Origin of the sequence: Mesorhizobium sp. YC-39 (genome assembly GCF_025753795.1) — a bacterium.
Taxonomy (GTDB): domain Bacteria; phylum Pseudomonadota; class Alphaproteobacteria; order Rhizobiales; family Rhizobiaceae; genus Mesorhizobium.
In genome coordinates, this window is sequence record NZ_JAOWPS010000002.1 from 392,616 (window position 1) to 450,286 (window position 57,671).

Consider the following 57,671-nt stretch of genomic DNA (forward strand, 5'->3'; position numbering starts at 1 on the left):
CAGGATAAGAAGGGCGACGACGCCCTGGCCATTCGGTGGGCATTCGTAGATGGTGCGGCCACGATAGGTCGTGGAGATGGGTGTAACGTAGTCTCCTGCAGCGCTGCGGAAATCGTCGAGCGTGTGATGGCCGCCGAGGCCGCGCAGATAGTCCACCATGTCCTCGGCGACGGCGCCGCGATAGAAGGCGTCCCTGCCGTCGCGTGCGATCGCATCGAGTGTATTCGCGAGCAAGGGCTGGCGCTGGACGCCGCCGACCGCCGGCGCCTCTCCTTCGACCAGGAAAGTGGCACAAGTGGTCGGGTCCGCCGCCAGGAGATCGCGTTGCAGTCCCAGGTCGGCGGCGACACGGGGCGTCAGTGCGTAGCCCTCGCGCGACATCGCGATTGCCGGCTGAAGGACCTCGGCCATCGGCATCCGGCCGAAGTCACGTAAGAGTCGGCACCAGGCATCGACCGCCCCAGGAACCGTGACCGCATGTGGAGAAGAGCGTTCGATTGTTGTCGCACCCTCGGCGCGCAACGCGTCGCGGGTCAGGCCGGCCGGCGTCCGGCCCGAGCCGTTGTACGCACGGATGTCGATGGATCCTTCCACCGCTATCATCGCGAAACAGTCTCCGCCGATACCGGTGGAGCCCGCCTCGACGACAGACTGAACCGCCACGGCCGCCACTGCCGCATCGATGGCGTTGCCTCCTGCCTTCAGGATCTCGATGGCCGTCAGGGTTGAGGCCGGATGTGAGGTTGCCGCCATCCCATGACGGGCAACGGCCAGCGATCGACCAGGATCCTCGAAGTTACGCATGACGTTCTCCAAACCTTCCAGCCATCTGCTTAGTCAGTCCCCTGACGCCAGTGCCGGCTTCTCGCGCGGCCCTACCCCTCGCCCGACAGGTCCCGCCGTGCCTTGTCGAGTTCCTCGGCGTAGCGCCGCATCAAATGGCCCTCGGTCAACAGGCCGACGACGGTGCGGTCGGTGAAATCCTCGACCACCGCCAATTCCTCGGCGCTGGCGCGCTGAAAGGTCTCGGCGGCGGATTGCACGTTCATGGTCGGCACCAGGACCGCGTCCTTGTACTTGGCAAGCATCGAAACCGGTGTCTCGCCGTCAGACAGTTCGCTGTGCAGTTCGGCGACAATCAACACGCCGACATAGTGCCCGTCATCAACCGCGATGACGCGCTGGGCCGAACCGAGCGGCACTTCCTTGCGGAAGGCGGCAAGCGTTTTCGAGGCATCGATGGTGCGGACGTCCTTGCGCATCATCGAGCCGACCGTCAGGCTGCGCATCCAGCCAACGTCATGCGCGCTGCGGATCGTCTCGCCGCGCAAATGGAAACGCCATGTCGAGAAGGAATAGCCGAAGGTCTCGCGCACCAGGATCGCCGCCATGATCGAGGCCGCCAGCACCACCCCGGTGAGCGTCAGGTCGCGGGTCGATTCCAGCGCCAGGAACGTCATCGTCAGCGGGCCACCGACGACACCGACCGCAATCGAAGTCATGCCGACGACGGCGGCAACGGCGGGATCGATGCCCGTTGCCGGCGAAACGACGGTCATGATTTCGGCAAACATCTTGCCAAGCAGAGCGCCGAGGAACAGTGAGGCGAAGAACAGTCCGCCGCGAAAGCCCGAACCCAGCGAGACCGCCGATGCCGCCAGTTTCAGCAGGAAGACGCTGGTCACCACGGCAAGTCCGTAATTCATCGCGAATTCGCGATGCAGCGCGCCATGCCCGCTGGACAGGACCTGTGGCGTGATCAAACCAAGCAGCCCGACGATGCAGCCGCCGATGAAGGGCCGCAGCGCGGCATCGATCGACAGCCGCGCGAAACCGCGCTCAATCAGGGTCACCAGTTGCATTATGGCGATGGAGGCGGCACCGCCCAGCAACCCGAGCAGCAAAAACGGCAGATACTGGCTGGCGGTAAGTGCCGGCAGGCCGGACAGCTCCAGCGGAAACGGCACGCCGCCGAACATCTCGGCGGTCAGCGAGGCTGCGATCGCCGCCGTCATGACCGGCGCGACATTGGCGATCGAATAGATGCCGATGACCAGCTCGAAACCATAGAAGGCGCCGGTCAGCGGCGCGTCGAAGGCGGCCGCGATCGCACCGGCGGCACCACAGCCGACGAGGATGCGGACATCGTTGCGACGCAGCCTGAAGGCCCGCGCCAGCCGCGACGCCAGGCCGGAACCGACCTGCGTATAACCGGCCTCCAGCCCGACCGAGGCGCCGAAGCCGCTCGAAATCATCGTCTGGCCGGCGATGATGAACGTGTCGGTCAGGGACATGCGCCCGCCATAGAGCGCATTGGCTTCGATCGGATCGACCGGCGTGCGGAACTTTCGCGCCCTCAACCAGATCACGGTCAATCCAAGCAGGATGCCGCCGATTGCCGGGATCAGCGCCTGAACCGGGCTCTCCAGCGAAAACATCGCCGAAAGCCGGCCGCCCGGCTGAACGCCGAACAGCAGCCCGTGCAGGTCCAGCACCATCTGGCTCATCGCGGTGACCAGCACGCCCGCCGCCACCCCGACCACGCCGGCCAGGATAACGACAACAATGCCGCGCGCCTCGAGCAGCGGCAGCGATCTGATCAGCACCGCGCGCAGCCGGCGGGCATAGACTTGCGGTTCGTTTCTGGAAAGCACCGGAGCGGCTCGCCGATATCCAAGGGAATGGTGCCTGATACGCTGGGCGGCGCGGCATGGCAACCACGACACCTGCCGTCGGCAGGTGGTGGGGACAATACGGCCTCACTGCGTCGATAAGACCACCTTCGTTACGGGAAACCGCGTTGACGTAAACGTCAACCCGAAGCTATATGCGCCAGCGCCAATGCGCGACAAACGCAAAGAGACGAGGAGAACGGCATGAGCGTTCAGGAAATTGCCGACAAGATCAGATCGCGTGTGGCGAGTGCCGGGTTCGATCGTTCCGTGAAATTCGATACCGGCACTGACGGCGTCATCGTCATCGACGGCGCAACCATCTCGACCGACGACGCGCCGGCCGACTGCACCATAAAGCTTTCGCTCGACGATCTGGACTCGCTGATATCGGGCGACCTCAACCCGACCATGGCGTTCATGAGCGGCAAGATCAAAGTCGAGGGCGACATGAGCGTCGCCATGGCGCTCAGCCAGTTGATCGGGTGATCCGTCCAAGGATGGAACCAAAACGCCGCCTTGTGCATGTCGCCCAAAAGTGCGCAGCGGTTTTGGGATAACGACATACACAAAACAAGAAAATAAGGCGCGTCGCATGCGACGCGCCTTATGGGCGGCGTTTTTACATCCGGCTGAAAGGCTTCATGCCGCGAACGTCAGCGCCGCCGGCGCCTTCAGCTTGCGCCCCGCTGCCTTCAGCGTGCCCTGGGCGCCATCAAGCGCGCTGTCCACCAGTTCCAGCGCCAGCAGGCGGTGCCGCTCGTAAGGCCCCGGCATAGCGAGCGCGCCGGTCTTGGCGGCCGAGAACCCGAAACGCCCGTAATAAGGGGCGTCGCCGACGAGCAGGATCACGGCGTGGCCGAGCCGCGCGGCCTCCGCCACGGCATGGCGCATCAACGCCGAGCCGATGCCGGCATTCTTGAGCGTCGGATCGACAGCGAGCGGACCGAGCAGAAGTGCTGTCGGACCGCCCTCGCCCAGCACCACATCCCACAACCGCACGGTGCCGGTGACCGCACCCGACGCATCGCGAGCGATGAAGGCCAGGCCTTCCGAAGGTCGGCGGCCGCGCCGCAGTTTTTCGGAGGATTTCTTCCTGCGCTTCGGACCCATGGCGCGGTCTAGCAAGGCCTCGCGCGCAGCGACGTCGGCCGAGGTTTCGGCGGTGACGACAAAAGCGCTGGCAATCTCCCCCCTTGAGGGGGAGATGTCGCCGAAGGCGACAGAGGGGGTTGCCGCGCGTGAAGCGCCGACGCCATGCAGCTCAAAGGAAGCCGAGGCAGCCGGACCGACCCCCTCTGGCCTGCCGGCCATCTCCCCCTCAAGGGGGGAGATTCCCGCGGCACCCTCAACAATGTAATCTACAACGTCCATTTCCGCGATCCTTCACGAGCGGAGATCTGTTCCACAGGCGAGCCCGGGCGGGCGACAGGCGCCCACCTGGGATGATCTGATCGGTTCTTTCGAACCGTCAGATCACGTAGGATCGGAGAGGCTCGAAGCCGTTAAACGCGACCGCCGAATAGGTGGTCGTGTAGGCGCCGGTGCCCTCGATCAGCACCTCGTCGCCGATGGTCAGCGACAAAGGCAGCGGATACGGCGTCTTCTCGTACATCACGTCGGCCGAATCGCAGGTCGGGCCGGCGAGCACGCAAGGCGCGGTCTCGGTGCCGTCATAGGCAGTCGTGATCGCATAGCGGATCGCCTCGTCCATCGTCTCGGCGAGACCGCCAAACTTGCCAATGTCGAGGAACACCCAGCGCACATTGTCGTTGTCGGCCTTCTTCGAAATCAGCACGACTTCCGACTTGATGACGCCGGCATTGCCGACCATGCCGCGGCCCGGTTCGATGATCGTCTCCGGGATCGCGTTGCCGAAATGCTTGCGCAATGCCGAGAAGATCGCCTGGCCATAGTCCTGCGCCACCGGCACATCCCTGAGGTAACGGGTCGGGAAACCGCCACCCATATTGACCATCTTCAAGACGATGCCTTCCTCGGCGAGCGTCGCAAACACCTTCTTGGCGTCGCCAAGCGCACGGTCCCAGGCGTTCAAATCGGTCTGCTGCGAGCCGACATGGAACGACACCCCATAGGCGTCGAGGCCGAGCGACCTGGCATGGCGCAGCACGTCGATCGCCATCGCCGGCACGCAGCCGAATTTGCGCGACAGCGGCCATTCAGCACCTTCGCCGTCGGTGAGCACGCGGCAGAACACGCGCGCGCCGGGAGCAACGCGGGCGATCTTCTCGACTTCCTCGACGCAGTCGACCGCGAACAGCCGGATGCCGAGCTGGTAGGCGCGTGCGATGTCACGCTCCTTCTTGATGGTGTTGCCGAAGGAAATGCGATGCGCCGGCGCACCGGCGTCCATCGCCATCTCGACTTCGGCAACGGAGGCGGTGTCGAAGGACGAGCCCATCGTAGCAAGGAGGCGCAGGATTTCCGGCGCCGGGTTTGCTTTCACCGCGTAGTAGATCTTGGAATCGGGGAGCGCCTTCTCGAAGGCGCGGAAATTGTCGCGCACGACATCGAGGTCGACGACGAGGCAAGGGCCGCTCGGACGTCGGGTGGCGAGGAAGTCAAGGATGCGCTGGGTAGCCATCGGGGTCTCTCCAATCACGCCTTGCGGCGTGCACAAAGGCTGCGGGACGCGGGCTCTCGGCCTCGCGAACACGCGGTGGACAAAGGCGGGACGTCAAATCATGGAACCAGCCGGTGGAGACCCCGGAACCACGAATCGCCGTCTCGCGGCGGTGAACCTTGGCCTTGCCCGGCCTTGGTTCGCTTTGTCTGCCTTGGCTTGGATGGGAGACCCGTCCGCACTGCCGGCAATGAAGGTGTGCCTCTTCAGTAACCCCGGTCTTTGGACGACCGGCAGAACACCAGAAAGGCCCGCACCGTCGTTGCTTCAAGGTGTCCTCGGCTTGGTGGTTGGCCACTAAACCGACTGGAGGGGTTGGCTCCAGTTACCTTACCGATTGCCCTCACCATTCGAGGATCGGCGGACACCCACAGGCACGTGCGACTTTGGGCAAGCGCGATATAAGAGCGAAGGGTTTCACAATCAATAAAAATCGACAGGCAAGGTTGTAAAATTTCCAGCAGCGCACAATGTTGGACAGACTGTATCCGGATATCGAACGCATGACAGGCACTCGCGGCCCCCTGAACGCTTTTCTCGACCTCGACCAGATCCCCGTTACCAATGCGCAATCCGGCCCGCTCGCCGGGCTGCGTCTGGCCGTCAAGGACATATTCGACGTGGCCGGCTACCGCACCGGCTGCGGCAATCCCCAGAAATATGAGGAGGCCCCGCCCGCCGCTGCAACCGCGTCTGCCGTCCAGGCGCTGCTTGATTCGGGTGCGCGCTTCGTCGGCAAGACGCAGACCGACGAGCTCGCCTTTTCGCTGATGGGGTTGAACGCGCATTTCCCCTCGCCGGTTAATCCGGCGACACCCGACCGCATCACCGGCGGCTCGTCATCCGGATCCGCCTCGGCGGTTGCCGGCGGGCTGGCCGACATCGCCACCGGGTCCGACACTGGCGGCTCGATCCGCGCGCCGGCAAGTTTCTGCGGCTTGATCGGCCTCAGGACAACGCATGGCCGCATCTCGCTCGCCGGCACCATGCCGCTCGCCCCTTCCTTCGACACGTTCGGATGGTTTGCCAGGGACATGGCCACCTATGACAAGGTCGGCGCGGTACTGCTCGGCGACGATCCGCAGCCTCGCGACTTGCAGCGGCCGCTTGCACTCGATTCGCTGGACGGGCTCATGCTCGGCCAGCAAGAGGCCGACGCATATGCCGGCATGGTCCGGCACGTCTCTTCAGTGATGGGCGCACCACGCACCATCGCACCGCTGTCGCATTCCACCGACGATCTCTATTGGTGCTTCCGCAAGCTGCAGGGATACGAGGCCTGGCAAAGCCATGGCGCCTGGATTTCCCAGAGCGGCCGGATGCTTGGGCCCTTCGTCAAGGAACGTTTCGAGCATGGCGCGACCATCGACACCGCGACGGCGCAACATGAAACGGAGCGGCGCGACGCCTTCCGCCGCGAACTTGCCGAGCGCCTTGGTGAGGACGGCGTGCTTGTGCTGCCGACCGCCCCGGGTGCCGCCCCGCTGAAGGCCGCTGCCTTCGACGATTTGCAGACCTACCGCGAACGCGCGCTGCGGTTGCTGTGCCTTTCCGGCCTGTCGGGCTTTCCGCAGATCACGTTGCCACTGGGCGAGGTCGACGGCGCGCCCTTCGGTCTCTCGCTGCTGGGGTCGAAGAACAGCGACCGGCAATTGATGGCGCTGGGCGCACGCATCCTCGCCGCCAGCCAGGAGCAAACACGATGAGGAGCGGATGACATGGACACGCTGACCCGCATGCGCGCCTTCATCGACGTGGTCGAAGCCGAGGGCTTTTCCGCCGCCGCTCGCAAGATCGGCCGCTCCAAGGCGCTGCTGTCGAAATATGTGCGCGAGCTGGAGGACGAACTCGGCGCGCTGCTGTTGAACCGCACCACACGGCAGTTCTCGATGACGGAAGCTGGCCATACCTATTACCGGCGCGCCTCCGAAATCGTGCGCGAGGTCGACAGCCTGGCCGATGCGGTGCGCGAATCCTCCGGCGACGTGCGCGGCAGGATCAAGCTTTCGGCGGCGCGCACCTTCGCCGACGCGCCGATCGGCCAATCGTTGATCGATTTCGCCAAGCAGCATCCCGACATTGTGCTCGACATCCACCTCGACGACCGCTTCGTCGATCTGGTCGAGGAGGGTTTCGACCTCGCGGTGCGCATCTCGCGGCTGGAAAACTCCTCGCTGATCGCCAGACGCCTCGCGCCGTTTTCGGTGCGGCTCTGCGCCTCGCCGGAATTGATCGCCAAGCACGGCATGCCGGTCAGGCCGCAGGATCTTGCCCGCGTGCCCTGCATCATCGACACCAATGGCCGCTGGCTGACCAATTGGCCGTTCAAGGGCGACACTGGCGATACGGTGAGCGTTTCGGTATCCGGCCCGATCGAAGTCAACAGCCCGATGACGGCAAGGGCCGCCGCCGTGTCCGGGCTCGGGTTTTCCATCCTGCCCGATTTCATCGCGGCACCCGAAATCGAGAGCGGCCGGCTGGTGAGCGTGCTGGACGATCGCCTCCTGTCTGGCAGCGGCATCTTCGCCGTCTATCCGCACCGCCGCTATTTGCCCGCCAAGGTGCGCGTCTTCGTCGACTTTCTGGTGCAGTGGTTCAAAACGCGCGAAAACGCCTGACCGCTTCCCTCAAAGCGCGCCGCGCTGTGAGGTTTTGTCGTGCGCTTAGTTGCCTCAAACCACTGCGCACTTTTGGGCGACACGCGCCAGCGGTCCCAATTTCGCCCCCTTTCTGGTAACTCTCGACGATTACCGAAGCCGATGGAATCGCGCGACCGATAAATGCACCTGAAACGGCAAGCAATCATGATGGCTTCGGCCATGGCGGCAATTTTTGCCGTGGTCGGGCCGGCTGGGGCGCACCCGCACGTTTTCGCCGAGGCCCGCCTCGAAGTGGTGCTGAGCCCGGATCACCAAAGTGTGAAAGCGCTGCGTCATCTCTGGCGCTTTGACGATCTGTTTTCGAGTACGGTCATGATGGAGTTCGACAAGAACTCCGACCTGAAGCTCGACGACAAGGAATTGAAGGATGTCGCCGACACCGTCCATGCCTCGCTGGCGGAGTTCAACTATTTCCAACTCGTCACCGTCGAAGGCAAGGACGTGGCGATGAACCCGCCCCCGCATCTGATGGCCAATTTCGACAACGACCAACTCATCATCCTGTTCGAATCCGAACCGAAGGCGCCGATCAAGCTTGCCGGCAAGATCGATATCGGCGTCTACGATCCGACCTTCTACACGGCGATCGATTTCACCGAGGACGCCAACATGCAGGTCGACGGTCTGCCGTCGACCTGCACGAGCAAGGTCATTCGTCCTGATCCGGACGAGGCAATCGCCGAGAACCAGAAGACCCTGACGGACGCTTTCTTCAATGATCCGACAGGCACCGACATGAGCAAGATCTTTGCCACCAAGCTTGAACTGACCTGTCAGCCAGAAGGATAATTCCGGTGACGAAACCGTCCCTGCGTTTGGCATTGAGCCTTTTGGCCGTCACCTTGGTGATGACGCACTTCCTTGGTTCCGCCCACGCCCAGAGCTCGCTCGGCATCGGCACCAATGACGGCATGGCCCCCACCGCCTCTGGCCCGTTCGCCCACATCCTGATGTGGATCAATCTCAAACAGCAGGAATTCTATCGCGCTCTGGCGACAGCCATGAAGGCGATGCGCGAGGACGGCAGCAAGCTGTGGCTGCTCATCGGCCTGTCTTTCGCCTATGGCATTTTCCATGCCGCTGGCCCCGGCCACGGCAAGGCGGTGATCTCGTCCTACATGGTGGCGAACGAAGTGGCGCTGAAGCGCGGCATCTTGCTGTCCTTCGTCTCGGCGCTGCTGCAAGGATTGACGGCAGTCGCCGTCATGCTGCTCGCCTATTTCGTGCTGCGCGGCACCGCCATCTCGATGACAGACGCGGCATGGTTCATGGAGATCATGAGCTATGTCTTCGTCACCCTGTTCGGCGCCTGGCTGCTGTGGCGCAAGCTCGGCCCCTCCATCCTGCGCCTCTTCGGCGCCGGCCCGGCCTACAGCCTCTCGGCCGCCCACGCCGGCCACTCACATGCAGCTCATTCGCATGCTGCCCATTCGGCGCATGCCCATTCGCATGCGCTTCACGCGCATGATGATCACGACCACGATCACCATGCCCACGATCACGATCATGGAGCACACGCTCACCACGATCATGCGGCCGGCGAGGTCTGCGAAACCTGCGGCCATTCGCATGCACCCGATCCGGCCCTGCTTTCCGGCGATCGCTTCGACTGGCGCACAGCCTGGTCGGCGGTGGCCGCAGTTGGCATCCGCCCCTGCTCCGGCGCGCTGATCGTGCTGAGCTTTGCCCTGCTCAACGGGCTTTGGCTCGGCGGCTTGCTGTCGGTGCTGGCGATGTCGATCGGCACTGCCATCACGGTTTCGGCGCTGGCAACGATCGCGGTGACCGCCAAGAACTGGGCCGTCTATTTCGCCGGCGATGGCCGCATGGGCAACCGCATCCACTCGATCGTTGAGATCGGCGGCGCCGCCTTCGTCTTCCTGTTCGGACTGCTGCTTTTGTCGGCAAGCCTGACGGGCAGCGTGTAGCGCCTTTAGGCGTCCGGCTGGACTCCCAACCTGCTCAAGCGCAAATCTTGCCGTCCAGCTCATCCTCGATATGGGCGCGGATGATGTCGTCGAAGCTTTCTTCGGCGGCAAAGCCAAGCTCCCGCGCGCGCCGGGCCTCGAACCGCGTCGGCCAGCCCTGGACGATCGCCCAGATCGTCTCGTCGGGCTCTTCGCGGATCAGTTTCGCCGCCTCGACGCCGGCAATGCGTTCCAGCGCCTCGATCTGCTCGCCGACGGTGACGGCCACGCCAGGCATCGTCAGATTGCGGCGCGGCCCCACAGTGGCGCCGTCGATCCCGGCGGCATGGATCAAAAAGTTCACTGCCGAACGCGGGCTGGCATGGGTATGCACCACCGAACGCGGCACCGGTAATATCGCCTCCTCGCCATTCAGCGGCTCCCGGATGATGCCGGAGAAGAAGCCCGAGGCCGCCTTGTTCGGTTTGCCGGGCCGCACGCAGATGGTCGGCAGCCGGATGCCGATGCCGTCGAAGAAGCCACGCCTGGAATAGTCGGCAAGCAGCGCCTCGCCCATCAATTTCTGCGTGCCGTAGGAGGTCAGCGGCGTCGGATGGAATTCGTCGGGGATGACATCCGGGAACGGCGCGCCGAACACCGCGATCGACGAGGTGAAGACGACGCGCGGCGCAAACCCCGCCAACCTTATTGCATCGAACAGCGCTCTCGTGCCGTCGAGATTGACGCGGTAGCCGAGGTCGAAATTGGCTTCCGCCTCGCCGGACACGACGCCGGCGAGATGGAAGATCACGTCGGGGCGTGAGGCGACCAGCCTTTGCGTCGCGCCGGACGCGGCAAGATCGCCGGTATGGATGGCGACGTCGACGCCTTCCAGGACCGGCGCCTGCGGCGGCACGATATCGTGAAGGTCGAGCGCAGTGATCTTATGACCATTGAGCGTTCCATCGCTTGCCAGCCGGGCGACGAGCTTGCGGCCGACCATGCCGGCCGCTCCCGTAATCAGAATGCGCATATCAGTGATCCTTCTTGCGCTGGCTGCGGCCACGCAGCCAGAACACGACAAAAATCGCTACCATGAAGACAGCGGCGACGACACCGGCAAGGACGGTCGAGACGCTGCCGGCCGCCAGCATCACGGTCGGTAAATAGTAGGCGGCGATGCCGAACAAGAGCAGCACCCAGGCAGCGCCGATCGCCGCATTGCGCGTGTCGCGATCCATCACGCAGCCTCGGGGCGGCGAGAGTTCATGCTGATCGTTGTCAATACCAAGAACTCCTGAAGTCAATGATAGTGGCCACCATGCGGTGCCGCATCATGGGCATGGTCGTGCTCGCCTTCGTGCTCATGATGGCTATCGGCGCACTGGCCGAATTCCGGTTCGACGGTGGCGTGCGCTATGCCATGCTCTGATGCAAGCCGTTTCTTGATGGCGCTGACGGCGGTATGGGCGTCGACCCCGTCGTTGAGGCAGGCATGCAATGTCGCCATGTTGCTTGAACCGTCGAGCGACCAGACATGCATGTGATGCACTTCGCGCACACCCTTGATCGTTCCCTCCAGATCCCTGGCGATCAGGTCGCGATCGAGGCTTGCCGGCACGCCTTCGAGCAGCACATGGGCGGCTTCGCGCATCAGCGACCACGCCGTGGACAGGATCAGCAGCGAGACAAGCACGGACAGGATCGGATCGATCGGCGTCCAGCCCGTCGCCAGGATGATCAGCGCCGCCACGATCGCCGCCGCCGAGCCGAGTAGATCGCCCAGCACATGCAATATGGCGCCGCGCATGTTCAGGCTTTCACGATCGCCGCCATGCAGCACGAAGAAGGAGCCGATATTGACCGCCAGGCCGGCGATCGCAACGACCAGCATCGGCCCGCCGAGCACGGGTTCCGGGGTAAGCAGGCGTCCCCAGGCCTCATAGACGATCCACAGCGCAATGGCGAAGATGGCAATGCCGTTGGTGTAGGCGACCAGGGTCTTGACCCGGCCGAAGCCGTAGGTGAGACGAACGGTCGCCGGCCGGCTTGCCAGATGATAGGCATACCAGGCAAGGCCGAGCGCGATGCAATCAGCGAGCATGTGGCCGGCATCGGCCAGCAGCGCCAGCGATCCGGTGAGAAGGCCGCCGAGCGCTTCCACCACCATGAAGCCTGCCGTCAGGCAGGCTGCGATCAGCACGCGTTTCTTGTCGGTCGAGCCATGCACATGGCCAGCGCCATGGCTGTGGTCATGCCCTTGCGAACCATGGTCGTGGCTATGAGCCATCCGCGAACTCCACTATGCGCCGAACTCGACGCGGAAATCCTCGAGCCGTCGCTTCTGCCGGCCATCGCTGTCGAAATTGGCCGGATCGAGCCATGCCTCATAGGCTTTGCACAATGCCGGCCACTCCTTGTCGATGATCGAATACCAAGCGGTATCGCGGTTTTCGCCCTTGACCACAAGATGCTGGCGGAAAATGCCTTCGAACTTGAAACCGAAACGCTCCGCCGCGCGCTTCGACGGTTCGTTGCGGTTGTTGCATTTCCATTCGTAGCGGCGATAGCCGAGTTCGTCGAAGATGTATTGCATGAACAGGAACTGCGCTTCCGTCGCCGCCGGCTTGCGCGAGATCAGCGGCCCCCAATAGATGTTGCCGATCTCGATCACGCCATAGGCCGGATCGATGCGCATCAGGGTCTGACGCCCGGCGACCTTGCCGCTGGCCTTGTCGATGACGGTGAAGAACAATGGATCCTCGCTGGCCTCGACCTTGTCCAGCCAGGGCTGGAAGGCGGCGCGGGTCTCCGGCGGATAATCGGGCAGCCAGGCAAAGCGGCCGCCGACATCGGGCACTGACGACGCTTCATAGAGGCCGTCGCCATGCTTTGCCGCGCTCAGCGGTTCGAGCCTGACATAGCGGCCTTCAATGATCCTGCGCTCCGGCCGCGGGCGCGGCTGCCAATTCTCGAGATTTTCCGACACTTGGGCTCCAATCCGTTTGACATTTGGCAACGGACGCTCACAAAAACGCTCGCTCGGTGAAAGAACCACACGGACGGGAAAAATGCTCCACACGATTTCGGCCTTCGACCGTCTCGGCGAGGAAAATGCCTTCGCGGTGCTGGCGCGTGCCACGGCACTTGCCCATCAGGGTCGGGACATTATCAATCTCGGCATCGGCCAACCCGACTTCAAGACGCCGCAGCACATCGTCGAGGCCGCGATCCAGGCGCTGCGCGACGGTCATCACGGCTATACGCCGGCCAACGGCCTGCTGGCGACGCGCGAGGCGGTGGTGCGCCGCACGCTGACCACCACCGGCGTCGAGGTGTCGCCCGAGGCCGTGATGATCCTGCCAGGCGGCAAACCGACCATGTTCGCCGCGATCCTGATGTTCGGCGAGGCGGGCGCCGAAATCCTCTATCCCGATCCCGGCTTCCCCATCTACCGCTCGATGATCGAGTTCACGGGTGCCGCCCCGGTGCCGGTACCGATGCGCGAGGAGAACGGCTTTGCCTTTTCGGCTGAGGAGACGCTGGCGCTGATCACGCCGAAGACCAGGCTGTTGATCCTCAACTCGCCGGCCAACCCGACCGGCGGTGTCACGCCCAGAGCCGAGATCGAGAAGCTCGTGAAGGGGCTCGAAGCGCACCCGCATGTCGCCATCCTCTCAGACGAGATCTACGACGTGATGACCTATGACGGCGAGACGCATTGCTCGCTGCTCAATTTCCCCGAAATCCGCGACCGGCTGATCATCCTCAACGGCTGGTCGAAAACCTGGGCGATGACCGGCTGGCGCATGGGCTGGTCGATCTGGCCGAATGGCGACAGCGGTGCTCATCTCTACGACAAGGTACGCAAGCTAGCGGTCAACTGCTGGTCCTGCGTCAATGCGCCGAGCCAATATGCCGGCATCGCCGCCATCGATGGCCCGCAGGACGACGTCGACAAGATGATGCGCGCCTTCGACCGCCGCAGGAAGGTCGTGGTCGAGGGGCTGAATGCCTTGCCCGGCGTTTCCTGCATCACGCCCAAGGGCGCATTCTATGCCTTCCCCAACATTTCCAAGACGGGTTGGAAGGCCAAGAAACTCGCTTCGGCGCTGCTCGAGGATGCCGGCGTCGCGCTGATCGGCGGTCCTGATTTCGGTATTCTCGGCGAAGGCTATGTCAGGCTCTCCTACGCCAATTCCGAAGAGAACATCCTGCGCGCGCTGGAGCGGATCGAGGCGTTCCTGGGCAAGTGAGGACGGGAACCCGGGCTGACCCTGTCGGGAAAGGTACCCTTCGACCGTCCTTGGATATTCATGACCTAAAAGGGAAACCCTCAATGTTTTATGCCATCCTTGCCTATCACGTGGAAGAAGCGATTGAGGCGCTGACACCGGAGCAGGACGCAGCGCTGATGACCGATCTGCTCCAGATCAACGATCGGCTTTACCGGGAAGGCACCCTTGGACCGTCGGCACGGCTCGGGGCGACCCAGGATGCCTGCACCTTGCGCGGGCCGGGCGACGGACTGATCATCGACGGTCCCTTCGCCGAGACCAAGGAGCAATTGCTGGGTCTTTATGTCGTCGACTGCGCCACGCGCGATGAAGCGATCGCGATCGCGCGCGACTTGCGCCGCGTCAATCCGACGGCCGTCTACGAGATCCGCCCGATTTCGCTGTATCTTCCCGGCGTGCCGCTATCGCAGGGATGAGCGGCTATCCCCGTCCGACAAACGGCATCTTCGTCGCCATCACCGTCATGAACAGCACATTGGCGTCGAGCGGCAGGCTGGCCATATGGACGACGGCGTCGGCGACATGCTGAACGTCCATCACCGCTTCGGCGGCGATCGAGCCATTCGCCTGCGGCACGCCGACCGTCATCGCCTGCGCCATGTCGGTCAGCGCGTTGCCGATGTCGATCTGGCCGCAGGCGATATCATAGGGCCTGCCATCCAGCGCCAGCGTCTTGGTCAGCCCGGTGATGGCGTGCTTGGTCGCGGTGTAGGGCACCGATCCCGGCCGCGGCGCGTAGGCCGACACCGAGCCGTTGTTGATGATGCGGCCGCCCATCGGCTGCTGCTTGCGCATGGCGCCGAAGGCGGCGCGGGCGCACAGGAATGAGCCGGTGAGATTGACCCCGACAATATCGTTCCACACTTCGACCGGGATCTCGTCGATCGGCGTCGACTTGTAGCCCATACCGGCATTGTTGAAGAGCAGATCGACGCGCCCGAAGGCCTCCGCCACCGTCTCGAACAGATCGTCGACCTGATCGGCCTTGCTGATGTCGCAGGCGACAGCCAATGCCTTGGCTTGCGTAGGCCCGGCCTCGGCGATCGCCTCGTCCAGCACCTTCTTGCGGCGCCCGCAGAACACCGTGTTCCAGCCGGCCCTGAGCAGCGCCGTAGCGACACTTTTGCCGATACCGGTGCCGGCACCGGTGACGATGGCGGTTCTGGAATCTGTCTTGGCTGTCATCGCCGTCCTCCCGGGTCATGGCTGGAAGTGCCATCGCAAATGACGACGCCGATGGCAAGCCGAAGCTGCCTGTGGCAAGCGGAAGCCGTCAAGGTAAGTCCGACAAAAAGGGCGGCCATTGGCGGCCGCCCTGATCTGAACCGGGCTTGGGAGGAGGAAAGCCGATCCGACTGCCTAAAAAGATGCGCTTGCCGGGTTAACAAGACGTTAGCGCGAAATCTTGCCGGCCAACTCGCTGTGGTTGCAGCCTACCAGCGCGAATTGGGGGCGGTCTTGCTGGTCGCCTTTGTTGCTTTGCTGGCGTCCGATGCCGGCACCTTTGCCGCCGACACCGTCGCCTCGACATGGTCGACCAGCGCGTCCGGCAGGCCAAGACGACCGGCGAGCAGATCGAGATAGCCGCGTTCGGCACGCGTATCGGGATCGATGGTGAGGCGCGAGGCGGTGTAGAGTTCGAGCTTCTGCGCGTCGGTCTGGGCGCCGGCGACCAGCGTGTCCAAATCGAGCGGCGTTTCCAGCTCCGACATCAGGAATTTCTCCGCGTCGGGACCGATACCCGCGAGGCTGAGCTTGCCGGCGATCTTTTGCCGCTCTCCGTCATCGATATGGCCGTCGGCCTTCGCCGCTGAAATCATCGCCCGCACCAGCGTCAGCGTGAAGGCGTCCTCGCCTTGCGGCGCCTGCGAGGGGTGGAAGCTGGTGTCGGCGGGCGGCGGCAGCAATTCCGGCTCGCCGGCTGCTTGCGTTTCCGCTGGCGCGCTGCCGTTCTTGTAGTTCTGGTAGGCCTTGTAGGCGAGACCGCCGATCGCGGCCAGGCCGCCGAGCTTGACCGCGGCACCGGTGACCTGACGTCCCGCGCCTGTTCCGAGCAGCACTGCGGCCAGCGCACCGGCAGCCAACGGATTGTCCTTGGCCATCTGCACCGCCTGCCCCGCCTTGTCGCGGACGGTCGACCCGGTTCCGGGAATTTGCGAGCCAAGCAAATCGTCGAGAAGCTTCTTGGGATCGAGCATCAATGCCTCCAGAATTGGCCCGGCCGAACGTGCACGGGCAGGTTGCGGACGTCAAAGAGGTAGGCCCCGTATATTGACATTACAATGACGGGCTTGCCAGTAACGGCGTCAACGAGGCGATGTCAGGATCTACCGTGTTCTAACGCATTGGCCGCAAATAGGAATCGATTTTTTGCTGCGCTGACCTTTGGGTTTGGAACGCGCGATGCGTAATTCACTCTAACGTCCGATATGCGGACCTCTGCCCTGCGCTTGCGCCAGTTCGACCTGGCGCTGGCGCTCGGCATAGCGCGCCCGGTCTTCGTCGGAACGGGCATCGAAACAATGCGGGCATGCTACGCCGGCGGTGTAGTGCGGCGACAATAGGTCGTGCCCGGTCAGCGGATGCCGGCAGGCGCGGCACAGTTCGGCCTCGCCCTCGACGAGGCCGTGCGACACCGAGACACGCTCGTCGAAGACGAAGCACTCGCCTTGCCACAGGCTTTGTTCGGCCGGTACCTCTTCGAGGTATCGCAGGATGCCGCCCTTGAGATGGAACACGTCCTCGAAGCCGAGCGACTTCACATAAGCCGTCGCCTTCTCGCAGCGTATGCCGCCGGTGCAGAACATGGCGATCTTGCGGCCACCGAGTTCGGCCCGATGTCGCTCCACCCAGGCCGGAAACTCGCGAAAGCTGCTCGTTGCGGGATCGACCGCACCCTTGAAGCTGCCGATAGACACTTCATAGGCGTTGCGTGTGTCGATGACGATCGTGTCGGCATCCGAGATCAGCGCGTTCCAGTCGGCCGGAGCGACATAGGTGCCAGCGCTTGTCGCCGGATCGAGAGCCTCGATGCCCATGGTGACGATCTCGCGCTTCAACCGTACCTTCATGCGATGGAACGGCATCTCGGCAGCGCTGCTGTATTTCACCTCGAGACCAGCGAGACCCTCGATCGATTCCAGATGGTCGATGAGCGCGGCAATGTCAGCCTCGCTGCCGGCGACCGTGCCGTTGATGCCCTCATGCGCCAGAAGCAGCGTCCCCTTGATGCCGCGCCCGCAGCAGAAGGCGGCGAGCGGCGCACGCAGCGCGTCAAAAGCGTCGAGCCGGGCGAAGCGGTAGAGCGCGGCGACGCGGACAGGTTGGTCGTGACTGGAAATTGTCATCGCCAAGCCACTAAACTCTGCTGAAAGCCATTTCAAGGCAGCCTGGGCGTTGGAGCCTTGGCGCCGGGCGTGCGTGACATCGCGACACGCCTGCCTTCGTGGACTCGGAATATGCCTTCTGCTAATCGGTTGAAATCATCGATACCGGAGAGACAAGCGAATGTCAGCCAAGACCGAGAAACTCCTGTCGCTCCTCAATGGCCAGCCGGTCATTCCGGTGCTGAAGATCGCCAATGTCGCTGACGCCGTACCTCTGGCCCGCGCGCTGGCGCGTGGCGGCCTGCCGGCGATCGAAATCACGCTCAGGACCGCCGATGCGCTGGAGGCAATCCGGCGTGTGGCCGGCGAAGTCGAGGGCGCCATTGTCGGCGCCGGCACCATTCTGGACGCCCGCCAGTTCGATGAGGCGGCGGCGGCCGGCTCAAAGTTCATCGTCAGCCCTGGCATCACAAAAGAGCTTCTGGCGGCGGCGCAAGACAGCCCGATCCCGCTGCTGCCAGGCGCCATCACCCCCGGCGAGATCATGGCCGCACGCCAGGCAGGCTTGCGTTTCCTGAAATTCTTCCCGGCTGAGCAGTCGGGCGGCATCGCCTCGCTCAAGGCATTCGCCTCGCCGCTCGCCGATGTGAAATTCTGCCCGACCGGCGGCATCACCGGCAAGAACGCCGCCGACTATCTCGCCCTGCCCAATGTCATCTGCGTCGGCGGCTCCTGGGTGGCGCCCGACGACATGGTCAAGGCCGGCAGATGGGATGAGATTGAGGCCCTGGCACGCACGGCGAGCCAACTCGGACGATAAAGCCGGGATGAAAAAAGCCCGATCGGCTTTCGCGGATCGGGCCAGTCTGCTCTTGTGCCGCGGGATCAGCCGCAGACCTTGACTTTTTCGACGACCTTGTGGTGATGCCGCCAATGCGTGACCACCTTGGCCCTGCAATGGTTTTTCATGTGCATATGGTCGTTGGTTTTGATGATCGTCGTCGCAGCTTGCGTTGGAGCGATGGCGGCCGAAGCCGCTGCCAATGCGAGAACCGACGCCAGTAGAATGGCCTTCATGGGTATCCCCGGTTTGTGAGTTGACCCTCGAGAAACCCGTGAACCGGCACGGCCTTCCACGCTCACGGGAATGTCAGCCGCACGTGATCTAATCATAGGCGCTGAAGCTCGGATCCCTGCTCCCACACAGCAAAAAGCCGCGCGGGTTGCCCGGCGCGGCTTTGTTTGGCTTGGTCGATCGGCTATTTGGTCTGGAAGCGGGCGACCGACAGGAACTTGACGGCGTTGCCGGTGAACCGGTTAGCCTCCAAGATCTCGCCATTAGGCTGGAAGCCGACCGCGTAGACCTCGTTCGGTGGGGTGTGGACGATGTTGTAGGCGTAGCGCGGCGCCGTCGTCGCATCGGAAACGGCCGCGACAGTTTCACCGCTGCCCAGTGCCCAGCGGGCGGCTTGCGGTGCGGCGGCAACCACCAGAGCCTTGGGACCAGGCTTTGAATCGCGAGCAGTTGCCCGGGCTTCCTTGCGGGTGGTCTTCACACCCGCGCCGATCGCCGCTGCCGGATCGGAACCCGCCGGCCGGCCAGCGACAGCCTCGCGCGGCGATGCCGCGTCGGCGCCTGCCGCATCGTTGAAGACCGGGGCCGGTTCGGAGAGCGAAGCGACCTGGTAGCCGTCGGTTACGCTGACCTTTTCAAGAACCGCCTTGACCGCGTCCGGTTGGGTGGTGTCAGGGCGCGCCGTCGGCAGCACCGAGAACGCATCGGTAGCGGTCTTGCTATGCCCGGCCGTATCCGCCAGCGCCATAAGCACGTCCTTGTCCTGCGGCGCCAAGTCGTCCGCCGCGAGGTCGGCCGGCAGCGAATGATCGGGACGCCAGGTCGGCAGCGGTACGTTATTGGCGGCAACCTGAGCCGGATCGGCCGCAACGGACGGATCCGCCATGCCGAAGGGAACGCTTGCCGGCGCTTGCGCGGTAGCCACCGTCTGTTCGGTGGTGGCGGTGGCATCAGCCATGCCGAAGGGAACGTCCTCGGGCGGCTGGGCGCCAACATCAGCCTTCGGCCGCGGAGCGAAATCAGGCAGCGGCACGCTGCGCGCCGGCAGCGCCGCGATGATCGTCTCCGGCGTATCCTGTTCCGGTTCCGGAGCTGGCTCAGGCGCATCGGCGATTTGCGGGATATTGGCGCGCTTGGCATCCTTGGGCGACACGATGGCAATGCCGGGAAGGTTGTCGCTCTTGGCGGCCGGCGCCGGCTTCGCGTTCGTCAGCTTGACACTCTTCGGCTTCGGCGCGGGCGCGGCTGATGCCACATCGGCGCTATCGTCCGCCTCGTCGTCACCGCCGCCGAAGAAAGCGGCAAGCAAGCCACCGGATCTTTTGGAACCGCCACCGGCGCTGGCCAGTTCGATGTTGGGAGTGCCAGCGCCCTTGCGCGCCTTGTAGGCGGCAAGCGCCTGTCCAAAGCCGGGCAGCGGCTTGCCGTCGCTCGGCACATGCAGTGTCTTGCCATTGGGGAACACGCGCGCCAGTTCCTGGCGGCTGATACCGGGCCAATGGCGCACATTGCCGACATCCATATGGACGAAGGGCGAGCCGGACCTCGGATAGTAGCCGACGCCACCGCCCTGCATCCTGAGGCCGATGTCGCGCAGCTTCTTCAGCGGCACGCCGGGAATGTAGAAGTCCATGGCCCTGCCAAGCATATGCTGGCTTTTCTCGGCGACGCCCCGGCTGCGGCCGCGCAGCATCGAGTTCGTTGAGGGCGAGCGGTAACCGCAGACGACCTGGATATAGTCTGTGGCGCCGCTTTGCCGATAGGCCTCCCAGACCAGGTCCATCAGACGCGGATCCATCTTGGTCGGCTCGTTGCGGCGCCAGTCGCGCAGGATGACGTTGATCTTCTTCAGACCCGCCTGATCGTAACGGCCATTGCGCTTGAAGACGATCTCAGCCTTCTCGTGCGTATGGAGGTTATACAGTTTGAGCGAACGTGTGTCGGCGCTGGCGCTGGTCGCAGCGAAAAATCCACAGGCAAAAATCACCGCTGCCAGCCATTTCGGCCAGGCGCTCATGTGATCGTGCCGCCCGTCTGTGTGTCGTTCGACTTTGTTCAAATCAAAAGGCCTTGCAGGCTGCCGTTTGTCCCCGGATTTGCCCAAACGGATGCGTTGTTGTCACATCCGAATATCGATCCTAATGGTTAATCATCACTTATTGAAGCCGAAATGCGGTAACACCGTGGCGATATCTCGTCAAAAATATTGCACAGGGTTTCTTGGTAAACTGCTGGTTTAGATCATGTTTCGGCGTTTGACCGAAACACGATCTGTTACAAATTGCCTCAATCCGTGAATAGCGTCGCGGACATGCCTCTCCAGCACCTGTCATGCGCGGATTCGTTGGCAGACTCAGGAAGCGAGTCGGTCGACACGGCCCGTTTCGGGGTCGATGCCGTATTCCTTGAGCTTCCTGTAGAGCGTGGAACGGCCGATGCCCAGGCGTCGGGCGACCTCGCTCATCTGGCCGTTATAATGGTCGATGGCGAGCTTGATCATTTCAAGTTCGACGTCGGCCAGCGCGCGGACATTGCCGCGTTCGTCGAGCGCCCGTAGCGTGCCGAAGCGGGGCTGCAGCCTGGCCGGCGCATCAGGCTCGGTCGCGGCAACGCCGTCACCGGCTGGTCCCTCGCCACGCGATTCGATGGCCAGGTCAGGCAATGCGGAAGGCGACAATGCGCCGTATGCATCGAGATTGACGGTGCCATCGACCTGTGCCCGGATCTGCGGAAATTCCTCCACCGTCAGCATGTCACCTTCGCAAAGCACTGAGGCGCGGAAGACGGCATTTTCGAGCTGCCTGATGTTTCCCGGCCAGTCGTAGGCCTGCAGCATGGCGAGTGCCGCGGCCGAGATGCCGTTGAGACGGCGGCGCGGATCGGCGGGCGCGACCTTTTCCATGAAGTGTTCGACAAGGTAGGGGATGTCGTCACGGCGATCGCGCAGCGGCGGCACGAAGATCGGATAGACGTTCAGGCGGTAGAACAGGTCCTCACGGAACTTGCCGTCCTTGACTTGCTGCAGAAGATTGCGGTGCGTGGCCGAGATCAGCCTGATGTCGACCCTGACGGTCGAACGCCCGCCAACCGGATCGACCTCGCCATCCTGCACGGCGCGCAGAAGCTTGACCTGCACATCGAGCGGCAGGTCGCCGATCTCGTCGAGGAAAAGCGTCCCCGAATGGGCTTCCACAAACTTGCCGGTGTGCTTTTCGGTGGCGCCGGTGAACGAGCCCTTCTCATGGCCGAACAGGATCGATTCGACCAGATTGTCGGGAATGGCGCCGCAATTGACGGTGACGAACGGTTTCGAGCGGCGGTCGCTGCTGCCCTGGATGGCACGCGCCACCAATTCCTTGCCGACGCCCGATTCGCCTTCGATGAGAATCGGGATGTTCGACGCGGCCGCCTTCTGGCCGAGGCGGATCACCCGGTCCATCGCCGGGCTATGCGTGATCAGGTCCTTGAAGGTTAGATGGTCGCCGCGCCGCCGCGTCGTGCGCTTCACCTCGCCCTCGACCGCCTCGACCTTGAGCGCATTGCCGATTGACGCCTGCAGCCTCTCGGGAGAGGCGGGCTTGACGACGAAATCGAAGGCGCCGTGACGCATCGCCGAAACGACGGTCTCGATGCCACCCTGGGCGGTCTGCACGATGACCGGAACCTGGATGCCGCGCTCACGCATCGCCTTCAGCACGCCGATGCCGTCCAGGCCCGGCATGACGAGATCGAGGATGACCACAGAGACGTCGCGCGCATTGGGCCCGTCGAGAACGTCGAGACCGGCTTCGCCACCGTCCGTGACGATTGCGGTGTGGCCGTATTTCGCGACCGCCGCCTCGAGCAGCCTGCGCTGCACGGGATCGTCATCGACTATGAGTATGGAACCTGTCATGACTGGTTCAACTTATGCCCGCCCAATATGCCCCAGGGGAGACTGCGCCCTATGGATCATCTTGGCACAGGGTTCTAAATAAGGTTTCAAAAAACCCGGTGAACGAATTCCTTAGGATTTGACCGGCTTCTCATTCCTCTCGAATTTGGCCCCCTCGAATCTTGGTTCTGGAAGATATGGCAATGCGCATGGTTTTTGGTCGGCGGCTGGCGGCGGCGTCCGGTCAGGGCGCGGCGGAGCTCGGCGACCTGCCGGAATGGAACCTCGCCGATCTTTATCCGGGCATGGAGGCTCCGGAGCTCAAGCGCGATATCGCCAGGGCGGCCGCCGATGCCATTAGCTTCGAGAGCCGCTGGAAAGGCACGCTCGCCGCCGAGGCCGAGCGTGGCGAGGGCGGCAGGCTGGGCGAAGCGCTTGCCGCCTATGAGGCGCTGGAGGAACTGATCGGCCGGATCGTCTCCTATGCCGGGCTGGTCTACGCCGGCAACACGGCGGATCCGCAGCGCGCCAAGCTCTATGGCGACATCCAGGAGAAGATGACCGACGCCAGCGCGCATCTTCTGTTTTTCGCGCTCGAACTGAATCTCATCGACGACGCCGCGATCGCGACCGCGCTCGCCGCCGATCCCGATTTCGCCCACTACCGGCCATGGGTACTCGACTTGCGCATGGACAAGCCCTACCAGCTCGAGGACCGGGTCGAACAGCTTTTCCACGAAAAGTCGATCACCGGGCGCGGCGCCTGGAACCGCCTGTTCGACGAGACGATGACCGATCTGCGCTTCGACATCGACGGCGAGGAACTGACGCTGGAGCCAGCGCTCAACCGGCTGCAGGACGCCGATGGCGAAGTGCGCCGCCGCGCCTCCGAGGCGCTGGCCGCGACCTTCCGCAAGAATTTGCGCACCTTCACGCTGATCACCAACACGCTGGCCAAGGACAAGGAGATTTCTGACCGCTGGCGCGGCTTCGAGGACATCGCCGATTCGCGCCACCTCGCCAACCGCGTCGAGCGCAGCGTGGTGGACGCGCTGGCTTCGGCCGTACGCGACGCCTACCCGCGCCTGTCGCACCGCTATTACGCGATGAAGGCGCGCTGGCTCGGCATGGACGTGATGAACCATTGGGACCGCAATGCACCGTTGCCCGAAACCCCGCAAGCGGTCATCGGCTGGGACGAAGCCAAGAATACGGTGCTGTCCGCCTATCAGCGCTTCTCCCCCGACATGGCGGAAATCGCCAGGACATTCTTCGATCGCAACTGGATCGATGCGCCGGTCAGGCCCGGTAAGTCGCCGGGCGCCTTCGCGCACCCGACCGTGCCGTCGGCGCACCCTTACGTGTTGCTCAACTACATGGGCAAGCCACGCGACGTGATGACGTTGGCGCATGAGCTCGGTCATGGCGTGCACCAGGTGCTGGCCGGCGGCCAGGGCGCACTGATGGCTTCGACACCGCTGACGCTGGCCGAGACGGCATCCGTCTTTGGCGAGATGCTGACCTTTCGCTCGCTGCTCGAACAGACCACCGACAAGCGCGAGCGCAAGGCCATGCTCGCCCAGAAGGTCGAGGACATGATCAACACGGTCGTGCGCCAGATCGCCTTCTACGAATTCGAGCGCAAGGTGCATGCCGAGCGCAAGAACGGCGAACTGACGTCGGACAGGCTAGGCCAGTTCTGGCTGGAAGTGCAGGCGGAAAGCCTCGGGCCGGCGATCAAGCTGCGTGAGGGTTACGAGGTCTTCTGGACCTACATCCCCCACTTCATCCATTCGCCCTTCTACGTCTATGCCTATGCTTTCGGCGACTGCCTGGTGAATTCGCTCTATGCGGTCTACCAGAATGCCGAGCGCGGCTTTCAGGAGAAGTATTTTGCCATGCTGCGCGCCGGCGGCACCAAGCATCATTCCGAGCTTCTGGCGCCCTTTGGCCTCGATGCCACCGACCCTGCCTTCTGGCAGATCGGACTCGGCGTGATCGGCGGCCTGATCGACGAGCTGGAAGCGCTGGACAATTGATGCCCGCAGGCGAACGCGCGGGGCAGCAGAACAGTTTAGCCGGAATGCATATTGAACCCATTCTATTCTTGCGCTGAATATTTGTTCTTGAATAACTCTCTATGGAATTTTTCCGTTAGCTTTCCGTAGGCTGTATGATAGCGTCCCGCCTCAAGCTCAACCGGGCGCGCGGCTCCGGCCAGGAGATTCTCCGGCCGGTCATGGCGCTTCGGCGAATGCGACAGCGGCCGTTGGCCATGGCGGGGAAGCCAGTCGCCGACAGCTCGATCGAAGCCGGCTGTTCCGCGAACCGCGGAACCACCATCGAATGGTCCTTTGCCAAGGTCGCTAACCCTGACCGCGGCGGACGGATCGGACTGGAGAGAGAGACAATGGGCACTTTTTTCTACATGCTCCTGGCGTTCCTGGTAGGTGTGTTGGTTGGCTGGTTCATCTGGGGACGGCTGCGTGGCGAACTCGACAGTCTGCGCGGCGATCTGGATCGCACACGCAGCGAGCGCGACAGACTGCGTGCCGACTCCGATCGTTTGACCGGTGAGTTGGATGCGTGCGGCCGCACCCGTGCCGATCTCGAACGCCGGTTGGCCGAGGCGCAAGCCGCCAGGACCGGCACTGCCAAGGCTGCCACCCAGGCGCCGGCAGCACTGATGTCGACGCCAACGCCAAGCAAACCCTCGGCAGCGGCATCGAAGACAAGTGCGACCAAGGCAAGTGCCCCCAAGACGAGTGCCCCCAAGGCCGGGGCGACCAAAGCAGGCGCATCGAAGGCGGCAACGGCGGGCGCCGCGAAGACGAGTACTGCTGCGAAAAAGGCCGCACCGGCGGCAAAGAAAACCACGGCAGCCAAGGCGACGGCGGCGGCGGGCAAGGCCAACGACCTGCGCCGTCTGATCGGTATCGGCCCAGCCAACGAGCGGCTGCTCAAAGGGCTGGGGGTCACGACCTATGCCCAGATCGCCGCATGGACGGCCGCCGACGTCGCGCGGATCGAGAAGACCTTGAATTTCGATGGCCGCATCGAACGTGAGCGTTGGATCGAGCAGGCCAAGCTGCTCGCCGCTGGCGACGAAACGGAATTCGCGCGCCGCTTCCCCACCGCAGGGACCGCCAGCAACACTTGACTTGCCTGCCGGCATCGAGCCCAGAACAACTGGCGGCGTCCCCGGACGCCGCCATTTCGCTTTTTGCATCACCGCTGTCTTTGCGTCCTGAGACGCCGTTCCCTCGATTGCGCGGGATCGAGGCCCCATATAGAGCGATCGATGATCGCCATTGGCCGCAGCATCCGAGCCTCATGTCCCTGCCCTCTGCAATTTTCCGCAACGACAAGAGTGCGCGTCAGCTCGTCTTCAACGATCCGGCCGACATCATTGTGGCGCATGAGGCGCAGGATTTCCTGCCGGCGCTCGAAACCGCGCAGGCCGCGCATGCGGCCGGAAAATGGCTGGCCGGCTATCTCTCCTACGAGGCCGGCTACCTGCTCGAACCGAAGCTCGTCCCGCTGCTGCCGGCAGGACGCCGCGCGCCGCTTGTCTGCCTGGGCGTCTTCGACGCGCCTGTCGAACAGGCGGTCAAGCGCAGTCACGCCGCGGCGACCAACGGCCCGATCTTCGACGCAAGGGCTGCGTGGTCTTCGCAAGACTATGCACAGCGCTTTGCGCGGCTCCACCAACACATCCGCAAAGGCGATTGCTACCAAGGCAACCTGACCTTTCCGGTCCACGCGCAGTGGTCCGGCGATCCGCTGGCCGCCTTCGACGCGTTGACCGAACGCCAGCCGGTGAAATACGGCGCGCTGGTAGCGCTCGGCGATCCCATCGTCCTGTCGCGGTCGCCGGAACTGTTCTTCGAGATCGACGCCGAAGGCATGATCGAAACACATCCAATGAAGGGCACCGCGCCGCGCGGCGCGACCAAGGCGGAGGACAAGCGGCTGAAGGCATTCCTGTCCAACGACGAGAAGAACCAGGCCGAAAACCGGATGATCGTCGATCTCCTGCGCAACGACATCTCGCTGATCAGCGAGGTCGGCACGCTGGAGGTGCCGGAGCTTTTCCGCATCGAAACCTATCCGACTGTCCACCAGATGGTGAGCCGCGTGCGGGCGCGGCTTTTGTCCGGTCTGACAATCCGCGAGGTCTTTGCAGCACTCTTTCCCTGCGGCTCGATCACCGGCGCGCCGAAGATCCGCGCCATGGAAATCCTGCACGATCTGGAAACCGCGCCACGTGACGTCTATTGCGGCGCCATCGGCTGGATCGCACCTGGCGGCACGATGCGCTTTTCGGTGGCGATCCGCACCATCTCGCTCTTTTCCAGCGGCGAAGCAGTCTACAATGTCGGCGGCGGCGTCGTCTTCGATTCGACGGCCGAGGAGGAGTATCAGGAGTGTCTGCTGAAAGCGCGCTTCGCGACGGGAACACCACTGATTTCGAGCTGATCGAGACTATGCGCTGGGAGCCTGGCCAGGGCTTCCTGCGTTTCGACCGTCATCTTGCGCGCCTCTACGGCTCGGCAAGCGAACTGGGCTTTGCCTGCGATCCGCGCAAGGTCGGCGAGGTGCTGACAAACGTCATCGACCGGCCGGATGTCGCCTTGCGCACACGCCTCGTCCTGTCGCGCAACGGCAAGGCGACGGCGTCGGCCGTGCCCTACGAGCCGCTTGCCGCCGACAAGGTCTGGCGGCTGCAACTGGCGCGGATACGACTCGATTCGAACGACACGCTGCTGCGCCACAAGACCAGCCGCCGGGAAACCTACCAGCGGGCGCGCGCCGAATATCTGATCAGCCGGGCCGACGAGGTGCTGCTGGCCAACGAACGCGGCGAAATCTGCGAGGGCACGATATCAACTCTCTTCGCCGATTTCGGCGACGGCGCACTGGCGACGCCGCGGCTCGACTGCGGCCTGCTTGCTGGTGTCCTGCGCGCTGAGCTGCTGGATCAAGGCCGCGCCCGCGAAGCGATCTATACCTTGGACGATCTCAAGTCGGCCAAGGCGCTGTTCGTCGGCAATTCGCTGCGCGGATTGATCCCGGCGCGGCTGGGCTGACGCGATCGATTGGACTCCCATATAGAGGCATGAGCATCCCCACCCACACGCCCTATGACGGCTCGTCGAAGCTTTTTGCCATCGGGCTGAAGCCGCTCGACTTCGGCGGATGGATTGAGGTCGATCGCCATCTGCTGTCTCATCTGGCCGAGAAGCGCCGGCTCTATGCCGAAATCCCCGGCAGCGTCTTTGTCGAGGAGGACGGCACGCGCGATGCCCAGCGCGAGGTACTCGACCTGCTCGGCGCGCACTTGCTGGCGAAACATCCAGACATCTATCGACGCTCGAGCAAAGGGATCGAGGTGATCGGCGCCGACGCCAGCGGCTTCAGCGATGCACCGCTTGTCGCGGCCTCGTTGCTTGTCCAGGAAGACCTGATCCTGATGCGCCGCGACAAGAATGGCTGGCGGCTGGTGGCCGGCTCGCTCTGCTTTCCCTCCTCAGGGTCGCTGATCGAAAAATTCGGCAGGCCGCTGCAGGAGATCCATGCGCCGGTGCCAGGCTTCGGTCCAGGCACGCGACCGGCCGACCTTATCAACCGCATGTTCGACGGCCTTCAGGGCCAGGTCGTCGAGCGCTACAACTGGTCGATCCAGGCCGGCGATGCGCTCTACCATCCACTCTCGAACCTCGAGCGCGTCGACCGCACCACCAACCGCCCCTCCAAATTCTCGGACGGCGACATCGATGCCCGTGCCTTCATTCGTGTCGAGCGGCAGACGCTCCGAAAACTTCCCGCTTCGCGTGACGTCCTGTTCACCATTCGCATCCATCTCGACCCACTGGTTGTGCTGGCGCGTCATCCCAATCGGGCAAGGCTGGCAGCGTCTTTCGCCGCGCAACTGCTGGCGCTCGACGAGGCCCAGCTCGACTACAAGGGCATGACATCGGACCGCGACCGGCTGGTTGCCTTCCTTAACCACATGGCGAATGCGGCCTAGCCGGCGGTTGGCGCTTTTCACTGGTTTATGACAATGATCTGTGGTGTAGCGCTTGGTCGTCCGGCAGAAATGCCGGATTTTTCCTGTGTTTTGAGGAGTGTTCGATAAAATGGCGAATGAAAACTGGCCCGTTTACGGTGAAATCACCGGCCCTGTCGTGATGATCGGCTTTGGCTCGATCGGACGGGGAACGCTGCCGCTGATCGAACGCCATTTCAAGTTCGACAAGTCGCGCATGACCGTCATCGACCCGCGCGACACCGACCGCAAGCTGCTCGACGAACGTGGCATCGCTTTCGTCCAGGAAGCCGTGACCGAGAAGAACTACAAGAAGCTTTTGACGCCGCTTCTGACCAATGGCGGCGGCCAGGGCTTTTGCGTCAACCTGTCGGTCGACACCGGCTCGGTGGATTTGATGCGACTCTGCCGCAAGCTCGGCGTGCTCTACATCGACACTGTCGTCGAGCCATGGCTTGGGTTCTATTTCGATGCCAAGGCCGACAATGCCAGCCGCACCAACTACGCGTTGCGCGAAGCCATGATCAAGGAAAAGCACGACAGGCCCGGCGGCGCGACGGCGATCTCCACCTGCGGCGCCAACCCGGGCATGGTTTCGTGGTTCGTCAAGCAGGCGCTGGTCAACCTTGCCAGCGATCTTGGCCTGGAGTTTTCGGAGCCGGCGCAGGAGGATCGCGAGGGCTGGGCCAAGCTGATGAAGAAGGCCGGCGTCAAGGGCATCCACATCGCCGAGCGCGACACCCAGCGCACCAAGAAGCCGAAGCCGATGGATGTCTTCTGGAACACCTGGTCGGTCGAAGGCTTCGTTTCGGAAGGCATGCAGCCGGCCGAGCTCGGCTGGGGCACGCATGAGAAATGGATGCCGAAGAACGCCAAGAAGCACAAGCATGGCTCCAAGGCCGCGATCTATCTGGAGCAGCCCGGCGCCAACACCCGTGTGCGCAGTTGGTGCCCGACGCCGGGGCCGCAATACGGCTTCCTGGTAACGCACAATGAGGCGATATCGATCGCTGACTTTTTCACGGTGCGCGGCAAGAAGGGCAAAGTGCATTACCGCCCCACCTGCCACTACGCCTACCATCCGTGCAACGATGCCGTGCTGTCGATGCACGAGATCTTCGGTGCCGCCGGCAAGCCGCAGGCCGCTTACCACGTGCTCGACGAGAATGAGCTGGTCGATGGCGTCGACGAGCTCGGCGTGCTGCTCTACGGCCACGACAAGAACGCCTATTGGTACGGCTCGCAATTGTCGCTGGCGGAGGCGCGCAAGCTAGCGCCCTATCAGAACGCGACCGGCATGCAGGTTACCTCAGCGGTGCTGGCCGGTATGGTCTGGGCGCTGGAAAATCCTGAAGCCGGCATCGTCGAGGCCGACGAGATGGATTACAAGCGCTGCCTGGAAGTGCAGTCCCGCTATCTCGGACCGGTCAAGGGCTACTATACCGACTGGACGCCGCTCGATAATCGCCCCGGCCTGTTCCCGGAAGACCTCGACAAAAACGACCCGTGGCAATTCCGCAACATCCTCGTTCGATAGCGGTCCCACGAGCATGCCTCACCGCCTTGCAATCGCCCGGAAATCGGGCGATTGAAGGAAGCGGCCTGGAGCGACGTGTATCCATTGGAAAGTACGCTCTAGCACTTTGGATGTACGCATCGTGTTTTCCGAAATCGAACAGATTTTCGGTCCGATGCTCGAGGAGAGGATTTTTCATGACGATCGCGCGAAAATTGCTTTCGGCCTGCATTGCCGCGGCCACAGCCGTCGCCTTGGCGGCCTGCACCACCACCGGCCCGAGCGAGCCGCCGGCAAGCTCGGCCAAGGGGGTCGAGGGTTCCTGGATTGACGCGCAGGGCACGGGCTTGTCGACCTTTGCCGGCGGCAGCTTCAAGACCGTCGCCACCGATACCGGCCAGAAGCTTGCCGATGGCAGCTACACCATGACCAGCGGCACGTCGGTCGAGATCCATGGCACCTCGCTGATCCGCCAGACGCCGATCAGCTTCAACTGCCTGCTGATCTCCACCTCGCAGCTCAATTGCACCAGCGGCAGCGGACAGAATTTCGTACTGACCAGACGTACCTGAGCACTGTACTGAATTGCTTCTACAAAGGAAGGCGGCTTAGGTCGCCGTCCTTTTTTTGCGCCGGCAAAGCTGATCCCGATTCCACTTGCGTCGACCCAAACGCAGTGTGAACATGGCCAAAAAGTCGGACGGTTATAGCCCAGTCAAACAAGAGCGTTAAACGCTTCTGGCCAAGTCACCCGGGAGACAAAAAAATGAAGAAGATCGCAGTCATTGCCGCCCTGTCGGCGTCCACGCTTGGTCTGTCGGCCGGAGTATCCTTTGCCGACTACACGCTGAACATCCTGCACATCAACGACTGGCACAGCCGCATCGAAGGCAACAACAAATATGAATCGACCTGCTCGGCCGAGGAAGAGACCAAGGGCGAGTGCATCGGCGGCGCCGGGCGATTGATCACGACGATCGCCCAGGAACGCAAGAAGCTGGAAGGCCAGAACGTGCTGCTGCTCAGCGCCGGCGACAATTTCCAAGGCTCGCTCTTCTACACCACCTACAAGGGCAAGGTCGAAGGCGAGTTCCTCAACCAGATGAAGTTCGACGCCATGGCGCTCGGCAATCACGAATTCGATGATGGCGAAGCCGCGCTCGCCCCGTTCCTCGACATGATCAGGTTTCCGGTGCTCGGCGCCAATGTGAAGGCCAATGCGCAGTCCAAGCTCGGCGACCGCGTGAAACCGTCGATCGTCGTCGAAGTCGGCGGCCAGAAGATCGGCATCATCGGCGCGGTTACCAACGATACGCCGGAACTGGCCTCCCCTGGCCCCAACATCACCATCGAGGACGACGTCAAGTCGATCACATCAGAGGTCGAGAAACTGAAAGGACAGGGCGTCAACAAGATCATCGCGGTCACCCATATCGGCTACAAGCGCGAGCGCGATGTCATCGCCAAGATCCCTGGCGTCGACGTGGTGGTCGGCGGCCACAGCCATTCGCTGCTGTCCAACACCGACCCGAAGGCCGAAGGCCCCTATCCGACGATGGTCGACAATCCGGACGGCTACAAGGTTCCGGTCGTGCAAGCGGCGTCCTATTCCAAATATCTCGGCGAGTTCAAGGTCGTGTTCGACGACAACGGCGTGGTCAAATCGGCCAGCGGCGATCCGATCTATCTCGACAAGTCGATCACCCCCGATCCCGCCGTGCTTGCGCGCATCAAGGAGCTCGGCGCGCCGATCGAGGCGTTGAAGAACAAGGAAGTTGCCGAGACCACCAAGGCGATCGACGGCAGCCGCGAGAATTGCCGCGCCCGCGAGTGCGAGATGGGCAATCTCGTCTCCGATGCCGTCCTCGACCGCGTCAAGGGCCAGGGCGTCGAGATCGTCATCTCGAATGGCGGCGGCCTGCGCGCCTCGATCGACCAGGGCACCGTCACCATGGGCGAGGTGCTGACCGTGCTGCCGTTCCAGAACACGCTGGCGACCTTCCAGATTTCCGGCAAGGATCTGGTCGCCGGTCTCGAAAGCGGCCTCAGCCAGGTCGAGGACGGCGCCGGCCGCTTCCCACAGGTTGCCGGCCTGAAATACGCGTTCGACAAATCGGTCGCGCCCAATGCCGGTCGCGTCAAGTCGGTCGAGGTCATGGAAGGCGGCGCCTGGACACCGATCAATCCGGACAAGGATTACCTGGTCGCCACCAACAACTATGTCCGCCAGGGCGGCGACGGCTACAAGATCTTCGCCGACAAGGCCAAGAATGCCTACGACTACGGTCCGGGCCTAGAACAGGTGGTCGCCGATTACCTCGGCGCGCATCGGCCCTATACGCCGAAGCTCGATGGCCGCATCACCGAGATCGCGGCGAACGTTGCTGCGGCTCCCACAGCACCGGCTGCTGAACCAGCCAAGCCGGCCGAGCCTGCTCCGGCCGAACCGGCAAAACCGGCGGAGGCGGCCCCGGCCGCTCCTGCTGAACCGGCGATGCCTGCATTGCCGGCCGGTTCTGGCGACATCGCCACGACGCCGCCAAGCGTGCCGGCTGAGGCCACGCCGGCCCCGGCTGAGACAGCTCCCACCGAACCGGCAAAGCCAGCCGAGGCGGCGCCGGCCGAAAGCAGCCATGTTATCGTTGCCGGCGATACCTATTGGGATCTGGCGGTGAAGGCTTATGGCGACGGCACCAAGTGGAAGGTGATCTCCGGCGCCAACAAGGGCTATGAACCACACCATCTCCCGATCGGCGCAACCTTGGTCATTCCAGCCGCGGGCAAATAGCAGCTTCGGGACTTCGAGGAGCACCCGCCCGGCAACCGGGCGGGTTTTTGCTTTCAAGACAAGGTGCGGCCAGACGCTGCATTGAAAACCGGCGCGGCATCGCTAGTTTCGCGATGTCCGGAGACCCCCTATGACGCTTTCCAGCCCTGTCGACCCCAAAGCCGCGAGGGCCTTCGGCCCGCTGCCAGCAGGACATCGGCCGGCCGGTGCGGGCAGGATCGGCGTCATGCTGGTCAATCTCGGTACGCCCGATGGCACCGACTTCAAGCCGATGTGGCGCTATCTCAGGGAATTCCTATCCGATCCGCGCGTCATCGAGCTCAACAAGGCAATCTGGTATCCGATCCTCTACGGACTTGTGCTGACCACGCGGCCGAAGAAGTCGGGCGCCAACTACGCCAGGATCTGGAACCGGGAGCGCAACGAATCGCCGCTGCGCACCTACACCCGCGCTCAAGGTGAAAAGCTTGCCGAGGCGCTTGGCGACCTGCCTGATATCGTCGTCGACTGGGCGATGCGCTACGGCAATCCCTCGACGGCGAGCGTCGCCCAAAAACTGGTCGAGCAGGGCTGCGACCGCATCCTGTCTTTCCCGCTCTACCCCCAATATTCGGCGACGACGACGGCGACCGCCAACGACCAGCTGTTTCGCGCTCTGATGAAGATGCGCCGCGCCCCGGCCGTCCGCAGCGTGCCGCCCTACTATGCCGAGCCTGTCTATATCGAGGCACTCGCCCGTTCGATCGAGCAGCATCTGGCGGGCCTCGATTTCGAACCGGAAGTGGTCATCGCCTCCTACCACGGCATTCCGAAACCCTATTCCGACAAGGGTGATCCCTACCAGGCCCATTGCCTGGAGACGACGCGGCTGCTGCGCGAAAAGCTCGGCTGGGACGAGAAGAAGCTGATCACCACCTTCCAGTCGCGCTTCGGCGCGCAGGAATGGCTGCAGCCCTACACCGACAAGACGGTCGAGAAATTGGCTGGGAAAGGCGTGAAATCGATCGCCGTTGTCAATCCGGGCTTTTCCGTCGATTGCATCGAGACGCTGGACGAGATCGGTCGCGAGGCGGCCGAAACCTTCCATCACGCCGGCGGCGGAAAATTCGCGCACATTCCTTGCCTCAACGACAGCGCCGAGGGCATGGCGGTGATCGAGGCGATGGTAAGACGAGAACTCGCCGGCTGGATTTGAACGTCCCCGACGACAAGGCCGAAACCGGTGCGCAAAAGCCTTCGCTAACCAATATTCGTGATCACCAGATTGTAACGCTGCGGAAACACACTTAAGTGATTCCGTGAGGTCGTCGGCTTTTGAGGGAGAAATGAAATGGGCTTTAGCGGTTTCGACATCGCCATCATTGTTCTTGTCTTTCTTGTCATTATCCTTCTTTTCAAGGGCATCAAGACGGTACCGCAGGGCTATAACTATACGGTGGAGCGCTTCGGCCGCTACACCAAGTCTTTGACGCCGGGTCTTAATATCATCAACCCGATCTTTGAGCGCGTTGGCGCCAAGATGAACATGATGGAGCAGGTGCTCGATGTCCCGACGCAGGAGATCATCACACGCGACAACGCCATCGTCGCCGTTGACGGCGTCGCTTTCTACCAAGTGCTCAACGCCGCGCAGGCCGCCTACCAGGTCGCCGGCCTTGAGAACGCCATCCTCAACCTGACGATGACCAACATCCGCACCGTGATGGGCTCGATGGACCTCGACGAATTGCTGTCGAACCGCGACGCCATCAACGAGCGCCTGCTGCGCGTCGTCGATGAGGCCGCGCACCCCTGGGGCATCAAGATCACCCGCGTCGAGATCAAGGACATCAATCCGCCGGCCAACCTCATCGAATCGATGGGCCGCCAGATGATGGCCGAGCGCAACAAGCGCGCGCAGATCCTCGACGCCGAAGGTCTCAAGCAGTCGCAGATCCTCGAGGCGGAAGGGCGCAAGGAAGCCGCCTTCCGCGACGCCGAGGCGCGCGAACGTTCGGCCGAGGCCGAGGCACGCGCCACACAGGTGGTGTCGGAGGCGATCGCCAAGGGCGACGTGCAGGCGCTCAACTACTTCGTCGCGCTGAAATACACCGAAGCCCTGACCAAGATCGGCTCCGCCACGAACAGCAAGGTCGTGCTGATGCCGATGGAGGCTTCATCACTGATCGGCACGCTCGGCGGCATCGGCGAGATCGCCAAGGAAGTCTTCAGGAGCGAAGGCACTGCCGGCGCCGCACGGCAGACCGCGCGTCCACCGGTGGTTCGCCCGAGCGAAAACTGAGGCCACTCCCATGTTGGAACGCATCGTTTCCGAACTCGGCCCGTGGAACTGGATGGTTCTGGGCTTCATCCTCCTGGTGATGGAAATCGTCGCGCCAGGCGTGTTCATGCTTTGGATCGGCATCGCCGCCCTGATCATCGGCGCGGTGTCACTGCTCATCTGGGACGCGGCTTTCTGGACCTGGCAGGTCCAGGTGCTGGCCTTCCTGGCCTTGTCGCTGGTCTCGGCCTTCGTCGGCAAGAAGCTGGTCGGCGGCCGTCATGGCGACGTCGACCAGCCGCTGCTCAACCGTCGCGGCGCGCAGATGGTCGGCAGGATGGCGACACTGGCCGAGCCGATCAAGAACGGCCGCGGCCGCATCCGGCTGGGCGACACGGTGTGGCGCGTTTCCGGCCCGGATCTGCCCGCAGGCACGCAGGTGCGCGTAACGGGCTCGGCCGATACGGATCTGGAGCTGACCGTCGAGGCTGTCTAGACCGAGACGTTTTAGGGTGTGTTGAGATTCAGGTCAGGCCGCGTCGAGAATGGTGGTTTCCGAGAACCGGAGCGGAGCGTACTTAAAGTACGTGAGCACCGGAAGCGCAGGAAGCCGCCATTCGCAGGCCGGCATCACCTGAATATCAACAGAACCTAGGCCGCGCCGATGCGCAGGAGGTCGTGCAAATGCACGAGCCCGACCGGACGCCTGCCTTCCACCACCATTAGGCTGGTGATGGCCGAGTTGTTGATCGTCTGCAGCGCCGTCGCCACCAGCGTATCTGGCCCGGCCGTCTTCGGCTCCCTGGTCATGACCTGATCGACGCTCATCGCCAGAAGATTGCTGCCGATATGGCGCCTGATGTCGCCATCGGTGATGATGCCGATCAGCGCATCGTCCTCGCCGGTGATCGCCACGCAGCCAAATCCCTTGCGCGACAGTTCGAGGATCGCCTCCTGCATTCCGGTGCCGGAGGGCACCAGCGGCAGCCGGTCGCCGACATGCATGATGTCGCGGATCTGCGTCAGATTGGCACCGAGCTGGCCGCCGGGGTGGAAGGTGCGGAAATGGTCCGGCGTGAAACCGCGTGCTTCGAGCAACGCGATGGCCAGCGCATCGCCGATCACCAGTTGCAGCAGCGTCGATGTCGTTGGCGCCAGGCCATGCGGACAGGCTTCCGGCGCGCGCGGCAGCAGAAGCACCACATCCGCCTCGCGCGCCAGCGCCGATGTCTCCCCGGAAGTGACCGCGATCAGCGGAATCGAGAAACGCCTGGAATAGGCAACGATGCCCATGAGTTCCCTGCTCTCGCCCGACCACGACATGGCGATGATGGCGTCATCCCTGGCGATCATGCCGAGATCGCCATGATTGGCTTCGGCAGGGTGGACGAAGAAGGCCGGCGTGCCGGTCGAGGCGAGCGTCGCGGCGATCTTGGAGCCGATATGGCCACTCTTGCCAACGCCGGTGACGATGACGCGGCCGTCGATCTGCGACACCATGTCGACAGCGCGCGCGAATGGTTCGGCCAGCCCATTTTCAAGCGCGGACGCCAGTGCTGCGACACCGGCCTGCTCGGTTGCCACCGTTCTGAGCGCCGAGGCGATTGAAGCTTGCCTGTCGAGCGGCTTCTTGTCTGGGGATCCCGCATGCATGGCTGATGCGATTAGCGCTTTGCCGCGCACCTGTCCAACGGAATTGCCGCCTCATGCATGTCGCCCAAGGCCAGGCAGTTTGGGGCAATGGCATGCTTTAAGCATAAGACCTGAAGCGCACCGCATGAATTCCTTCGATCATAGGTGTGCCAAGGGAGCTAATCAGCCACCGCCTCAACCCTCCGTTAACCATCCCCATTTACGGTTCGGTAAGTATGGCGCGCAGGCGCAGCGCAAGCAGTGGTGGCGATGTCCAAGGCCCAGCCTGAAAAGAAAAAGGGACGCAAGGGCAAGGCGGTCTGCGCCTTGTTGCTGGCGACCAGTGTCTTCGCCTTGCTGCGGCCGGCGCTGCCTTACGCCCAGGAGACCGAGTTGCGCGGCGAGGTTTCGGAATCGGCAATCCTGGACGACCAGCGGCGCAAGACCAGGCAACTGAGCATTGCCAGTTCCCAGGATCAGGCGACGACCGGCGCGACCGCCCAGGGGGACGAGCCGGCACCCACCTATCAACCGGCCAGTCCCGGCGCCATACCCGATGACACCGGCACGGCGACCGCGACCGGCAGTATTTTCGATCCGCCCGCGGCCACCGACGACCCGTTTGCCGACAACCCCGCTCCCGTCCCGCCACGCCGCTCGGCGAGCGCAAGGCAACGCGCCGCCGATGAAGACAAGGCGCAGGACGAGGCCGCCGACAACAAGAAGACAAGGAAAACCCCCGTCGACTCGACAACGACGGCCACGACGGATGACACCGACACCACCGAGCCGGATCAGGACACCAACCGCCGTGCCGTGACCATTGATTCCGCCGACAGGCTGCCGCTTGACCCCGGTGCCGAGCGCGCCGAGGCGATCGAGGGACAGGACAGGAAGGCAGAGGATGACCCTTTCGCCGCCACCGGCATCAGACTCGGCTCCTTCGTGATCAGGCCGACGCTCGAGCAAGGCCTGACGGCGACGTCGAACGCCGATTCGAGCGCCGACGGCAAGTCGGCACTGCTGTCGGAAACGGCGCTACGCTTCAACGCCGTCTCCGACTGGGCGGAGAATTCGGCCGTTATCGACGGCTACGGCATTTTCCGCAACACCATATCGGGCGACAAGGTCAATGATGCGCAGGGTCGCATCGAAGGCCAGCTCAACGTCGACCTCGACAATGAACTGCGCGCCATCGCCAAGCTGGGCTACGAGGCGGTGCCGGAATCGGCCTCGTCGCCGGTCGTCATCGAAGGCACCACCTCGCAGCCGGTGCGCCAGACCATCGACGGCAGCCTCGCCGTCGAGAAGGATGCCGGCAAGATGCGCTTTGCGCTGACCGGCGCGGTCGAACACGACATCTACGGCGACGCCAAGCTTTCGAACGGCACCGTGTTGTCGCAGAAGGACCGCGATTCCACCCTCTACACGGCGACTTTGCGCACCGGCTACGAGATCTCTCCCGCCATCACACCCTTCACCGAGGTTGAGGTGGGCCGCCGGCTCTATGATCAGCGCGTCGATAGCAGCGGCTTCGAACGATCCTCGACACGGCTCGGCGCCCGGGCCGGTGTCGAGCTCGACATGGGTGAGAAACTTGCCGGCGAGTTCTCCGCCGGCTGGCTGCGGGAAGCCATCGACGACGACCGCCTGTCGGCGATTTCGGGCGCCACGGTCAACGCCGACCTCAAATGGTCGCCCGAGCGCGGCACCATCATCGGCCTCACCGGACAGACGATCGTCGAGGGCACGACGACCGCCGGAGAAAGCGGCGACATCCTCTATTCCGGCCGCCTCACAGGCGAGAGGCAAATCCGTGCCAACCTGACTGGGAACGCCGCCCTTGGCGCGGACTGGCGCGACTATATCGGCTCCGACGGTCATGATCTGACGCTGAGCGCCGAGGCAGGGCTGACATGGTGGCTGAACCGCTACGCCGGCCTCACCACCCGCGTCAGGACCGAAAAGCAGACCAGCAACCTGGAAGGCCGCGACTACACGGCCAACAGCATATTCCTTGGCGTGAAGGTTCAGCGCTAGAGATTTTTGATCCCAGGCTTTGATGGGGCATCCTTGTCCTCCGAATCAAGGGATGCGCTATGGGCCAGGTTCTGCATGGGAGCGCCACAACGACAGAGGCGGTCCGTCGAGCGATACTGCATAGTCAAGAGAGCCTGAGAACGCTGGCCAAGCGCTACGGGATCAACCAGAAGACGGTTGCGAAGTGGAAGAGGCGAGCTTCGGTCGCCGATCTGCCGACTGGTCCGAAGGAACCGAGATCGACGGTGCTCTCGATTGAGGAAGAGGCGGTCATTGTCGCTTTCCGCCGCTACACGCTGCTGCCGCTCGACGACTGCCTCTATGCGCTTCAAGCGACCATCCCGCACCTGACGCGGTCTTCATTGCATCGCTGCCTGCAACGCCATGGCATCGGCCGGCTCCCGGATGTCGAGGGCGACAAACCGGCGAAGAGGAAATTCAAGAGCTACCCGATCGGCTACTTCCACATCGACATTGCCGAGGTCAGGACCGAGCAAGGCAAGCTGCACATGTTCGTCGCTATCGACCGCACCTCGAAGTTCGCCTTCGTCGAGTTGCACGAGAAGGCCCCCACAGCCGTATCAAGAGACTTTCTACTGCGGTTGATCGCGGCCGTGCCCTACAAGATCCACACCGTGCTTACCGACAATGGCATCCAGTTCACCACCCCCGGTGCCGGTGGCTCGGCGGTGCCGCTGATCAAGGAGGCAATCGCAAATGGCGAGATATTCCGCGCTCACGCCTTCGAATACGCCTGCGCCAGGAACGACATCGAGCACCGCACGACTAAGGCCAGGCACCCGTGGACCAACGGCCAGGTCGAGAGAATGAACCGGACTATCAAGGACGCCACCGTCAAGCGCTTCTACTACGAGAGCCACGACCAACTCCGCACCCATCTCGCCGACTTCGTCGCCGCCTACAACTTCGCGCGCCGGCTCAAGACCCTCAAGGGTCTCACACCCTACGAGTTCATCTGCAAGGCGTGGGCGTCACAACCGCAACGCTTCAAACTCAATCCGCTCCAGCAAATGCCGGGACTAAACAGCTAGTGCCGAGCCGATTGTCATAGACGAGTGCTTAAAAAGCCGCGCCCTTGCGTTCTGACGGCTTCAACTCGTCGAGCAGCGTGCGGATGACGCCCGCCATATTCTCGTTCATGTCGCTGCGCCACAGCGCGAAGGCGACATTGGCCTCGACAAAGCCTTCCGGCGATCCGCAATCGTAGGTGCGTCCCTGATAGTGGTAGCCGTAGAAGGGCTGCTGTTTCTCGAGCTTCAGCATCGCATCGGTGAGCTGGATTTCGTTGCCGGCGCCCTTTTCCTGGCTTTCCAGTATTCCGAATATCTCCGGCTGCAGGATGTAGCGTCCATTGATGTAAAGATTGGAGGGCGCAGTGCCCATCTTTGGCTTCTCCACCATGCCGGTGATGCGGAAACCGTGATGCGTATCCTCGCCGCGGCCGACGATGCCATATTTATGGGCTTCGGCCGGGTCGCATTCCTGAACCGCGATGATGTTGTTGCCGGTCTCGGCATAGAGCTCGACCATGTCCTTCATGCAGCTTTTTTCCGACTGCATGATCATGTCGGGCAAGAGCAGCGCGAAAGGCTCGTCGCCGACCAGTTCGCGGGCGCACCAGACGGCATGGCCTAGCCCGAGCGGTACCTGCTGGCGGGTGAAGCTGGTCTGCCCCGGCGCGGGCTGCAATCGCTGAAGGCGGGCGAGCTGGTCGTCCTTGCCGCGCTGGGCAAGCGTGTCATAGAGTTCGAACTGGACGTCGAAATGATCCTCGATGACCGCCTTGTTGCGGCCGGTCACGAAGATGAAATGCTCGATGCCGGCTTCGCGCGCCTCGTCCACCACATACTGGATGACTGGCCTGTCGACGACGGTCAGCATTTCCTTGGGGATGGCCTTGGTGGCCGGGAGAAACCGCGTGCCGAGGCCGGCGACCGGGAAAACTGCCTTGCGAACTCTCTTCATGCTGTCAATTATCCGTTTGCAAGCAGGTTCGGCAATCCCGCTTCGAGACATTTTCATGCCGAAATCGAGGATTACTAACCGGCCAGATGAAAATTTGCAGTTCCTAAAGCATCAAAGCGTCTTTTCGTTCCCAACGGCACCTATGGTAAACTAAATCCTAACCGGGTTCGGCGATGAATGATCTTCCTGTGATGAAAAAGGAGGAAAAGATGTCCGTTCGCAATGCAGCAAGGCGCCTGACAAGCGTCATGGCGGCAGCCAGCCTCTCGCTTGCCTTGCTGATGCCCACCGGGTCGGCTTTTGCCGACGCCGGTTTTCGCCAATGGGTTGCCAGCTTCCGCGCGACCGCGGTGCAGAGCGGCGTTTCTGGCGCGGTCTACGACCAGGCATTCAGAGACATCAAGGACCCCGACCCGGAGGTCCTGCAAAAAGCGCGCTTTCAGCCGGAGTTCACGGCGCCCGCCTGGGACTATTTCGACAACCGCGTCCATGACCAGTCGATCGCCGTCGGCCAGCAGATGGCCAGGAAGTGGAAGCCGTGGCTGGACCGGATCGAAGCGAAATATGGCGTGGACCGCAACATCCTGCTGGCCATCTGGTCGATGGAATCGAACTATGGCGAAACCCTCAAGCGCGACGACATAATTCGCAGCGTCGTTCGTTCGCTGGCAACGCTCGGCTATGCCGATCCCCGGCGCTCGAAATATGCCCGCACCCAGTTGATCGCGGCCTTGAAGATCCTGCAAAGGGGCGACATCGACGAAAGCCACCTGGTCGGTTCATGGGCCGGGGCCATGGGCCATACCCAGTTCATTCCGACCAGCTACCAGTCCTATGCGGTCGACATGGACGGCAATGGCAAGCGCGATATCTGGAATTCGATCCCCGACGCCCTGGCGACGGCCGCCAACCTGCTTAAGAAGAACGGTTGGCAGGCCGGCAAGACCTGGGGTTATGAAGTGATCCTTCCGGAGGGAAAGAAGTTCCCAAGCGGGTCGAAATCGCTGTCGCAATGGCAGGCGCTGGGTGTCACGCGCGCCAACGGCAAGCCGTTCAGGAATGGTGCGGACAAGGCGACGTTGAAGGTGCCCGGCGGCCGCGGCGGACCGGCTTTCCTGATGATCAAGAATTTTTCGGTCATCAAGCGCTACAACAATGCCGACAAATACGCGATTGCCGTCGGCCTTCTTGCCGACGATATCGCCGGCTACGGCGGGCTTGTGCAGGATTGGAAGCGCCCCTTCACCAAGCTTTCGTTCGAGGAAAGGCAGGAGCTCCAGCAGCGGCTTTCCGAGCACGGCTACTATTCGGGCAAGTTCGACGGCAAGATCGGCGACGGATCGAAAGCCGCCATCATGGCCTTTCAGGCGAAGGCCGGCTTGACCCAGGACGGACATCCGAGCATGGAAGTGCTCAAATGGCTCAGGCAGAACTAGAGCATCGGACCCAAAAGTGGGTGCCGGTTTTGGGAGAACCCGATGCTCAAACAAAAAGATAGAGCGGCGGCACGGTTTGACTTGAAAGTCCGCCGCTCTAGAGCCGTCTGCAGCGTGCGTCCTTTCGGATGCCCAGAGGACGCTGTAGCACGTTAATTCGCGCGCATGGCCCTTCCGAAATCCGGTTTCGGCCATGCGCCCAGGGATGGAGAGGGTGATTGGTTTCGGCTGCGCGCATCCGGGTGATCCTTCGTCGCGTGCCGATCCTCGCTCTGGCCATTACCGTCCTGACGGTCGGCATCTCCGGCGCTTTTTATACACCAGCCGTGGCGCAGGAAGAAGAAAGTCGTGGCTGGTCGCTGCGCGACCTGTTGTTTCCACGCCGAAGCGAGCGAATCTACCCGCCGCCACCGGAAATTCAAAGAGCGAAACCGCCCAAGCCAAAGGCAAGAAAGCCTCGTGCGACTCCCCGGCCGCCAGCCGAGCCGGCAACCCCTGTGGTCCAGAAGGCGGCAGATGCCCGCACCGTCCTGGTCGTCGGCGACTTCATCGCCTCCGGCCTTGCCGAAGGCCTGGATGCCGCTTTTGCGGAAAACGCTGGCGTCAAGATCGTCGTTCGCAGCAATGGTTCGTCCGGCCTCGTGCGTGAGGACGTCTACAACTGGCCCGCACAGATCAAATCGCTGATCGAGACTGAAAAGCCGGCGGCCGTGATCGTCATGCTGGGTTCCAACGACCGGCAGCAAATGCGCGTCGACGATGTACGCGAACAGCCGCGATCGGAAAACTGGAACAAGGAGTACGAACGCCGGACCGACGCGCTCGGCAAGGCCATCGCGTCGACCAAGGTTCCCTATCTGTGGGTCGGCATGCCACCTTTCCGGGTGGCGAAGATGACTACCGACATGCTGGCTTTCAACGACATCTACCGGTCGGCTGCCGAAAGTCACGGCGGCGAATTCGTCGACATCTGGGACGGCTTCGTCGACGAGAACGGCGCCTTCGTCATCAGCGGGCCAGATATCAACGGCCAGGCGGTTCGGCTGCGCACCGATGATGGCATCAACGTATCCAAGGCCGGCAAACGCAAGCTCGCCTTCTATGCCGAAAAACCGCTGCTGAAAATACTGGGGCTGAGCGCGCCAGGAAGCGTCACGACCGCCGCCGCGCCGGCCGGCGCTCCCGTTGAGGCACCGGTACCGGCGGCCGCTCCCATAGAAGTCGACCGGACCGTACCGATGCTGCTCAGCGATCCGGCGCTCGATGGCGGCTCGGAACTTCTCGGTGCCGCCCCGTCGAAAAAGGCTGACAAGCCCGGCGAAAAGCTCGCCGTCGAGCGTAAGGCATCAGATGCATCGCCCGGCCGCGCCGACGATTTTTCCTGGCCGCCCAAGGTCCAGCCCGCGACGGCAGCCGCCGGAAGCGACAAGACGACAGCGATCAATCCTTGATACGGCAAGCTCTTCGGATGGCCGCAGGAGTAGAGTTTCCGAACGGGCTCAACGTGGCAGGACGGTCGATCCCATCAGCGCCTCGTCGATCGCACGCGCTGCCTGGCGGCCCTCACGAATGGCCCAGACAACCAGCGACTGGCCACGGCGCACGTCGCCCGCTGCATAGAGCCTTTCGACGCTGGTCCTGTAATCGCGATCATTGGCCTCGACATTCCTGGAGCGGCGGGCATCGGTGACGATCTTCATCTGCCCGTCCAGTTCCTGCACCACACCGGCGGCGGCAGGCCCGGCAAAGCCGATGGCGATAAAGGCCAGATCGGCGCGGATGACGAATTCGGTACCGGCGATCGGCTTGCGCTTTTCATCGACCTCGCAGCATTTGACGCCGGTCAGTTGGCCATCCTCACCAATGAACTCCAGCGTCGCCACCTGGAATTCGCGTTCCGCACCCTCGGCCTGCGAGGACGAAGTGCGCATCTTCGTCGCCCAGTAGGGCCAGACCGCGAGCTTGTCTTCCTTCTCCGGCGGCTGCGGGCGGATGTCGAGCTGGGTGACGCGCACGGCGCCCTGGCGGAAGGCGGTGCCGACGCAGTCGGAGGCAGTGTCGCCGCCGCCGACGACGACGACATGCTGGCCGCCGGCGACGATCGGGGGCGAGGGCCACGCGACCGACTGGATCGCTTCGCCGCCGACGCGCTTGTTCTGCTGCACCAGATAGGGCATCGCGTCATGCACACCCTCAAGATCGTCGCCGGGAATGTCGGCAGCACGCGGCGTTTCCGAACCGCCGCAATAGAGCACCGCATCATATTCGGCGAGCAGTTCTTCCACCTTCTTGTCGACACCGACATTGACGCCGCAATAAAAGCTCACGCCCTCGCCCTGCATCTGCTCGATACGCCGGTCGATATAGTGCTTCTCGATCTTGAAGTCGGGGATGCCATAGCGCATCAGCCCGCCAGGCCGGCTCTCGCGCTCATAGACATGCACGTCGTGCCCAGCACGTCCGAGCTGCTGGGCCGCCGCCATGCCGGCCGGCCCCGAGCCGATGACGGCGACGCGTTTTCCCGTCTTCTTCTCCGGCGGATAGGGCCGGATATGGCCGGTCTCGTAGGCCTTGTCGGCGATCGCCTGCTCGACGGTCTTGATGGCGACCGGAATGTCCTCGAGGTTCAGCGTGCAGGCTTCCTCGCAAGGTGCCGGGCAGATGCGGCCGGTGAATTCCGGGAAATTGTTGGTCGAATGCAGGTTGCGGATCGCATTGTCCCAGTCGCCATTGTAGACGAGGTCGTTCCAGTCCGGGATCTGGTTGTGGATCGGACAGCCGGTCGGCCCATGGCAGAAGGGAATGCCGCAATCCATGCAGCGCGCGGCCTGTTTCTCGACCTCCTTGTCCGACATCGGCAGCGTGAATTCGCGGAAATGCCGGATGCGGTCGGAGGCCGGCTGGTACTTGTGCACCTGCCGGTCGATCTCGAGAAAGCCTGTTACCTTGCCCATAGTCCAGTTCCTGCTGTCCAGATGGTGCGCCCGGAAATCTAACTTGCCGCCGCACCCGTTAACCTCTTGAGGCAGCCATGGCAACCTTCCGCACGAGGTCAGGATTGTTGATGAGACCGTGCCGGGAAGCCAGGCTTCCCGGCATCCAATGTCTATTCGGCCGCCACGCCCATGCGCATGCGTTCCATCTCGATCAGCGCGCGGCGGTATTCGACCGGCATGATCTTGCGGAATTTCGGCCGGAATGTCGCCCAATCATCAAGGATCTCACGGCCGCGCACCGAGCCCGTATAATGCACGTGGTTCGAGATCAGCTGGTAGAGCCGTTCCTCGTCATGGCTGGTCATGTCGCCTGACACATCGACGCGTCCCTTGTGATCGAGGTCGCCGCCGTGATGGAGCAGCTTTTCCATCAGATCGTCTTCTTCCGGAACCGGCTCCAGCTCGACCATCGCCATGTTGCAGCGCTCGGCGAAATCGCCCGCCTCATCAAGCACATAGGCGACACCGCCCGACATGCCGGCGGCGAAGTTGCGACCCGTCTGGCCGATGACGACGACGATGCCGCCGGTCATGTACTCGCAGCCATGGTCGCCAACGCCTTCGACGACTGCGGCCACGCCAGAATTGCGCACCGCGAAACGCTCACCGGCGACGCCGGCGAAATAAGCCTCGCCCTCGGTCGCGCCATAGAGCACCGTATTGCCGACGATGATGGATTCGGCCGCGACGATCTTGGCCTCTTCCGGCGGACGGATGACGATGCGCCCGCCCGAGAGGCCCTTGCCGACATAGTCGTTGCCGGCGCCGACCAGATCGAACGAGACGCCGCGCGCCAGGAAGGCGCCGAAGGACTGCCCGGCCGTGCCGGTGAGCTTGACCGAGATCGTGTCTTCGCGCAGCCCCTTGTGCTTGAAGCGCTTGGCCACTTCGCCCGACAGCATGGCGCCCGCCGAGCGGTCGACATTGCGGATCGGCAGTTCGATGCTGACCGGCTGCCGGCTTTCCAGCGCCGGCTTGGCCAGCTCGATCAGCTTGCGGTCGAGCACATCGTCGATCGGATGCTTCTGCCGCTCGGTCCAGTGCACCGCGTGATGCGGCGCGTCCGGCTTGAAGAACATCTTGCCGAAGTCGAGTCCACGCGCCTTCCAGTGCTGGATCACGTCGCGCTTCTCCAGAAGATCGGTATCGCCGATGATCTGGTCGATGTGGGTGAAGCCCATTTCGGCGAGCAGCTCGCGCACCTCTTCCGCCACATAGAAGAAGAAGTTGATGACGTGCTCGGGCGTGCCCTTGAAGCGCTTGCGCAGCACTGGATCCTGCGTCGCCACACCCACCGGACAGGTGTTGAGGTGGCACTTGCGCATCATGATGCAGCCGGCCGAAATCAGCGGCGCGGTCGAGAAGCCGAACTCGTCGGCGCCCAGCAGGGCGCCGATGATGACGTCCCGGCCAGTGCGCAGCCCGCCATCGACCTGCAGCGCCACGCGCGATCTGAGCCCGTTGAGCACCAGCGTCTGATGCGTCTCGGCAAGGCCCATTTCCCACGGGCTGCCGGCATGCTTGAGCGAGGTCAGCGGCGAGGCGCCGGTGCCGCCATCATAGCCCGATATGGTGATGTGGTCGGCGCGCGCCTTGGCGACGCCCGCCGCGACGGTGCCGACGCCGACTTCCGACACCAGCTTGACCGAGACATCCGCCGCCGGATTGACGTTCTTCAAATCGTAGATCAGCTGCGCCAGATCCTCGATCGAATAGATGTCGTGATGCGGCGGCGGCGAGATCAGGCCGACGCCGGGCGTCGAATGCCGGACCTTGGCGATGGTGGCATCGACCTTGTGGCCGGGCAGCTGGCCGCCTTCGCCGGGCTTGGCGCCCTGTGCGACCTTGATCTGCATCACGTCCGAATTGACCAGATACTCCGCCGTCACGCCGAACCGCCCGGAGGCGACCTGCTTGATCGCCGAGCGCTCGGGGTTCTTGCCGCCGCCAGGCAATGGTAGGTAACGGTCGGCCTCTTCGCCGCCCTCGCCGGTGTTCGACTTGCCGCCGATGGCGTTCATGGCGCGCGCCAGCGTCGTATGCGCCTCCCTGGAGATCGAGCCGAAGGACATCGCTCCGGTGGAGAAGCGCTTGACGATGTCGGCCGCCGGCATGACCTCGTCGAGCGCAACCTTCTTGCGGCCGCTCTCTTCCGCGAGCCTGATCTTGAACAGGCCGCGAATGGTCTGGGCGCGGGCCGTCACGCTGTCGATCTGGGCGGAATACTCCTTGAACGTTTCCCACGAGCCCTGGCGCACGGCGTGCTGCAAGGTGGCGACAGCATCGGGCGACCATATATGCGCCTCGCCGCGCATGCGGAACATGTATTCGCCGCCGACCTCGAGGCTGTTGCGCAGCACCGGGTCGTTGCCGAAGCCGTCGGAGTGGCGGCTGACCGTCTCTTCCGCGATCTCGTCCAGCCCGACGCCTTCGATCAGCGTCGCGGTGCCGGTGAAATACTGCTGCACGAAATCCGACTTCAGCCCGATGGCGTCGAATATCTGCGCGCCGCAATAGGACTGGTAGGTCGAGATGCCCATCTTGGACATCACCTTGAGGATGCCCTTGCCGATCGACTTGATGTAGCGGGAGACGACTTCATAGGCGTCGACCTCGGCCGGCAGCTCGCCGCGCTTGTGCATGTCGAGCAGCGTGTCGAAGGCGAGATAGGGATTGATCGCTTCGGCGCCGTAGCCGGCGAGGCAGCAGAAATGATGCACCTCGCGCGGCTCACCGGATTCCACGACGAGCCCGACCGAGGTGCGCAGCCCCTTGCGTATCAGGTGGTGGTGCACCGCCGCCGTGGCCAGCAGCGCCGGTATGGCAATGCGATCCGGTCCGAGCTGACGGTCGGACAGGATGATGATGTTGTAGCCGCCGGCCACCGCCGCTTCCGAGCGCTCGCACAGCCGGTCGATGGCGCCTTGCATGCCGGCCGCGCCCTCGTTCGAGCCATAGGTGATGTCGATCGTCTTGGTGTCGAAGCGATCCTCGGTGTGGCCGATGGAGCGGATCTTTTCGAGATCGCCATTGGTCAGGATCGGCTGGCGCACTTCAAGCCGCTTGCGGCGCGAATTGCCGACAAGGTCGAAGATGTTCGGCCGCGGCCCGATGAAGGAGACCAGGCTCATCACCAGCTCCTCGCGGATCGGATCGATCGGCGGGTTGGTGACCTGGGCGAAGTTCTGCTTGAAATAGGTGTAGAGCAGCTTCGACCTGTCCGACATCGCCGAGATCGGCGTGTCGGTGCCCATCGATCCCACCGCTTCCTGGCCGGTGGTGGCCATCGGCGACATCAAAAGCTTGGTGTCTTCCTGGCTGTAGCCGAACGCCTGCTGGCGATCGAGCAGCGAGACATCCTTGCGCAGCGCGCGTGGCTCGACCGGCTTCAGATCTTCCAGGATGAGCTGCGTGTTGGCGAGCCAGGTCTTATAGGGGTGCCTGGTCGCAATCTCCGACTTGATCTCCTCGTCGGAGATGATGCGGCCCTTTTCCAGGTCGATCAAAAGCATGCGGCCGGGCTGCAGCCGCCACTTCTTGACGATCCGCTCCTCCGGCACCGGCAGCACGCCGGCCTCGGAGGCCATGATGACGCGGTCGTCATCGGTGACGATGTAGCGCGCAGGACGCAGCCCGTTGCGGTCGAGCGTAGCGCCGATCTGACGGCCATCGGTGAAGACGACCGCCGCCGGCCCGTCCCACGGCTCCATCAGCGCGGCGTGATATTCATAGAAAGCCTTGCGGTCGGCATCCATCAGCTTGTTGCCGGCCCAGGCTTCCGGGATCAGCATCATCATGGCGTGGCTGAGCCTGTACCCGCCCTGGAACAGGAATTCGAGCGCATTGTCGAAGCAAGCGGTATCGGACTGACCTTCGTAGGAGATCGGCCAAAGCTTCGAAATGTTATTGCCAAACAGCTCGGAATCGACCGACGCCTGGCGCGCCGCCATCCAGTTGTTGTTGCCGCGCACGGTATTGATCTCACCATTGTGGGCGACCATGCGGTAGGGATGCGCCAGCTTCCACGACGGGAAAGTGTTGGTCGAGAAACGCTGATGGACGAGGATCAGCGCGGTCTCAAAACGCGGATCGGTGAGGTCCTTGTAATAGGCGCCGACCTGATAGGCCAGGAACATGCCCTTGTAGACGATGGTGCGCGCCGACAGCGACACGCAATAGGAACCAATGTCCTTGTTGTCGTTTTCGGCATAGATGCGGCCCGATATGACTTTGCGCAGCAGATAGAGCCTGGCCTCATACTCCTCGTCATCGGTAATATCGGGCGTGCGGCCGATGAAGACCTGCCGATGGTACGGCTCGGAGGCCACGATGTCCGGAGCCTTCGACAGCGACGAATTGTCGACGGGTACGTCACGGAAACCAATCAGCGGAAGCCCTTCGGACTGAGCCGATTCGGCGATGATGTCCTCGATATGGGCGCGAAGTGCTGCGTCCTGCGGCATGAACCAGTGTCCGACGCCGTACTGGCCCGCCGCCGGCAGTTCGATGCCCTGGGCTGCCATTTCCTCGCGGAAGAAACGGTCCGGAAGCTGCACCAGAACGCCGGCGCCATCACCAACGAGCGGATCGGCGCCGACGGCGCCGCGATGCGTCAGGTTTTCAAGCACGGCAAGCCCGTCCTTGACGATCTGATGCGACTTGACGCCCTTCATGTTGACGATGAAGCCGACGCCGCAGGCATCATGCTCGTTGCGCGGATCGTAAAGGCCATGGGCAGCGAAACCGGTATCGGTGCGCAGCGGATTTTTGACGGCAGCCGCTTTCGTCTGCGCGGCCTGGCCGTTGATCGCAGATGGCGTCAGTTCCGTCATCATCCTGTCCTCCATTCCGCGCCCTCAGGGCGCTGGTTTGCGTCGGGAAGCGCGTGGCTTCCCCTCATCCTTGCGGCACGTCTTGCGAAATCCTGCCGAACCATGCGGCTTTCCGCATGCTTCGCATATGGTATTCGTACTGGCCAGAGCCGGGCCGTCTACCTGTCGCTCGCGGCAACATCCGGAGAGGCCAATGATACGCCACTCCAGCCAGATTTGTGCGACAAAATAAGACAGCACTACTGTCCTAAATTTTTATGACAGAAATAGCCAAGGTGCACAAGACCGATTCACAAAAATCTTGGGCATATTGCGACACAAAATTTCGTGAAAAGGTTGCCAAACGTAAGCTTCGGTCGTCAGCTACTTTCTACCGCCGACTGGCTTTACCGCTTTTTCGGCGCCTGGCCCTTGCGCGCCAGAGGTCAAAACGGTCAAGGTCCCGCCCGTTTTGCAACCGATTCACAGGCTTCTCGATGTTCTTTGCATCCGACAACTGGGCGGGCGTTCATCCCGACATCTCGGCCAATTTATCCCGGCATGCCACGGGCATCGCGACCGCCTATGGCGACGGCGAGCTAGACCGCGCCATCTACCGGCGCTTCAGTGAGATTTTCGAAAGAGAAGTCGCGGTGTTCTTCGTCGCGACCGGCACTGCGGCCAACGCGCTCTCCATGGCGGCGTGCAATCGTATCGGCGGTGTCGCCTTCTGCCATTCCGAGGCGCATATGAATGTCGATGAGTTCGGCGCGGCGGGCTTCTATACCGGCGGAGCGCGCATGTCGCCAGTTCCGGGGCCGCTGGGACGCATCAATCCGCAGGCGCTCGACCGGGCCATCACGCGCTATTCAAAGGATCTCGCCCCCGCCGGCCAGCCGATGGCCGTGACGATCACCCAGGCGACCGAGGTCGGCACCGTCTACACGGTCGAAGATGTCAAGGCGATCGCCGAGGTGAGCCGCCGTCACGGATTGCCTCTGCACATGGACGGCGCGCGCTTCGCCAATGCGATTGCCGCGACGGACATCAGCCCGGCGGAAATGACCTGGAAGAGCGGCGTCGACATCATCTCCTTCGGCGGCACCAAGAACGGCTGCTGGATGGCCGACGCGGTTGTGGTCCTTAACCCCGATGTCGGGCATGAGTTGCGCCTGCTTCGTCAGCGCGCCGGGCAGACCTTTTCAAAAGCGCGCTTCATCTCGGCTCAGTTCGAGGCTTATTTCGCCGACGATCTCTGGCTGAGAATGGCCCGCCACGCCAATGCACTTGCCGCGCGGTTGGCCGAGACGATCGAAGATGCGTCGGTCAGCCGACTGGCCTGGTTGCCACAGGCCAATGAAGTTTTCGCGATCCTCGACCGCACCACTGCCGAAAAGCTGCAGGCGGCAGGCGCCAAATTCTACGAATGGGGTGTGCCGGACGGCTTCGACGGCCACCTCGGCGACAACGAAGCGATCTACCGCTTCGTCGCCAGTTTCGCGACCACGACGGAAGAGGTTGACCACCTTGGTCGCCTGCTCGCCGGATAGTCAAGCGGTTAGCCCAAAAAAGGCCGCGCCAGCAGCTCCAGGCCAAGCAGCATCAGCAGGATCAGAAACCAGCGCCGGAAGGTCGCCGGGCTGATCCGCTGCCTGAGCAGCTTGCCGAGCCACATGCCGAGCAGAGCTGGCAGAACGGCCAGCGACGACAGCACCATATGCTCGACCTGGAAAGCTCCATGCGAGGCAAGGCCAGCGGCCAGTGCGATTGTGGACACGGTGAAGGAAAGGCCTAGCGCCTGGATGAGGTCGTCCCGGCTCAGCCCCAGCGCCTGGATATAGGGCACGGCCGGAACCACGAAAACCCCCGTCCCGCCCGTGACAAGGCCGGTGAGGAAACCGATGGCGGGCGACGACCAGCGTTCGGCCGCTGCCGGAACATTGAGTTGCCGCGCCAGCAAGGTGTAGGCGGCATAGAGCACCAAGGCGGCACCGAGGCCAGCAGTCGTCCATTTGATATTGTCGCTGGCCAGCAGCCATGAGCCGGCCAGCGTACCGATTGTGATGCTGGCCATCATCAGCCAGAGCCGGCGCAGGATCGATGCAAAATTGGGGCCTGACAACAGCTGCCAGACATTGGTCACGAAGGATGGAACGAGCAGCAGCGACAGGCGGCATGACCGTGCCCAGCAGCCCCATCGCCAGCGTTGGCAGGCCCATCCCGGTGACGCCCTTGACGATGCCGGCCAGCAGGAAGGTGACGGCAACGGCGCCCGTCATTGCCAAGGAAAAATCAGACATCGCCCTTCATGATAAGGCAAGGCCTGCCGCGAAAGGGCCAGTACCGTTGGTTGAGGGTGGCACAGGCACCATGCCAAACAAAAAGCGGCGCCTTTCGGCGCCGCTTTTCAGTGACTTACGCTCAACTGCGATTACGCGGCGGTCTTGGCCTCAATCTGCTTGGCCTTGCCCGAAGACGCGGTGATCGCGATCTTGCGGGGCTTCAGCTCCTCGGGGATGTTGCGCTTGAGGTCGACGAAGAGCAGGCCGTTCTTCAGCGTGGCGCCGACGACATCGACGTGGTCGGCAAGCTGGAAGCGGCGCTCGAAGGCGCGCGAAGCGATACCGCGGTAGAGCAGCTCGGAACCTTCGCCAGTGCCCTCTTCCTTGCGCTCACCCTTGACGGTCAGCACATTACGGTGGGCCTCGATCGAGATTTCCTCGTCCGAGAAACCGGCGACGGCCATCGAGATACGGTAGGAATCCTCACCGGTACGCTCGATATTGTAGGGCGGATAGGTCTGCGCGCCGTCAGGCTGCGCGAGCGAATCCAGCATGGTGAAGAGACGGTCGAAACCGACGGTCGAACGATAAAGCGGGGAAAAATCAACGTGACGCATGGTGTGTTCTCCTGTTGAGCAACATGGTTTGCGTATGGCCGGTGCGAAACCCTTGAGCGGCGTTCCGGATGGGCCAGCGGCCCCGACATTGGCGGCCGCATCAGACATTTGGTGAGCAGGCAGGGGCATTTCAAGATTTTCCTGCCGCGAAAACCCGCCGGGTTTTGAGCCTTGATGAACGGCAGATGAACCGGGGCTTCGGCGGACGTTCAGCTAGGCGGCGCTAGACTGTTTCCAGGATCAGGAACAGCGGCACCCCAGGTGCGGCGCCGCGACGAGGCCGAACCGGGTGTAACGTCCCTTCCTCCCGGATCGACAGAGGCCGGAAGCGCGCCGCAGGCTGCTTCCGGCCTCATTCGTTGCCTTTGCCTCTCCCGCAACGCCTTTGCTTTTGGCGCATGGCCGTCTATCACCATGCCGACGTCTCGGCAGGATCGGCCGGGACAGCAAACAACGAAGCGCCGAATGACGGACCTCTTCCACGAAATTCCGGGCAATCCGATGCCGGAAAATGCGGCCGGCGGCTTCTTCACCGCACGCGACGGCAAGAAAATCCGCTACGGCCTCTTTGCCGCCACCGCCCGCCCGATGAAGGGCACCGTGGTCGTGCTGACCGGGCGCAACGAGTGTATCGAGAAGTATTTCGAGACCATCCGCGATCTTACCGAACGCGGCCTCGGCGTCGCGACCCTCGACTGGCGCGGCCAGGGCGATTCCGACCGGCTGATCGGTGACCGCCAGCGCGGCTATGTCAGGAGCTTCTTCGACTACACCAGCGATCTGGAACAGTTCTTCGAGGAGATCGTGCTGCCCGACTGCCGCGGGCCGTATTATATATTGGCCCATTCGGCAGGCGCCGTGATCACGCTGCTTGCTGCGCCCTCGATGGTGAACCGCGTGCGACGCATGGTGCTGATCGCGCCGTTCCTGGCCGTACCTGACCTGCCGGTATCGATAACGACCGTTCGCCGCGTCTGCACGCTGTTCTGCTACCTCGGCCTTGGCCGGCTTTATGCCGCCTGGGGCCTGCGGCCGAAGGAAACAGCCCCTTTTGCCACCAACAAGGTGACATCGGATCCAGAGCGTTTTCGACGTAACACCTTGCTCTACGAAGCCTATCCGCAATTGGCGCTCGGCGGCCCGACGATCCGCTGGCTGAAAGCGGCGGCGGAAGCGTCCGAAACCATCAGCGATCCCGACTTCATGGCCAGGATCCAGGTTCCCTTGCTGGTGATCGCTGCCGGCGCCGACCAGGTCGTCTCGACCAGGGCCGTGGAAGCCTACACAAGACGTCTGCGCCTCGGCTCGTTGCTGATGATCGATGGCGCGCGCCATGAGATCCTGCAGGAAGCCGACCTCTATCGCGAGCAGTTCCTTGCCGCCTTCGATGCCTTCATCCCCGGAACTGACGACGCGGCTTGATCAGCTCTGTCTGGCATCAAATTACGCGCGACGGGCGAAATCCATGATCCAGTTGGTCTCCCAGGTCTCGCCACCATCGGGTGAAAAAGCCTGCTCCCAGCGCGCCGATTTTTCTGTCATCCGCGACCAGAGGAAACGAACCTGGATCTTGCGGCCGTCGAAAACGTCGTCGCACAGGAACGTACCGACGCCCGCCTCGAAGCTTCCGCGCATCGGCACATCGATACTCGAGGGGTTGCGGCCGTCGATCCACCAGATCGACCATTGTCCCGTCGCCGGATCGAAGGTCCGCACCGTAGCGGCAAGATAGGCGCCGCCGGGCAATTCAATGACATTATCGTCGACATTGCCGAGGCCACCGAGGATCCGGCGCACCTCGCATGTTCCGCCGAACTCGTCCCAATTCGTATTACCCGCAAGCCGCGCTTGCAGCCTTCGATGGCTGACGTCCCAGCGGCCGAAGAAGAAATCAAAGTCGGTCCGGCCGTCTGCCGGGCCATCGCCGGAACGGCCGGCTGCTGATTGCGTTGACATGTGTAGTCCTCCCTCTGGTGACATCTTTCCATAGCAGAACGCTACTGACATCTTGCTGTCAGGAGTACTGACCTGTCGAATCTAGAGATCGCTGGCTGATCCACTCCTCGCGGCGCCAAGGGTCCGTTGAGATTCAGGTCAGGCCGAGTCGAAAATGGTGGTTTGCGAGAACCGGAGCGGAGCGTACTTTTTGTACGTGAGCACCGGAAGCGCAGGAAACCGCAATTTGCAGACCGGCATCACCTGAATATCAGCAGTCCCTAGCCGCGTAGCGCCGCCATCGCCGCGGCATGAAGCTCCGGCGTCGCCGCGGCCAGGATGTCGCCGCCCTTCTCGGCTGGTCCGCCGTCGAAGGTGGTGACGATGCCGCCGGCCTTCTCGATGATCGGGATCAGCGCGACGATGTCATAGGGTTTCAGTCCGGGATCGGCGACGATGTCGACGCTACCCGCCGCGACCATGGCGAAGGCATAGCAATCGGTGCCGTAGCGAGCGAGCCGAACCTTTGTCTCGAACCGGTCGTAACGCTGGCGCGCCTCCCCCTTGAACAGCGCCGGCGTCGTGGTGAACAGCGTTGCCTCGGCGAGATCCGTTGTCTTGCGCGTCGCGAGTTTTCGCGGTCCGCCCGGGCCTTCATAGTGCGAGCCGGAAGCGTTGGCGTAGAAAAGCTCGCCGGTGAAGGGTTGCGACATCATTCCTGCAACGGCATCGCCGTCGACCGTCAACCCGACCAATGTTCCCCAGACCGGCAAGCCGGAAATGAAGGCGCGCGTGCCGTCGATGGGATCGATCACCCAGACATGTCGGCTGGATATGTTCTCGCTGCCATGCTCCTCACCGAGGATGCCATGGTCTGGATATTCGGCAGATATCAGCGCCCGGATGACCCGCTCGGCCTCGCGGTCGGCCTCGGTGACCGGGTCGAAGCTGCCTGTTTCCTTGTTGACAATAGCGCCTTGGCTGCGGAAGCGCGGCAAGGTCTCGGCGGCGGCGGCATCTGCAACGCGGCGCATGAAATCGATGCTGATGTCCAACTGATTCTCCCGCGTTGCAGCATGCTGGACCTGTCATTTGCCTGCGGTTCCTCGCCAAGACAAGGGCGTGCAGAGACATTTGCGCGTCGAGAACTGTTGCCTCAATGTCACGCAGGCGCCACCGAAATGCAATTTCCACATCAGAGTGATTTAAAAACCTGTGAGATAGCTTGACATTTGTGCAGCGCACAATAAATTTGTTCTCGGACAGGTTTTCCTGTCCATGCCCTCCTTGGGCGTTTCCTCCCTAGACTTCGACCGTGTCGTGCAAACGATGCGGTCTTTTTTTCAGGGCGGCATCCAACGGAGCGAGCGTCTTCCCCAACCGGCACTCCGGCACTTTATTTGCTCATTCGGCGGCAAGCGGAAGATCAATGAAATGGTGATCGGGCATCGCCATCAGATCGGCCGAGAATCTTGCCAGATCGTCGGCGAGCGCGTCGAAGCCGACGGATTTCTGGAACGTCCGCTCGTTCATGTAAAGCCCGCGATTGACCTCGATCTGCAGCGCATGGAGATGGCGCGCCGGGCGGCCATAATGCTCGGTGATGAAGCCTCCGGCATAGGGCTTGTTGTGGGCGACGGTATAACCCATGCCGATGAGCAGGCCGATCGCCGTCTCGGTCAACGCCGCCGAAGCGGAGATGCCGAAGCGATCGCCAACGATGAAGTCCGGCCTGAGGCCATTGTCGCCGACCCGGATGCTTGCCGGCATCGAGTGGCAGTCTATCAGCACGGCATAGCCGAACCGCGCATGGGTCCTGGTCAACAGCCGTTTCAGCGTCTCGTGATAAGGCTTGTAGACGGCCTCGATGCGCGCGACGGCTTCCGCCAGCGGCAAACGGCCGGAATAGATGTCGAGCCCCTCTCCCACCAGCTTGGGCACGGTGCCGAGCCCACCGGCCACCCGCGCCGAGCGGATATTGCAGAAGGACGGCACCGGTTCGGCAAACATGCGCGGATCGAGTTCCCACGGCTCGCGGTTGACGTCGAGATAGGCGCGCGGGAAGTTCGCCGCCAGCATCGGCGCGCCGAGCGCGACGGCGCCGCCGAACAATTCTTCCACATAGCAATCCTCCGACCGGCGAATAGCGTTGCGGTCCAACCTTGCCATGGCCAGGAACCGATCCGGATAGTAGCGGCCACTGTGCGGCGAGTTGAAGAGGAAGGGAACGCGCTGCTCGGCGCCCGACCGGATTTCGAAGGGTGGAACGACCGAAAAATCCTCGGCTGCCGTTTTCAATTTGAACGAACCCGGAAACACCAATGCATCATCAATGGAAAGTGCCATCTCACTGGGCGCATGTCCAGCATTTCAGCATTCGGACCCACCTTGTTAAATGCGGATCGCATCTGTCTTCGTTCACTTGATGTTTACCGTCACATCCTCATATACAGGATGGTTAACGGGCTTGCCCCACGGCAGTCTCGGGCGGGTGATTCGGACGGGTTACAATGGCACGCATTCTACTGGCGGAAGACGACGACGACATGCGCCGGTTCCTCGTCAAGGCATTGGAGCGCGCCGGCTACCAGGTCAGCGACTTCGACAATGGCGCCAGCGCCTATGAGCGTCTGCGCGAAGAGCCCTTCTCGCTGCTGTTGACCGATATCGTCATGCCGGAGATGGACGGCATCGAACTCGCCCGCCGCGCCACCGAGATCGATCCCGACCTCAAGGTCATGTTCATCACCGGTTTCGCCGCCGTTGCGCTCAATCCCGATTCCAAGGCGCCGAAAGACGCCAAGGTGCTGTCGAAGCCGTTCCACCTGCGTGACCTCGTCAACGAGGTTGAAAAGATGCTGCAGGCA

Annotated in this window: 48 protein-coding genes and 1 pseudogene (2 of these 49 cut by a window edge); 26 read left to right on the forward strand and 23 right to left on the reverse strand. The window is 62.9% G+C overall.

Annotation, left to right across the window (positions count from 1 at the left end):
* Together ggt and OHD62_RS11280 are read right to left on the reverse strand one after the other, a co-directional pair.
* Window positions 1-804: the 5' portion of a gamma-glutamyltransferase gene (gene ggt, locus OHD62_RS11275; RefSeq protein ID WP_263782767.1), read on the reverse strand. 789 nt of this gene lie to the left of the window's left edge; 804 of the gene's 1,593 nt are visible here — the first part of the coding sequence; the start codon lies at window positions 802-804; its stop codon lies beyond the left edge, outside the window.
* 71 nt (window positions 805-875) lie between these two features.
* Window positions 876-2,654: a chloride channel protein gene (locus tag OHD62_RS11280; RefSeq protein ID WP_263782768.1), complete on the reverse strand. Its 1,779-nt coding sequence runs from the start codon at window positions 2,652-2,654 to the stop codon at window positions 876-878.
* Window positions 2,655-2,825: 171 nt separating this feature from the next.
* On the opposite strand from OHD62_RS11280, the gene OHD62_RS11285 reads away from it, so the two are divergent.
* Complete coding sequence (locus tag OHD62_RS11285) at window positions 2,826-3,161, forward strand: SCP2 sterol-binding domain-containing protein (RefSeq protein ID WP_412177382.1); 336 nt, start codon at window positions 2,826-2,828, stop codon at window positions 3,159-3,161.
* A 153-nt stretch (window positions 3,162-3,314) separates the two neighbouring features.
* Here OHD62_RS11285 and OHD62_RS11290 read toward each other — a convergent pair whose 3' ends face one another.
* Entirely contained in the window at window positions 3,315-3,881 is a 567-nt protein-coding gene (locus OHD62_RS11290) for a GNAT family N-acetyltransferase (RefSeq protein WP_263783855.1), read from the reverse strand.
* Window positions 3,882-4,143: 262 nt separating this feature from the next.
* Window positions 4,144-5,277, reverse strand: coding sequence for an ornithine/lysine decarboxylase (gene odc2, locus OHD62_RS11295; protein WP_263782770.1), 1,134 nt, complete (start codon window positions 5,275-5,277; stop codon window positions 4,144-4,146).
* Between the two features lie 542 nt (window positions 5,278-5,819).
* Between odc2 and OHD62_RS11300 the strand changes: the two genes are divergently transcribed.
* The 4 genes from OHD62_RS11300 to OHD62_RS11315 all read left to right on the forward strand — a co-directional run bounded on the left by OHD62_RS11300 (window position 5,820) and on the right by OHD62_RS11315 (window position 9,904).
* Complete coding sequence (locus OHD62_RS11300; protein WP_263783856.1) at window positions 5,820-7,022, forward strand: amidase; 1,203 nt, start codon at window positions 5,820-5,822, stop codon at window positions 7,020-7,022.
* Window positions 7,023-7,034: 12 nt separating this feature from the next.
* Entirely contained in the window at window positions 7,035-7,934 is a 900-nt protein-coding gene (locus tag OHD62_RS11305; protein ID WP_263782771.1) for a LysR family transcriptional regulator, read from the forward strand.
* Window positions 7,935-8,096: 162 nt separating this feature from the next.
* Window positions 8,097-8,765 carry a DUF1007 family protein gene (locus OHD62_RS11310; protein WP_263782772.1) on the forward strand — a complete coding sequence of 223 codons (669 nt, stop codon included), beginning with the start codon at window positions 8,097-8,099 and terminating at the stop codon, window positions 8,763-8,765.
* The gene (locus OHD62_RS11315; RefSeq protein WP_263783857.1) at window positions 8,762-9,904 is read left to right on the forward strand and encodes a nickel/cobalt transporter; all 1,143 of its coding nucleotides are present in this window, start codon (window positions 8,762-8,764) and stop codon (window positions 9,902-9,904) included. Before OHD62_RS11310 ends, OHD62_RS11315 begins: the two co-directional genes overlap by 4 nt.
* Before the next feature lie 34 nt (window positions 9,905-9,938).
* On the opposite strand, the gene denD is transcribed toward OHD62_RS11315, so the two are convergent.
* The 4 genes from denD to OHD62_RS11335 form a co-directional block, all read right to left on the reverse strand.
* Window positions 9,939-10,916, reverse strand: coding sequence for a D-erythronate dehydrogenase (denD, locus tag OHD62_RS11320; RefSeq protein WP_263782773.1), 978 nt, complete (start codon window positions 10,914-10,916; stop codon window positions 9,939-9,941).
* Between the two features lies 1 nt (window position 10,917).
* Window positions 10,918-11,124 (reverse strand): hypothetical protein, encoded by a 207-nt coding sequence (locus tag OHD62_RS11325; protein WP_263782774.1) that lies wholly within the window; start codon window positions 11,122-11,124, stop codon window positions 10,918-10,920.
* 62 nt (window positions 11,125-11,186) lie between these two features.
* A complete protein-coding gene (locus OHD62_RS11330) occupies window positions 11,187-12,173 on the reverse strand; it encodes a cation diffusion facilitator family transporter (protein WP_263782775.1) in 987 nt (328 codons plus the stop codon).
* 12 nt (window positions 12,174-12,185) lie between these two features.
* A complete protein-coding gene (locus tag OHD62_RS11335) occupies window positions 12,186-12,872 on the reverse strand; it encodes a GNAT family N-acetyltransferase (RefSeq protein WP_263782776.1) in 687 nt (228 codons plus the stop codon).
* A gap of 82 nt (window positions 12,873-12,954) precedes the next feature.
* Here OHD62_RS11335 and OHD62_RS11340 point away from each other — a divergent pair, with 82 nt between their 5' ends.
* Window positions 12,955-14,139 carry a pyridoxal phosphate-dependent aminotransferase gene (locus OHD62_RS11340; protein WP_263782777.1) on the forward strand — a complete coding sequence of 395 codons (1,185 nt, stop codon included), beginning with the start codon at window positions 12,955-12,957 and terminating at the stop codon, window positions 14,137-14,139.
* An 83-nt stretch (window positions 14,140-14,222) separates the two neighbouring features.
* A complete protein-coding gene (locus OHD62_RS11345; RefSeq protein WP_263782778.1) occupies window positions 14,223-14,597 on the forward strand; it encodes a YciI family protein in 375 nt (124 codons plus the stop codon).
* A gap of 4 nt (window positions 14,598-14,601) precedes the next feature.
* On the opposite strand, the gene OHD62_RS11350 is transcribed toward OHD62_RS11345, so the two are convergent.
* From OHD62_RS11350 to OHD62_RS11360, 3 genes are all read right to left on the reverse strand, one after another.
* Entirely contained in the window at window positions 14,602-15,366 is a 765-nt protein-coding gene (locus OHD62_RS11350) for an SDR family oxidoreductase (protein ID WP_263782779.1), read from the reverse strand.
* Between the two features lie 248 nt (window positions 15,367-15,614).
* Complete coding sequence (locus tag OHD62_RS11355) at window positions 15,615-16,379, reverse strand: tellurite resistance TerB family protein (RefSeq protein ID WP_263782780.1); 765 nt, start codon at window positions 16,377-16,379, stop codon at window positions 15,615-15,617.
* A gap of 219 nt (window positions 16,380-16,598) precedes the next feature.
* Window positions 16,599-17,528, reverse strand: coding sequence for a rhodanese-related sulfurtransferase (locus tag OHD62_RS11360; protein ID WP_263782781.1), 930 nt, complete (start codon window positions 17,526-17,528; stop codon window positions 16,599-16,601).
* Window positions 17,529-17,688: 160 nt separating this feature from the next.
* Here OHD62_RS11360 and OHD62_RS11365 point away from each other — a divergent pair, with 160 nt between their 5' ends.
* Window positions 17,689-18,327 (forward strand): 2-dehydro-3-deoxy-phosphogluconate aldolase, encoded by a 639-nt coding sequence (locus OHD62_RS11365; protein ID WP_263782782.1) that lies wholly within the window; start codon window positions 17,689-17,691, stop codon window positions 18,325-18,327.
* A 65-nt stretch (window positions 18,328-18,392) separates the two neighbouring features.
* Here OHD62_RS11365 and OHD62_RS11370 read toward each other — a convergent pair whose 3' ends face one another.
* The 3 genes from OHD62_RS11370 to OHD62_RS11380 form a co-directional block, all read right to left on the reverse strand.
* Window positions 18,393-18,584, reverse strand: a complete 192-nt coding sequence (locus OHD62_RS11370) for a hypothetical protein (protein ID WP_263782783.1) — start codon at window positions 18,582-18,584, stop codon at window positions 18,393-18,395.
* 182 nt (window positions 18,585-18,766) lie between these two features.
* Window positions 18,767-20,599, reverse strand: a complete 1,833-nt coding sequence (locus tag OHD62_RS11375; RefSeq protein ID WP_263782784.1) for a DUF882 domain-containing protein — start codon at window positions 20,597-20,599, stop codon at window positions 18,767-18,769.
* A 336-nt stretch (window positions 20,600-20,935) separates the two neighbouring features.
* Window positions 20,936-22,477, reverse strand: a complete 1,542-nt coding sequence (locus OHD62_RS11380; RefSeq protein WP_263782785.1) for a sigma-54-dependent transcriptional regulator — start codon at window positions 22,475-22,477, stop codon at window positions 20,936-20,938.
* Window positions 22,478-22,659: 182 nt separating this feature from the next.
* Here OHD62_RS11380 and OHD62_RS11385 point away from each other — a divergent pair, with 182 nt between their 5' ends.
* The 11 genes from OHD62_RS11385 (at window position 22,660) to OHD62_RS11435 (ending at window position 35,565) form a co-directional block, all read left to right on the forward strand.
* A complete protein-coding gene (locus OHD62_RS11385; protein WP_263782786.1) occupies window positions 22,660-24,495 on the forward strand; it encodes a M3 family oligoendopeptidase in 1,836 nt (611 codons plus the stop codon).
* 371 nt (window positions 24,496-24,866) lie between these two features.
* A complete protein-coding gene (locus OHD62_RS11390; protein WP_263783858.1) occupies window positions 24,867-25,616 on the forward strand; it encodes a proton-conducting membrane transporter in 750 nt (249 codons plus the stop codon).
* Between the two features lie 173 nt (window positions 25,617-25,789).
* Window positions 25,790-26,935, forward strand: coding sequence for an aminodeoxychorismate synthase component I (locus OHD62_RS11395; protein ID WP_263782787.1), 1,146 nt, complete (start codon window positions 25,790-25,792; stop codon window positions 26,933-26,935).
* Window positions 26,884-27,546 (forward strand): aminotransferase class IV family protein, encoded by a 663-nt coding sequence (locus OHD62_RS11400; protein WP_263782788.1) that lies wholly within the window; start codon window positions 26,884-26,886, stop codon window positions 27,544-27,546. Before OHD62_RS11395 ends, OHD62_RS11400 begins: the two co-directional genes overlap by 52 nt.
* Window positions 27,547-27,575: 29 nt before the next feature.
* Window positions 27,576-28,487: a heme-dependent oxidative N-demethylase family protein gene (locus tag OHD62_RS11405; RefSeq protein WP_263782789.1), complete on the forward strand. Its 912-nt coding sequence runs from the start codon at window positions 27,576-27,578 to the stop codon at window positions 28,485-28,487.
* 109 nt (window positions 28,488-28,596) lie between these two features.
* The gene (locus OHD62_RS11410; RefSeq protein WP_263782790.1) at window positions 28,597-30,042 is read left to right on the forward strand and encodes a homospermidine synthase; all 1,446 of its coding nucleotides are present in this window, start codon (window positions 28,597-28,599) and stop codon (window positions 30,040-30,042) included.
* 176 nt (window positions 30,043-30,218) lie between these two features.
* A complete protein-coding gene (locus tag OHD62_RS11415; protein ID WP_263782791.1) occupies window positions 30,219-30,593 on the forward strand; it encodes a hypothetical protein in 375 nt (124 codons plus the stop codon).
* A 194-nt stretch (window positions 30,594-30,787) separates the two neighbouring features.
* A complete protein-coding gene (locus tag OHD62_RS11420) occupies window positions 30,788-32,809 on the forward strand; it encodes a 5'-nucleotidase C-terminal domain-containing protein (RefSeq protein WP_263782792.1) in 2,022 nt (673 codons plus the stop codon).
* Between the two features lie 130 nt (window positions 32,810-32,939).
* The gene (gene hemH, locus OHD62_RS11425; protein WP_263782793.1) at window positions 32,940-34,004 is read left to right on the forward strand and encodes a ferrochelatase; all 1,065 of its coding nucleotides are present in this window, start codon (window positions 32,940-32,942) and stop codon (window positions 34,002-34,004) included.
* Between the two features lie 135 nt (window positions 34,005-34,139).
* Window positions 34,140-35,090: an SPFH domain-containing protein gene (locus tag OHD62_RS11430; protein WP_263782794.1), complete on the forward strand. Its 951-nt coding sequence runs from the start codon at window positions 34,140-34,142 to the stop codon at window positions 35,088-35,090.
* 10 nt (window positions 35,091-35,100) lie between these two features.
* Window positions 35,101-35,565 carry an NfeD family protein gene (locus OHD62_RS11435; RefSeq protein WP_263782795.1) on the forward strand — a complete coding sequence of 155 codons (465 nt, stop codon included), beginning with the start codon at window positions 35,101-35,103 and terminating at the stop codon, window positions 35,563-35,565.
* A 155-nt stretch (window positions 35,566-35,720) separates the two neighbouring features.
* Here the strand turns inward: OHD62_RS11435 and OHD62_RS11440 are convergent, their stop codons facing one another.
* Complete coding sequence (locus tag OHD62_RS11440) at window positions 35,721-36,722, reverse strand: KpsF/GutQ family sugar-phosphate isomerase (protein ID WP_263782796.1); 1,002 nt, start codon at window positions 36,720-36,722, stop codon at window positions 35,721-35,723.
* 249 nt (window positions 36,723-36,971) lie between these two features.
* On the opposite strand from OHD62_RS11440, the gene OHD62_RS11445 reads away from it, so the two are divergent.
* Window positions 36,972-38,741, forward strand: coding sequence for an outer membrane beta-barrel protein (locus OHD62_RS11445; RefSeq protein ID WP_263782797.1), 1,770 nt, complete (start codon window positions 36,972-36,974; stop codon window positions 38,739-38,741).
* A gap of 59 nt (window positions 38,742-38,800) precedes the next feature.
* Window positions 38,801-39,793 (forward strand): IS481 family transposase, encoded by a 993-nt coding sequence (locus tag OHD62_RS11450; protein ID WP_263782798.1) that lies wholly within the window; start codon window positions 38,801-38,803, stop codon window positions 39,791-39,793.
* A 28-nt stretch (window positions 39,794-39,821) separates the two neighbouring features.
* Here the strand turns inward: OHD62_RS11450 and galU are convergent, their stop codons facing one another.
* On the reverse strand, window positions 39,822-40,727 hold the full coding sequence (gene galU, locus OHD62_RS11455; protein WP_412177369.1) for a UTP--glucose-1-phosphate uridylyltransferase GalU: 906 nt from the start codon (window positions 40,725-40,727) through the stop codon (window positions 39,822-39,824).
* Window positions 40,728-40,936: 209 nt separating this feature from the next.
* On the opposite strand from galU, the gene OHD62_RS11460 reads away from it, so the two are divergent.
* Together OHD62_RS11460 and OHD62_RS11465 are read left to right on the forward strand one after the other, a co-directional pair.
* Window positions 40,937-42,163 carry a lytic murein transglycosylase gene (locus OHD62_RS11460; protein ID WP_263782799.1) on the forward strand — a complete coding sequence of 409 codons (1,227 nt, stop codon included), beginning with the start codon at window positions 40,937-40,939 and terminating at the stop codon, window positions 42,161-42,163.
* Between the two features lie 218 nt (window positions 42,164-42,381).
* Window positions 42,382-43,614 carry a DUF459 domain-containing protein gene (locus OHD62_RS11465; RefSeq protein WP_263782800.1) on the forward strand — a complete coding sequence of 411 codons (1,233 nt, stop codon included), beginning with the start codon at window positions 42,382-42,384 and terminating at the stop codon, window positions 43,612-43,614.
* 48 nt (window positions 43,615-43,662) lie between these two features.
* Here OHD62_RS11465 and OHD62_RS11470 read toward each other — a convergent pair whose 3' ends face one another.
* Together OHD62_RS11470 and gltB are read right to left on the reverse strand one after the other, a co-directional pair.
* Window positions 43,663-45,117 carry a glutamate synthase subunit beta gene (locus OHD62_RS11470; RefSeq protein WP_263782801.1) on the reverse strand — a complete coding sequence of 485 codons (1,455 nt, stop codon included), beginning with the start codon at window positions 45,115-45,117 and terminating at the stop codon, window positions 43,663-43,665.
* A 152-nt stretch (window positions 45,118-45,269) separates the two neighbouring features.
* Window positions 45,270-49,991 (reverse strand): glutamate synthase large subunit, encoded by a 4,722-nt coding sequence (gene gltB, locus OHD62_RS11475; RefSeq protein ID WP_263783860.1) that lies wholly within the window; start codon window positions 49,989-49,991, stop codon window positions 45,270-45,272.
* A gap of 476 nt (window positions 49,992-50,467) precedes the next feature.
* On the opposite strand from gltB, the gene OHD62_RS11480 reads away from it, so the two are divergent.
* Complete coding sequence (locus OHD62_RS11480) at window positions 50,468-51,520, forward strand: threonine aldolase family protein (RefSeq protein WP_263782802.1); 1,053 nt, start codon at window positions 50,468-50,470, stop codon at window positions 51,518-51,520.
* An 8-nt stretch (window positions 51,521-51,528) separates the two neighbouring features.
* On the opposite strand, the pseudogene OHD62_RS11485 reads toward OHD62_RS11480, so the two are convergent.
* Both OHD62_RS11485 and OHD62_RS11490 read right to left on the reverse strand, forming a co-directional pair.
* Window positions 51,529-52,270: pseudogene (locus OHD62_RS11485) on the reverse strand (sulfite exporter TauE/SafE family protein).
* 131 nt (window positions 52,271-52,401) lie between these two features.
* On the reverse strand, window positions 52,402-52,869 hold the full coding sequence (locus tag OHD62_RS11490) for an Hsp20 family protein (RefSeq protein ID WP_263782803.1): 468 nt from the start codon (window positions 52,867-52,869) through the stop codon (window positions 52,402-52,404).
* A gap of 465 nt (window positions 52,870-53,334) precedes the next feature.
* Here OHD62_RS11490 and OHD62_RS11495 point away from each other — a divergent pair, with 465 nt between their 5' ends.
* On the forward strand, window positions 53,335-54,291 hold the full coding sequence (locus OHD62_RS11495; protein ID WP_263782804.1) for an alpha/beta fold hydrolase: 957 nt from the start codon (window positions 53,335-53,337) through the stop codon (window positions 54,289-54,291).
* Window positions 54,292-54,312: 21 nt separating this feature from the next.
* Here OHD62_RS11495 and OHD62_RS11500 read toward each other — a convergent pair whose 3' ends face one another.
* The 3 genes from OHD62_RS11500 to OHD62_RS11510 all read right to left on the reverse strand — a co-directional run bounded on the left by OHD62_RS11500 (window position 54,313) and on the right by OHD62_RS11510 (window position 57,150).
* A complete protein-coding gene (locus OHD62_RS11500) occupies window positions 54,313-54,825 on the reverse strand; it encodes a DUF1579 domain-containing protein (protein WP_263782805.1) in 513 nt (170 codons plus the stop codon).
* Between the two features lie 260 nt (window positions 54,826-55,085).
* Window positions 55,086-55,859, reverse strand: a complete 774-nt coding sequence (gene hisN, locus OHD62_RS11505; RefSeq protein WP_263782806.1) for a histidinol-phosphatase — start codon at window positions 55,857-55,859, stop codon at window positions 55,086-55,088.
* A gap of 349 nt (window positions 55,860-56,208) precedes the next feature.
* Window positions 56,209-57,150, reverse strand: a complete 942-nt coding sequence (locus OHD62_RS11510) for an N-formylglutamate amidohydrolase (RefSeq protein WP_263782807.1) — start codon at window positions 57,148-57,150, stop codon at window positions 56,209-56,211.
* Between the two features lie 164 nt (window positions 57,151-57,314).
* Between OHD62_RS11510 and cpdR the strand changes: the two genes are divergently transcribed.
* Window positions 57,315-57,671: the 5' portion of a cell cycle two-component system response regulator CpdR gene (cpdR, locus tag OHD62_RS11515; protein WP_006199474.1), read on the forward strand. Its footprint extends 6 nt past the window's final position; only the first 357 of its 363 coding nucleotides appear in the window; it begins with the start codon at window positions 57,315-57,317; its stop codon lies beyond the right edge, outside the window.

Coding starts and splice junctions, on each gene's coding strand:
- odc2 (WP_263782770.1), bottom strand. CDS start 5,277: ATGGCTACCCAGCGCATCCTTGACTTCCTCGCCACCCGACGTCCGAGC.
- OHD62_RS11300 (WP_263783856.1), top strand. CDS start 5,820: ATGACAGGCACTCGCGGCCCCCTGAACGCTTTTCTCGACCTCGACCAG.
- OHD62_RS11305 (WP_263782771.1), top strand. CDS start 7,035: ATGGACACGCTGACCCGCATGCGCGCCTTCATCGACGTGGTCGAAGCC.
- OHD62_RS11310 (WP_263782772.1), top strand. CDS start 8,097: ATGCACCTGAAACGGCAAGCAATCATGATGGCTTCGGCCATGGCGGCA.
- denD (WP_263782773.1), bottom strand. CDS start 10,916: ATGCGCATTCTGATTACGGGAGCGGCCGGCATGGTCGGCCGCAAGCTC.
- OHD62_RS11325 (WP_263782774.1), bottom strand. CDS start 11,124: ATGGATCGCGACACGCGCAATGCGGCGATCGGCGCTGCCTGGGTGCTG.
- OHD62_RS11330 (WP_263782775.1), bottom strand. CDS start 12,173: ATGGCTCATAGCCACGACCATGGTTCGCAAGGGCATGACCACAGCCAT.
- OHD62_RS11340 (WP_263782777.1), top strand. CDS start 12,955: ATGCTCCACACGATTTCGGCCTTCGACCGTCTCGGCGAGGAAAATGCC.
- OHD62_RS11345 (WP_263782778.1), top strand. CDS start 14,223: ATGTTTTATGCCATCCTTGCCTATCACGTGGAAGAAGCGATTGAGGCG.
- OHD62_RS11350 (WP_263782779.1), bottom strand. CDS start 15,366: ATGACAGCCAAGACAGATTCCAGAACCGCCATCGTCACCGGTGCCGGC.
- OHD62_RS11355 (WP_263782780.1), bottom strand. CDS start 16,379: ATGCTCGATCCCAAGAAGCTTCTCGACGATTTGCTTGGCTCGCAAATT.
- OHD62_RS11360 (WP_263782781.1), bottom strand. CDS start 17,528: ATGACAATTTCCAGTCACGACCAACCTGTCCGCGTCGCCGCGCTCTAC.
- OHD62_RS11365 (WP_263782782.1), top strand. CDS start 17,689: ATGTCAGCCAAGACCGAGAAACTCCTGTCGCTCCTCAATGGCCAGCCG.
- OHD62_RS11370 (WP_263782783.1), bottom strand. CDS start 18,584: ATGAAGGCCATTCTACTGGCGTCGGTTCTCGCATTGGCAGCGGCTTCG.
- OHD62_RS11375 (WP_263782784.1), bottom strand. CDS start 20,599: ATGAGCGCCTGGCCGAAATGGCTGGCAGCGGTGATTTTTGCCTGTGGA.
- OHD62_RS11380 (WP_263782785.1), bottom strand. CDS start 22,477: ATGACAGGTTCCATACTCATAGTCGATGACGATCCCGTGCAGCGCAGG.
- OHD62_RS11385 (WP_263782786.1), top strand. CDS start 22,660: ATGCGCATGGTTTTTGGTCGGCGGCTGGCGGCGGCGTCCGGTCAGGGC.
- OHD62_RS11390 (WP_263783858.1), top strand. CDS start 24,867: ATGGGCACTTTTTTCTACATGCTCCTGGCGTTCCTGGTAGGTGTGTTG.
- OHD62_RS11395 (WP_263782787.1), top strand. CDS start 25,790: ATGTCCCTGCCCTCTGCAATTTTCCGCAACGACAAGAGTGCGCGTCAG.
- OHD62_RS11405 (WP_263782789.1), top strand. CDS start 27,576: ATGAGCATCCCCACCCACACGCCCTATGACGGCTCGTCGAAGCTTTTT.
- OHD62_RS11410 (WP_263782790.1), top strand. CDS start 28,597: ATGGCGAATGAAAACTGGCCCGTTTACGGTGAAATCACCGGCCCTGTC.
- OHD62_RS11415 (WP_263782791.1), top strand. CDS start 30,219: ATGACGATCGCGCGAAAATTGCTTTCGGCCTGCATTGCCGCGGCCACA.
- OHD62_RS11420 (WP_263782792.1), top strand. CDS start 30,788: ATGAAGAAGATCGCAGTCATTGCCGCCCTGTCGGCGTCCACGCTTGGT.
- hemH (WP_263782793.1), top strand. CDS start 32,940: ATGACGCTTTCCAGCCCTGTCGACCCCAAAGCCGCGAGGGCCTTCGGC.
- OHD62_RS11430 (WP_263782794.1), top strand. CDS start 34,140: ATGGGCTTTAGCGGTTTCGACATCGCCATCATTGTTCTTGTCTTTCTT.
- OHD62_RS11435 (WP_263782795.1), top strand. CDS start 35,101: ATGTTGGAACGCATCGTTTCCGAACTCGGCCCGTGGAACTGGATGGTT.
- OHD62_RS11440 (WP_263782796.1), bottom strand. CDS start 36,722: ATGCATGCGGGATCCCCAGACAAGAAGCCGCTCGACAGGCAAGCTTCA.
- OHD62_RS11445 (WP_263782797.1), top strand. CDS start 36,972: ATGTCCAAGGCCCAGCCTGAAAAGAAAAAGGGACGCAAGGGCAAGGCG.
- OHD62_RS11450 (WP_263782798.1), top strand. CDS start 38,801: ATGGGCCAGGTTCTGCATGGGAGCGCCACAACGACAGAGGCGGTCCGT.
- galU (WP_412177369.1), bottom strand. CDS start 40,727: ATGAAGAGAGTTCGCAAGGCAGTTTTCCCGGTCGCCGGCCTCGGCACG.
- OHD62_RS11460 (WP_263782799.1), top strand. CDS start 40,937: ATGTCCGTTCGCAATGCAGCAAGGCGCCTGACAAGCGTCATGGCGGCA.
- OHD62_RS11470 (WP_263782801.1), bottom strand. CDS start 45,117: ATGGGCAAGGTAACAGGCTTTCTCGAGATCGACCGGCAGGTGCACAAG.
- gltB (WP_263783860.1), bottom strand. CDS start 49,991: ATGACGGAACTGACGCCATCTGCGATCAACGGCCAGGCCGCGCAGACG.
- OHD62_RS11480 (WP_263782802.1), top strand. CDS start 50,468: ATGTTCTTTGCATCCGACAACTGGGCGGGCGTTCATCCCGACATCTCG.
- OHD62_RS11490 (WP_263782803.1), bottom strand. CDS start 52,869: ATGCGTCACGTTGATTTTTCCCCGCTTTATCGTTCGACCGTCGGTTTC.
- OHD62_RS11495 (WP_263782804.1), top strand. CDS start 53,335: ATGACGGACCTCTTCCACGAAATTCCGGGCAATCCGATGCCGGAAAAT.
- OHD62_RS11500 (WP_263782805.1), bottom strand. CDS start 54,825: ATGTCAACGCAATCAGCAGCCGGCCGTTCCGGCGATGGCCCGGCAGAC.
- OHD62_RS11510 (WP_263782807.1), bottom strand. CDS start 57,150: ATGGCACTTTCCATTGATGATGCATTGGTGTTTCCGGGTTCGTTCAAA.